This is a genomic window from Acidovorax sp. SUPP3434, assembly GCF_030159015.1.
Taxonomy (GTDB): Bacteria; Pseudomonadota; Gammaproteobacteria; order Burkholderiales; family Burkholderiaceae_C; genus Paracidovorax.
In genome coordinates this window covers 111,289-168,959 of record NZ_BQXL01000007.1, presented here as the reverse complement: position 1 = coordinate 168,959, position 57,671 = coordinate 111,289, and the positions used below count along the sequence as shown (strand labels likewise).

47 protein-coding genes (2 of these 47 only partly in view) are annotated in these 57,671 nt (G+C 63.2%); 23 read left to right on the top strand and 24 right to left on the bottom strand.

Going from position 1 to position 57,671, the window contains the following annotated elements:
* From AVKW3434_RS13430 to AVKW3434_RS13415, 4 genes are all read left to right on the top strand, one after another.
* Nucleotides 1-498: the 3' portion of a recombinase family protein gene (locus tag AVKW3434_RS13430; RefSeq protein ID WP_284406237.1), read on the top strand. Its footprint begins 1,128 nt before the window's first position; only the last 498 of its 1,626 coding nucleotides appear in the window; the start codon falls outside the window, past its left edge; it ends in the stop codon at nt 496-498.
* Nucleotides 499-821: 323 nt separating this feature from the next.
* Nucleotides 822-1,679: a DUF4007 family protein gene (locus AVKW3434_RS13425; RefSeq protein WP_284406236.1), complete on the top strand. Its 858-nt coding sequence runs from the start codon at nt 822-824 to the stop codon at nt 1,677-1,679.
* Complete coding sequence (locus tag AVKW3434_RS13420) at nt 1,672-5,001, top strand: ATP-binding protein (protein WP_284406235.1); 3,330 nt, start codon at nt 1,672-1,674, stop codon at nt 4,999-5,001. Before AVKW3434_RS13425 ends, AVKW3434_RS13420 begins: the two co-directional genes overlap by 8 nt.
* On the top strand, nt 4,994-5,836 hold the full coding sequence (locus AVKW3434_RS13415; protein ID WP_284406234.1) for a phosphoadenosine phosphosulfate reductase domain-containing protein: 843 nt from the start codon (nt 4,994-4,996) through the stop codon (nt 5,834-5,836). The genes AVKW3434_RS13420 and AVKW3434_RS13415 overlap by 8 nt, the downstream gene beginning before the upstream one ends.
* Nucleotides 5,837-5,845: 9 nt before the next feature.
* Here AVKW3434_RS13415 and AVKW3434_RS13410 read toward each other — a convergent pair whose 3' ends face one another.
* The 7 genes from AVKW3434_RS13410 to AVKW3434_RS13380 all read right to left on the bottom strand — a co-directional run bounded on the left by AVKW3434_RS13410 (nt 5,846) and on the right by AVKW3434_RS13380 (nt 21,141).
* Nucleotides 5,846-7,867, bottom strand: coding sequence for a hypothetical protein (locus AVKW3434_RS13410; RefSeq protein WP_284406233.1), 2,022 nt, complete (start codon nt 7,865-7,867; stop codon nt 5,846-5,848).
* A 2-nt stretch (nt 7,868-7,869) separates the two neighbouring features.
* Entirely contained in the window at nt 7,870-10,233 is a 2,364-nt protein-coding gene (locus AVKW3434_RS13405; RefSeq protein WP_284406232.1) for a sensor histidine kinase, read from the bottom strand.
* A 32-nt stretch (nt 10,234-10,265) separates the two neighbouring features.
* Nucleotides 10,266-15,671 (bottom strand): FtsK/SpoIIIE domain-containing protein, encoded by a 5,406-nt coding sequence (locus AVKW3434_RS13400; RefSeq protein WP_284406231.1) that lies wholly within the window; start codon nt 15,669-15,671, stop codon nt 10,266-10,268.
* Nucleotides 15,665-17,200: a hypothetical protein gene (locus AVKW3434_RS13395; RefSeq protein ID WP_284406230.1), complete on the bottom strand. Its 1,536-nt coding sequence runs from the start codon at nt 17,198-17,200 to the stop codon at nt 15,665-15,667. Before AVKW3434_RS13395 ends, AVKW3434_RS13400 begins: the two co-directional genes overlap by 7 nt.
* Nucleotides 17,197-19,092, bottom strand: coding sequence for a hypothetical protein (locus AVKW3434_RS13390; RefSeq protein WP_284406229.1), 1,896 nt, complete (start codon nt 19,090-19,092; stop codon nt 17,197-17,199). Before AVKW3434_RS13390 ends, AVKW3434_RS13395 begins: the two co-directional genes overlap by 4 nt.
* A 61-nt stretch (nt 19,093-19,153) precedes the next feature.
* Nucleotides 19,154-20,035, bottom strand: coding sequence for a BrxR family transcriptional regulator (locus AVKW3434_RS13385; RefSeq protein ID WP_284406228.1), 882 nt, complete (start codon nt 20,033-20,035; stop codon nt 19,154-19,156).
* 134 nt (nt 20,036-20,169) lie between these two features.
* Nucleotides 20,170-21,141: a MobA/MobL family protein gene (locus AVKW3434_RS13380; protein WP_284406227.1), complete on the bottom strand. Its 972-nt coding sequence runs from the start codon at nt 21,139-21,141 to the stop codon at nt 20,170-20,172.
* 214 nt (nt 21,142-21,355) lie between these two features.
* Here AVKW3434_RS13380 and AVKW3434_RS13375 point away from each other — a divergent pair, with 214 nt between their 5' ends.
* The gene (locus AVKW3434_RS13375) at nt 21,356-21,685 is read left to right on the top strand and encodes a hypothetical protein (protein ID WP_284406226.1); all 330 of its coding nucleotides are present in this window, start codon (nt 21,356-21,358) and stop codon (nt 21,683-21,685) included.
* 61 nt (nt 21,686-21,746) lie between these two features.
* Here the strand turns inward: AVKW3434_RS13375 and AVKW3434_RS13370 are convergent, their stop codons facing one another.
* Both AVKW3434_RS13370 and AVKW3434_RS13365 read right to left on the bottom strand, forming a co-directional pair.
* On the bottom strand, nt 21,747-23,168 hold the full coding sequence (locus tag AVKW3434_RS13370; protein ID WP_284406225.1) for an AAA family ATPase: 1,422 nt from the start codon (nt 23,166-23,168) through the stop codon (nt 21,747-21,749).
* A 260-nt stretch (nt 23,169-23,428) separates the two neighbouring features.
* A complete protein-coding gene (locus tag AVKW3434_RS13365) occupies nt 23,429-23,758 on the bottom strand; it encodes a helix-turn-helix domain-containing protein (protein WP_349816836.1) in 330 nt (109 codons plus the stop codon).
* Nucleotides 23,759-23,829: 71 nt separating this feature from the next.
* On the opposite strand from AVKW3434_RS13365, the gene AVKW3434_RS13360 reads away from it, so the two are divergent.
* Nucleotides 23,830-24,933: a hypothetical protein gene (locus AVKW3434_RS13360; protein ID WP_284406224.1), complete on the top strand. Its 1,104-nt coding sequence runs from the start codon at nt 23,830-23,832 to the stop codon at nt 24,931-24,933.
* A 43-nt stretch (nt 24,934-24,976) separates the two neighbouring features.
* Entirely contained in the window at nt 24,977-26,095 is a 1,119-nt protein-coding gene (locus tag AVKW3434_RS13355; protein ID WP_284406223.1) for a hypothetical protein, read from the top strand.
* A gap of 11 nt (nt 26,096-26,106) precedes the next feature.
* Here the strand turns inward: AVKW3434_RS13355 and AVKW3434_RS13350 are convergent, their stop codons facing one another.
* A complete protein-coding gene (locus tag AVKW3434_RS13350; RefSeq protein WP_284406222.1) occupies nt 26,107-27,021 on the bottom strand; it encodes a coiled-coil domain-containing protein in 915 nt (304 codons plus the stop codon).
* 246 nt (nt 27,022-27,267) lie between these two features.
* On the bottom strand, nt 27,268-28,491 hold the full coding sequence (locus tag AVKW3434_RS13345; protein ID WP_284406221.1) for a hypothetical protein: 1,224 nt from the start codon (nt 28,489-28,491) through the stop codon (nt 27,268-27,270).
* Between the two features lie 1,120 nt (nt 28,492-29,611).
* Here AVKW3434_RS13345 and AVKW3434_RS13340 point away from each other — a divergent pair.
* The 6 genes from AVKW3434_RS13340 to AVKW3434_RS13315 all read left to right on the top strand — a co-directional run bounded on the left by AVKW3434_RS13340 (nt 29,612) and on the right by AVKW3434_RS13315 (nt 32,553).
* Nucleotides 29,612-29,941 (top strand): type II toxin-antitoxin system PrlF family antitoxin, encoded by a 330-nt coding sequence (locus AVKW3434_RS13340; RefSeq protein WP_284406220.1) that lies wholly within the window; start codon nt 29,612-29,614, stop codon nt 29,939-29,941.
* Nucleotides 29,938-30,435 (top strand): type II toxin-antitoxin system YhaV family toxin, encoded by a 498-nt coding sequence (locus tag AVKW3434_RS13335; RefSeq protein WP_284406219.1) that lies wholly within the window; start codon nt 29,938-29,940, stop codon nt 30,433-30,435. The genes AVKW3434_RS13340 and AVKW3434_RS13335 overlap by 4 nt, the downstream gene beginning before the upstream one ends.
* Nucleotides 30,436-30,924: 489 nt before the next feature.
* Complete coding sequence (locus AVKW3434_RS13330) at nt 30,925-31,287, top strand: hypothetical protein (RefSeq protein WP_284406218.1); 363 nt, start codon at nt 30,925-30,927, stop codon at nt 31,285-31,287.
* Complete coding sequence (locus AVKW3434_RS13325; protein ID WP_284406217.1) at nt 31,284-31,532, top strand: hypothetical protein; 249 nt, start codon at nt 31,284-31,286, stop codon at nt 31,530-31,532. Before AVKW3434_RS13330 ends, AVKW3434_RS13325 begins: the two co-directional genes overlap by 4 nt.
* A 114-nt stretch (nt 31,533-31,646) precedes the next feature.
* A complete protein-coding gene (locus AVKW3434_RS13320) occupies nt 31,647-32,171 on the top strand; it encodes a hypothetical protein (protein WP_284406216.1) in 525 nt (174 codons plus the stop codon).
* 16 nt (nt 32,172-32,187) lie between these two features.
* Nucleotides 32,188-32,553 (top strand): hypothetical protein, encoded by a 366-nt coding sequence (locus AVKW3434_RS13315; protein WP_284406215.1) that lies wholly within the window; start codon nt 32,188-32,190, stop codon nt 32,551-32,553.
* 225 nt (nt 32,554-32,778) lie between these two features.
* On the opposite strand, the gene AVKW3434_RS13310 is transcribed toward AVKW3434_RS13315, so the two are convergent.
* The 7 genes from AVKW3434_RS13310 to AVKW3434_RS13280 form a co-directional block, all read right to left on the bottom strand.
* On the bottom strand, nt 32,779-32,970 hold the full coding sequence (locus AVKW3434_RS13310; protein ID WP_284406214.1) for a hypothetical protein: 192 nt from the start codon (nt 32,968-32,970) through the stop codon (nt 32,779-32,781).
* Nucleotides 32,971-33,399: 429 nt separating this feature from the next.
* On the bottom strand, nt 33,400-34,104 hold the full coding sequence (locus AVKW3434_RS13305; RefSeq protein WP_284406213.1) for an SDR family oxidoreductase: 705 nt from the start codon (nt 34,102-34,104) through the stop codon (nt 33,400-33,402).
* An 83-nt stretch (nt 34,105-34,187) separates the two neighbouring features.
* The gene (locus tag AVKW3434_RS13300) at nt 34,188-35,189 is read right to left on the bottom strand and encodes an NADP-dependent oxidoreductase (protein WP_284406289.1); all 1,002 of its coding nucleotides are present in this window, start codon (nt 35,187-35,189) and stop codon (nt 34,188-34,190) included.
* Nucleotides 35,190-35,298: 109 nt separating this feature from the next.
* Nucleotides 35,299-35,904, bottom strand: coding sequence for a TetR/AcrR family transcriptional regulator (locus AVKW3434_RS13295; protein ID WP_284406212.1), 606 nt, complete (start codon nt 35,902-35,904; stop codon nt 35,299-35,301).
* Nucleotides 35,905-35,958: 54 nt separating this feature from the next.
* Nucleotides 35,959-39,042, bottom strand: coding sequence for a D-2-hydroxyglutarate dehydrogenase YdiJ (gene ydiJ, locus AVKW3434_RS13290; protein ID WP_284406288.1), 3,084 nt, complete (start codon nt 39,040-39,042; stop codon nt 35,959-35,961).
* A gap of 149 nt (nt 39,043-39,191) precedes the next feature.
* Entirely contained in the window at nt 39,192-40,181 is a 990-nt protein-coding gene (locus tag AVKW3434_RS13285; RefSeq protein ID WP_284406211.1) for a Bug family tripartite tricarboxylate transporter substrate binding protein, read from the bottom strand.
* A gap of 23 nt (nt 40,182-40,204) precedes the next feature.
* A complete protein-coding gene (locus AVKW3434_RS13280; protein WP_284406210.1) occupies nt 40,205-41,080 on the bottom strand; it encodes an amidohydrolase family protein in 876 nt (291 codons plus the stop codon).
* Nucleotides 41,081-41,166: 86 nt separating this feature from the next.
* On the opposite strand from AVKW3434_RS13280, the gene AVKW3434_RS13275 reads away from it, so the two are divergent.
* The gene (locus AVKW3434_RS13275) at nt 41,167-42,132 is read left to right on the top strand and encodes a LysR family transcriptional regulator (RefSeq protein WP_284406209.1); all 966 of its coding nucleotides are present in this window, start codon (nt 41,167-41,169) and stop codon (nt 42,130-42,132) included.
* Nucleotides 42,133-42,234: 102 nt separating this feature from the next.
* On the opposite strand, the gene phaR is transcribed toward AVKW3434_RS13275, so the two are convergent.
* Nucleotides 42,235-42,774, bottom strand: coding sequence for a polyhydroxyalkanoate synthesis repressor PhaR (phaR, locus tag AVKW3434_RS13270; RefSeq protein ID WP_272568591.1), 540 nt, complete (start codon nt 42,772-42,774; stop codon nt 42,235-42,237).
* A gap of 195 nt (nt 42,775-42,969) precedes the next feature.
* Between phaR and AVKW3434_RS13265 the strand changes: the two genes are divergently transcribed.
* On the top strand, nt 42,970-43,395 hold the full coding sequence (locus tag AVKW3434_RS13265; RefSeq protein ID WP_284406208.1) for a surface-adhesin E family protein: 426 nt from the start codon (nt 42,970-42,972) through the stop codon (nt 43,393-43,395).
* A gap of 20 nt (nt 43,396-43,415) precedes the next feature.
* On the opposite strand, the gene AVKW3434_RS13260 is transcribed toward AVKW3434_RS13265, so the two are convergent.
* Together AVKW3434_RS13260 and AVKW3434_RS13255 are read right to left on the bottom strand one after the other, a co-directional pair.
* Nucleotides 43,416-44,336, bottom strand: coding sequence for an alpha/beta hydrolase (locus AVKW3434_RS13260; RefSeq protein WP_284406287.1), 921 nt, complete (start codon nt 44,334-44,336; stop codon nt 43,416-43,418).
* Nucleotides 44,337-44,518: 182 nt separating this feature from the next.
* Nucleotides 44,519-45,388 carry a 2-keto-4-pentenoate hydratase gene (locus AVKW3434_RS13255; RefSeq protein WP_284406207.1) on the bottom strand — a complete coding sequence of 290 codons (870 nt, stop codon included), beginning with the start codon at nt 45,386-45,388 and terminating at the stop codon, nt 44,519-44,521.
* A gap of 77 nt (nt 45,389-45,465) precedes the next feature.
* On the opposite strand from AVKW3434_RS13255, the gene gbd reads away from it, so the two are divergent.
* A complete protein-coding gene (gbd, locus tag AVKW3434_RS13250) occupies nt 45,466-46,602 on the top strand; it encodes a 4-hydroxybutyrate dehydrogenase (RefSeq protein ID WP_284406206.1) in 1,137 nt (378 codons plus the stop codon).
* 25 nt (nt 46,603-46,627) lie between these two features.
* Here gbd and AVKW3434_RS13245 read toward each other — a convergent pair whose 3' ends face one another.
* Genes AVKW3434_RS13245 through AVKW3434_RS13235 form a run of 3 tightly spaced genes read right to left on the bottom strand, consistent with a single transcriptional unit; the run spans nt 46,628 to nt 51,075 of the window.
* Entirely contained in the window at nt 46,628-47,812 is a 1,185-nt protein-coding gene (locus AVKW3434_RS13245) for a phospholipase (RefSeq protein ID WP_284406205.1), read from the bottom strand.
* A 28-nt stretch (nt 47,813-47,840) separates the two neighbouring features.
* The gene (locus AVKW3434_RS13240; RefSeq protein ID WP_272568586.1) at nt 47,841-48,665 is read right to left on the bottom strand and encodes an HDOD domain-containing protein; all 825 of its coding nucleotides are present in this window, start codon (nt 48,663-48,665) and stop codon (nt 47,841-47,843) included.
* Nucleotides 48,666-48,708: 43 nt separating this feature from the next.
* Entirely contained in the window at nt 48,709-51,075 is a 2,367-nt protein-coding gene (locus tag AVKW3434_RS13235; protein WP_284406204.1) for a Tex family protein, read from the bottom strand.
* Between the two features lie 457 nt (nt 51,076-51,532).
* Between AVKW3434_RS13235 and AVKW3434_RS13230 the strand changes: the two genes are divergently transcribed.
* From AVKW3434_RS13230 to AVKW3434_RS13200, 7 genes are all read left to right on the top strand, one after another.
* A complete protein-coding gene (locus AVKW3434_RS13230; RefSeq protein ID WP_284406203.1) occupies nt 51,533-52,744 on the top strand; it encodes an ABC transporter substrate-binding protein in 1,212 nt (403 codons plus the stop codon).
* Between the two features lie 184 nt (nt 52,745-52,928).
* The gene (locus AVKW3434_RS13225; RefSeq protein WP_284406202.1) at nt 52,929-53,849 is read left to right on the top strand and encodes a branched-chain amino acid ABC transporter permease; all 921 of its coding nucleotides are present in this window, start codon (nt 52,929-52,931) and stop codon (nt 53,847-53,849) included.
* A 5-nt stretch (nt 53,850-53,854) separates the two neighbouring features.
* Nucleotides 53,855-54,850, top strand: coding sequence for a branched-chain amino acid ABC transporter permease (locus tag AVKW3434_RS13220; RefSeq protein WP_284406201.1), 996 nt, complete (start codon nt 53,855-53,857; stop codon nt 54,848-54,850).
* Nucleotides 54,847-55,605, top strand: a complete 759-nt coding sequence (locus tag AVKW3434_RS13215) for an ABC transporter ATP-binding protein (protein WP_284406200.1) — start codon at nt 54,847-54,849, stop codon at nt 55,603-55,605. The genes AVKW3434_RS13220 and AVKW3434_RS13215 overlap by 4 nt, the downstream gene beginning before the upstream one ends.
* Before the next feature lie 17 nt (nt 55,606-55,622).
* Nucleotides 55,623-56,357 (top strand): ABC transporter ATP-binding protein, encoded by a 735-nt coding sequence (locus tag AVKW3434_RS13210; protein WP_502869081.1) that lies wholly within the window; start codon nt 55,623-55,625, stop codon nt 56,355-56,357.
* A 124-nt stretch (nt 56,358-56,481) separates the two neighbouring features.
* On the top strand, nt 56,482-57,486 hold the full coding sequence (locus AVKW3434_RS13205; RefSeq protein WP_284406199.1) for a hypothetical protein: 1,005 nt from the start codon (nt 56,482-56,484) through the stop codon (nt 57,484-57,486).
* A 46-nt stretch (nt 57,487-57,532) separates the two neighbouring features.
* A protein-coding gene (locus AVKW3434_RS13200; protein WP_284406198.1) for a hypothetical protein crosses the window boundary here: on the top strand, nt 57,533-57,671 show its start. The gene runs 938 nt beyond the window's last position; the window shows 139 of its 1,077 coding nt (coding positions 1-139); it begins with the start codon at nt 57,533-57,535; the stop codon falls past the right edge of the window.

Genomic DNA, 57,671 nt, shown 5'->3' with positions numbered 1-57,671 from the left:
GGTGGTGACCGCGCGGCCCCGCTTCGCGAGCAGTTGACCGCACTGCGCAAAAAGCAGGCTGACATCACGACTCAATCGGAACGACTGATGGAAGTCATGTTGTCGGCTGAATCCGGAAGTACCCCAGCCATGTTCGTGAAGAAGGCTGCGGAACTCGAAGCGGAGAAAGTGGCCACGCAACGCGCCATTGCGCACACCGAGGCCCAGATCAGTGGACTTGCCCGAAATGACGTTGACGGCATCCAAACGAAATGGTCAAGCCTGGCTCAGGGTGTGCAGGAACTGGACTACGACTCCCGACTTCAAGCTCGCCAACTGATCGCCGACACCTTCGAGCGAATCGCCGTTTACGCCACCGGCGTAAGGCCCGACGACGAGTCTCGATTCACAGATGTGGTCCTGCTTGCGAAAGGGGGAGTTTCGCGAGTGCTGCGTATCGACAAGAAGGGAGCATGGCAGGCTCTAGAAGATATCCGGCAAGACACGGCGCCCGTCTAAACCGGAGGGTCGTAGGCGTCATGTATCGAGGTCAAGCTCCAGTTCTCTGCCCCCACTCGAAATGGTGGCTCTTCGGCAGTCACACAATTTCCGCAAGGAAAATACTGTACATATCAACAGCACTGGTTGCATAATCAGAATCATGACTCTGTACAGACGTCTGCACAGGTTGGAGGCCCGCTTGGCATCACCCAAAGGTAGGCGAACTGGTGGCCTTCACCAGATTGAGGTGGTCCGGGGCTACAATGATGCTGATGAAAACAACAGCAAAATCGAGGACCTCTGTCCATTTTTCGGGGCATGAGACATTTCCGCTCCGTCAAATGTGGCTGAAGAAGGCCTTCGACCAAGCGGTTGAAGGCGGCCGCGTGCCCAAAGCTGCGTTTGCAGACGAAAACGCCATTGCGTCGTTCGGCGTAGGCAAGAACATGGTGGCCTCCATCCGCCATTGGGCGATGGCCTGCGACGTGCTTCGTGACTCCGGCGACGATCCGCAATTGTTCGAAATCTCCCCCATCGCCAGCGAAATCCTGCGCGATGGCGGCTTGGACCCCTACGCTGAAAACCCTTCCACGGCTTGGCACGCGCATTGGTGGCTTGCTGGCAAAGGAAACCGTGCCACGACTTGGCGGTGGCTCTTCAACCATGTGACCGCGCCGACGTTCACGCGCCAAGAACTCGAGGCTCCACTCGAAGACTTTGCCCGCAAGCTCGACCCCAAGAAGAGGCTCTCGGCCTCCACGCTTTCGCGCGACTTGGAGACGTGCCTTCGCAGCTATGCCCCTCGTTTTGCAGGAGGCTCTCCCGAAGATTTTGCCGAGCCGCTGCTTGGCGAACTAGGCCTGCTGCAGGAGGTCCACAAGGGCCAATACGCCTTCCGCCGCGGCCCCAAGGCCACGCTGCATGACGGCCTGTTCGCATACGCCCTCCTCGACTATTGGGACAGCTCGGCCGAAGGCCTGAGCTCCATGGCGTTTGAGGCCATCGCCTACGGCGAGGGCTCGCCGGGCCGCGTGTTCAAACTTGACGAAGACTCGGTGGCGGAGCGCCTCATGGGCCTTGCCGACCTCACAGACGGCTTTCTGGCTTGGACCGACACTGCTGGCCTTCGCCAAGTCCATAAAAAAACCGGCGACTCCACTGAGATGCGCCGAGAAATGATTCGAAGAGCCTATGACTGACGATAAAGGCCAATTGCTCTCGGACTTCGTCCGCATATCGCGGCACTACCAACGCTCAATCCGCGTGGACGCGGACTTAGGCCGTCTAGACGCCTTGGCGGGCTACATCTGCCACTCGACCGCCACCTCCATCTTGGAGAACATGGCTCGGCAGTTGACAGAAACCAACCAACGCTCGTTTACCTGGACTGGCCCGTTTGGCGGAGGAAAGTCTTCGCTTGCCGTGGCTATCGCGAGCGCGCTGCATCCCGACAAGAACCTTAAAACCCACGCCCGCACCGCCCTCAAACTCGGCTCGATGCCCGCCTTCGACAGGGCCTTCCCCGTCCGCAAGGGGTGGCTCGTGGTGCCGGTGGTGGGCAAGCGTGGAAGCGTCATCGCCGAGCTCAACGCCGCGCTCCGAAAAGCGAAGGGCAAAGGCACAGACAACCGCAAGGTGTCGCCGACCAACTTGATCAATGAGCTGGTTCAAACGGCCGAGGATCGCTCGCAAGATGGCGTGCTGATCATCCTCGACGAAATGGGCAAGTTCCTCGAGGCCTCGGCGCTCGGGCATGGCGACGATGTCTACTTCTTCCAAGAGCTAGCCGAAGCAGCAGCTCGCGCCAATGGCAAGCTGGTAGTCGTCGGCGTACTGCATCAATCGTTCGCCCAATACGGCGCGCGGCTGGGCACCGACACCCGCGACGAGTGGGCCAAGGTTCAGGGCCGCTATATCGACTTGCCCTTTGTCGCGGCGAGCGACGAGGTCGTGGAGCTCATCGGCCGAGCCATTGAGGCTGAGCGGCGCCCTGATTGGATGCTCGACGCGTCTAACACCATCGCCGATTCCATCCGGTCGCGCCGCCCCGCTGTCGGCGCAAAGTTTGCCGACGCGCTGGCGACTTGCTGGCCGCTGCACCCCGCCATGGCCGCGCTGCTTGGCCCCATCTCCAAGCGGCAGTTTGGGCAAAACGAGCGAAGCACGTTCGGCTTTCTGGCGTCGGTGGAGCCTCATGGCTTCCACTCCTACCTGCAAGCGACGCCGATCAAGTCGGCCACCTGGTATCGGCCGGACAACTATTGGGACTACTTACGCTCGAACCTCGAGCCCGCAATCCTGGCCTCGCCCGACGGCCACCGTTGGTCCCAAGCCGTCGAAGCCATTGAGCGCACCGAGGCCAAGACTGGCAATCCATTTTTGGTTGAGCTGATCAAGAACATCGCGGTCATTGACCTGTTCCGCAATGGCTCTGGCCTGGCCGCCGACACGGCAGTCCTGGGCGCGATCTTCTACAAGCAGCCCATCGCTGAAATCGAGAAGGGCCTCGAAGAGCTTTCGCGCATGCGCGTGGCCCTCTTCAAGAAGCACATCGGCGCTTGGTCGGTCTTCGAGGGCAGCGACTTCGACATCGACGCGGCCATCGCCAAGACCCTTGCCGCCTCGCCTGGCGTCGATTACAACCACCTTGCCCATTTGATGGGCCTGCATCCGGTCGTGGCCAAACGCCACTATCACGAGACCGGCACCATGCGGTGGATGAACCTCTCGCTGAGCAAGCTCGACGAAGCCGAGCGCCTGGCTGAGAAATACGCCCCGGCCAAAGGCGAATTTGGCCTGTTCGCCCTTGCCCTTCCTGGTCGCGACGTCGGGGCCAAAGTGGCTCAGCGCAGGGCGCAAGAGAGCTCGCGACTGAGCCCCTGGCCGGTGATGGTCGGCATCCCGCGCAACCATGCCCGCATCGAAGAGCTCGGCGCCGAGCTCGTGGCCCTCGAAGCCGTCAAAGACCGCCATGAGCTCCAAGGCGACGCCGTCGCTCGGCGCGAAGTCCATGCGCGCCTGGCGGCCGTCAAGGCCAACCTCGAAGAGCAGCTTCAAGCCGCAGTGACCAACGCGCAATGGTTTGATGGCAGCGGCGAGGCCATCGAATCTGGCGCGCGCCTCTCTCCCATCGCCTCCAACCTCGCGGACGACCTTTACCCGGATGCGCCGCTTGTGTGGAGCGAGCTGGTCAATCGAGACAGCGTGTCGAGCAACAGCGTCAAGGCTCGGCGCGACCTCCTGCACCGCATGCTTTCCCACGAGGGAACCGAACACCTGGGCATTGAAGGCTTCCCGGCCGAGCGCGGTCTCTACGAGACTTTGCTGCGCAGCACTGGCCTGCACCGCGAAGTCAGCGAGGGGCAATGGCACTTTGTGCAGCCCGACGCCGACAGCGAAACTCGCTTCGCCGCCATCTGGCAGGCGACGCGCGACATGTTCGTAGACTCGTCATCGCGCGTGAAGGCCTCGGACATCCTTACGCGATGGACCGCCGCGCCCTTTGGGGTAAAGGCGGGCATTCAGCCTGTGCTTCTCGCCGCTTTCTTGCTGGCGCACCAATCCAATGTGGCCGTCTACAAGGACGGGATGTTCATTCCGCGCCTGACCGACGCCGATATCGACGAATACCTCCAAGATGCCGGCCGCTTCTCGCTGCGCTGGGTGGTCATCGATGAGGAGAAGGCCCGCATACTTGGCGGGATCGCCAACATCCTGGCCGAAGTGGGACACGCTGCCGAAGCGCGCGATCCGCTGGAGGCCGCCCGCGGCTTGGTCGCCTTGGTCTTCAACCTGCCGGTGTGGGCCCAGCGCACGCACCAACTCAGCGACAGCGCCCGAGCCATCCGAGACACCTTGCTCAAAGCGAGCGACCCGCACAAGGTCTTGTTCGTCGATCTGGTAGCCCTGCTGGACACCAGCGATGGCGACGCCTATGTGGAAGCCCTTCGCGGCCCTATCGCCGAATTGGCAGGTGCCTACGAGGCCATGCTAAGAAGCGTGGATTCGGCCATGCTCGAAGCCCTGGACGCTCCGCCAACCCAGCTCGACCGCCTGAGGGCTCGGGCGGAGGCCGTTGCCGGCATCACCGGCGACCTCAGACAGGACTCTTTCGCCACGCGCCTGGCCAAGCATGACGGCAGCACGGTCAGCATTGAGGGCATCCTAAGCCTGGCGGCCAACAAGCCTCCGCGCGACTGGACCGACCGGGATATCGACGCGGCGACGCTCGAGATCTCCAAGGTCGCCTTGCGGTTCAGGCAGGCCGAGGCGTTTGTCTCGGTCAAAGGCCGCAAGCCCAACAGCGAAGCCTTCGCAGTGGTGATCGGCGCCGGCACAGGCGCCCGAATGATCTCGCGCTCCTTCGATATCACCGACCGGCACCGCCAGGCTGTTGAGACCAAGGCCGACGAGATCGCTGCCCAACTGAGAAAGCAAGGCCTGGGAACTGATGTGTTGCTCGCCATTCTGGCCAAGGCGGGCATGCGGCTGACGGCCGACGAGGAGGAAAACCATGGCTGATCGCCACGTTCTCGGGCTGTCAGGGGGAAAGGACAGCGCAGCGCTGGCCGTGCACATGCGCCAGGCGCACCCCGAGCTGAACATCGAGTATTTCTTCACCGACACCGGCGAAGAGTTGCCCGAGGTCTATGAGTTCCTAGGGCGCCTTGAAGGCTACCTGGGCAAGTCCATCGAGCGGCTGAACCCCCGTCGAGATTTCGACTTCTGGCTGCGCGAATACAACCACTTCTTGCCATCTCCTCAAACGCGGTGGTGCACCCGCAAGCTCAAGCTGACGCCGTTCGAGCAGTGGATCAAGCCCATGATCGCTTCGGGCGACACGGTCACGTCTTACGTGGCGATTCGAGCCGACGAAGACTATCGCGAAGGCTACTCGTCGAAGCAGGAAAGCCTCAGAGTCTCCCTGCCCTTCCGCACCGCTGGCATCGACAAGGCTGGCGTGATGGACATCCTTGAATCGTCAGGCGTGGGCTACCCCAAGTATTACGAATGGCGCTCGCGCAGCGGCTGCACGTTCTGCTTCTTCCAGCAGAAGATCGAGTGGGTGCGCCTCAAAGAACGCCACCCCGACAAGTTCGAGGCAGCCAAGGACCTGGAGAAAGACGCGTTGGAGCACGGCTCACCGTTCACATGGTCCTCTGGCGAATCACTTGCCGAGTTAGAGCAGCCTGAGCGCGTGGCCCAAATCGTGGCCGACTTTGAGAAGCGTCGGGAGCGCGCACGAGCTGTGATCCCGATCAACCCGCTGCGCCCCGTCCGTTCATGCCCTGAAGACATCGACGATGTCTATGGCGAAGACGAGGGCAACGGGTCCTGCGTGATCTGCCACAAGTAGGCTTGGTCGTCAGGCGCCTCGCTCGAAAACAATGGTCAACTGCGGTTGGCCTGCAGCAGCCTCCCCAGCCACGAGGGCTTTGAACGCGGTATTGAGGGCGTCAGTCCCCTTCACCCTGGTTGTCAAGATCCCAGCAAGTTGCCTATCGGCACGCCACCCCTTACGCAACGCGGTGCAAACCACGTCAGCGTCCGCAGCGATGCCCAATTTTGCCAACTCATTCCTGAGCCACAGCGAAAGCCAGACGCAAGCGTCGTCCTGAAAGCTGTATTGATCGCTTTCAAACAACAGCGAGAAGACTTTTGCTTTTCCATCCTTCTCTAGAACGGTAGCAACCCCTTTATTCAACGTCGGCTCTTGGAGGAACACCTTTGCCTTCAACATCGCCGGCCGAATCATCTTCTGCGAGGCCGAGCGTGAGATGTGGTTGCTTGTGTCAGCGACGACGTGCGAGGCGATATCACCCCTTAGACGCCCAATGACGCGAAGGCTCTGCTCCCGCGCGCGTTGAACCACTTCGACCAATGGCAAAGCCAAAACCTGCCCGACATCAATATCCAAATCGAATTCACGTGGACCTGCACCGTCATCAAACTTCAAATTCCGCGCAACCAATCGTGGCCTTGTTGAAGGATCGGGCTTCTCCCATATTTGAAGCTGCCGCGCCCGCGCGCGCGCAAAAATCAAGCAACCGTTGATGTCCTTGTCTCGGCTTATGCCATTCAAGTCGCATTGCTGAGTGATGTGAACGAGACAAATAGACCCCGTCTTCAAACCCGGGCCAGCCAGAACAGAGCCGAAAGGCAAGCTGTGACTGATGTTCTTTGCGGCCTCAACGTCAGAAGAAATGAATGACACAGGAGGCAGAGCGCCAATCCATGTGAAATGAGAAATCAGGCTTCGCATTGCGTGCACGTCGGATGTGGGCGCGATCAACCTATTTTCAATGGCCTTGCCGTCGGCAGACAGAAGCTCACGAAAAATGCAGTCCAACTTGGCCATGCTCGCTGAAACACTCGCATCTTCTTCAATGTGGACAAGATGCTCGCGCGCGAGCATCTCATGAAGATGCTGATCAAACGGATCGTCATCGCTGACAGACGCAAAATGGATTTGCTGCATGGCCGCGGCATCTAAGTTCCAGAGCGTGGCAGAGGCCTTTGTCTTGGCTGCATCGAGTGCGCTAAGCCAGTTGGCCATGAACAACCGCATCTCTCGGGCCGCAGGGCGCTGACGTGTCAACTGATCAAAACCAAGCCGCAAGCCTGGCGCACCGAACGCCTCGCTTGTGATCTTTTGCTTGGGAAGAATGAGCAGGCCAGCCGCGCTTATCTGCGATTTTTCGCTAAAACTCTGCCTGTTCTGCTCAAGCTCATCGTGGGACGACATCAAAACGATGGGAGGAATCTCATTGCCAGCGGCGGCCTGAGAGACTGACCGCATGTACGTGGCCAAGGCAACTACCGGATTGGCCTCACCATTCTCAAGAAACAAATCCAAAAACAGGGCGTCGAACAGCAACACGTCATCCGCTGGGGGGCGAGGGGCAGATCGAATTTCGATTACAAATTGCGAAGCAGGAAACGCTTCACGCATTGCAACTTCAAGCTTCTTTACCCGAGCCGCACGCTCAATAAATGGATTCAGCAGTGCTCTCAAATCTTGGTGGGCACCTTGCGCAAAAGCATCACTCAAAATCAAATTAGAAACGGCATCGTCCGAGCCAAAATAATCTGCCACCTCATGAATGTCACCATTCATGAGCTCTGCAATGGACGGAACCGCAAGGCCTACCTGTCTCAAGTGTTCAAACCGCGGATCGTTTACGTCCGAGATCACATCATAGAAATCTGGATTTACACCATTAAGGTGCTCACGACGCAAGCCTGCCAGCTCATCATCGACTACCAGTATTCTTTTAAGAGCGGCAACTTGACCCTCGGCAGGCTGACCGACTTCAGGCGGCGCTTCATTGGCGGCGACGGGAGCCGCGGCGAGCGTGCCTTCCATGTTGATATTCTGCTCTTCCATTATTACCCCTCCCTGGGCAGCTCAAGCACAAAGGTTCTCAATCTCCCATCAACATCGCTTGTCGAGTCGAGATATAGTTTTCCGCCGTGATATTCAACAAGTTCACGTGCGATATACAGCCCTAACCCCTTACCCCTCTTTCGAGTAGTGAAGTATGGTTTAAAGACATCCTCGCGATACGCTGGATCGATACCCGGTCCGTTGTCGGACACGGTAATCGCAAATGCCTTCGAATCAATATCTACCGACATGCATCGAACAACTTCTGGCTCTCGAAGGCTCTGCTGCACCCAATACACAGAATTGGTCAAAAGATTCTCGAGAACCTGTGCTATCAAACCCCGAACTAGCTGAACGTCTAGTCGCCTCCCCGCGGGATCCTCGCCATCAACAGTCAACTCAAATTCAATTTGATGACGTTTGAATCTGGCGTCAAATCCCGACACGACAGTTCTGGCCTGAGCAATAACGTCGTAGCGTTCCTTTCGATTTCGGCCCGACGGACTCATAACGTCAATTGACCGAATGCGCTTGTTTGTTGCGGTGATCTGCGACTGCAAATTATCGACAAGCGAAACCATTGCCGAACTTGTCCCCTCAGCCTTTTTGAGATCAGAGAGTAACTCGCCCGTCTTCTGAGTCAGGCGTGTCAGCTCGTGGACGACAATCTCAACAACCAGGCCAATGTTTGCCAACTCCAGCAATTCGACTCGCGTCTCACGAGCAAGCTGGAGTGCATTTCTAATAGTTTCGACATACTCGACTTGCCCTTGCAGAGCGCGCCGAATCTCATCCACCTTTGGCTTAGCAGCCGGAATCGAGCGCCCTATTTCTTCGACGTTACGCAAAGTCTGGCGCAGTGAATCCTCAGACTTCCTGAGACTCTCATCGGTAGATTCCTCCTCGATGGCATGCTTGACCTCAAGCTGCTTCACTGCATCGATGTGCGCGCGCAAGTCTCGGACGATCACGTCTCCGAGCAACGTGACAAGCAAATCCTGCTCGGGGCAAGAAACCAATCTCTCCCGATTTGCTGCATCGACAAGGTAAGGATTAGTCTCAGATGAGATATTGACGCTGCCCACCGTCTGATACCGATTGAGCGTAAAACCTTTGGTTCGAAGAGCTTTGGCGTCCCATTCAAGCCAGTCGTCATCCATCCCGCCTGTTTGGCCGACTCGAAATCCGTCACGGTAGATTGCAAACCCACCACACCAAACGTTCAGCTCATCGAGTATCTTTTTTTTCGAGTGCTCAATGCCACCGTGGATAAGCGACCTGTTGAACCAAAGACAGCTCACGGAGAAGGGCCCTAAACGGCGACATATTTCTATGGGCACCCCAGCCTCCCGCGAAATTTCCTCAAGCGTCCAACTTCTCGATTCAGCGCTAGTGGAGCTTTTCCAAGTGAGATCACGTCGGAGAGCCACCAAATTGGCGGAGTCGCCTGGTGTGTATGAAATCTCAGTCCTGAATTGCGCGCAATCTGTAAGCCATCGGGGCAAAGGAACAATAGGGAGTCTGTGTCCGTTTAAAAGAACATCAATGGGGTAAGGCCGCTTGCGCGAAGAGACGGGGTCTTGCAACCGGCGAATGAATTTGTTCAGAAAAGCTTGCACCTTGGTGGCTGACCAATTCGCAATAAGGCCGCGTATCGTGATGACCGTCCCCTGAACTTCCGGAGCGTCGCTTTGCCCTCGAACAACGTGAAACTTCACTTCTCCGAGATATGCGGCCGGGTCGTCAAATTTTCGCCAATCAAAAGTAATCGAGTGCCAATACCGTTCGCCCTCAGTTTTGGATTGGACAATGGCGATGTCGCCGAGCTTCATCATGGACAGACGGCCGATTCCCTTCTCGCCCAAAACCAGATGCTCCCCTTTTTTTCTGGTCTTCTTATCCAAGAATTTATTGGGCGTTCCAACGACCATGAATCTATTTTGGAGATTCGAAGCCGACATTCCTTCGCCGCTGTCGCTTATCTGGATCCAGTAGTCTTCAAGTAGAAACTTCTCGATGCATTGCGCCAAGTCGTCGCGCGTGGCGGAATTTTCCTTAAAAAGGTCCAATACTTGCGCGCGCTGATCCAAATCCAAATCCATCGAGACCGCTTTTTCTAGCCTTTCTAAAGCAGCGACCTTCGACAGCTTTTCCCCCAAGAGCTGTTCACGAACAAGCGCAACAGCGCCCGCGTCCGCTGGCGCCGATATTGCCACCTTCGCCCGAGGCGAGCGGGCATCGAAAGCATTCTTAATTAGCTCATAGAGCGCCATCTCGTCAGACGTAATCAGTTCGGCACCGAGCTGCCGCATAGCCCGTGCCGCTATTCGAAAAGGCTGGCCATCTTCATCAATTGAATTTGTCATGCTTAATTTCCTTGGGACATAAGCCACCCGAACTATGTCATGCCTAAACTTGAGGCGCGAATTGCCGCAACTGCCAAGGCAATGTCATCGTCAGACAGGAACGGCGCCTGAGCAAAGACAAGTCCTTGCTCGCCATTGAGCTTTGCGGCCATGTGCCCGCGGCCGAGCAGCAATTCGGCGCCTGGCCGATCCAGCGCAATCTTGGACGTGGCCTCGCTGGCGACCTTGAGGATCAGCCGATTGCCCAGGTTCTCGCGCAACTGCATGGGCATCACGTCCTTGTCTGGCCGCTGAGCCGCGAAGATCAGGTGGATGCCCGCGGCGCGCGCCTTCACGCCAAGCCTCTGCACTGCTGCGCTAACCGCGCCCTTGTAGGCGTCGTCGAGCATCCAATCCGCGAACTCGTCATGGATCAGAAACACCATGGGCAGCCGGGCGTCTGGCGCGGCCTTTGCGTTGAACGTGGCTAGGTCACGGGCGCGGGCTTGGGCGAATGCCCGGTATCGGCTCTCCATCTCTTCAACAAGGGCCTCCAACACTTCGGTCGAGCGCTCCTTGGTCGTGATGATGGCCTCGCGCATGTGCGGCAAGTCTTCCAAGGCGGCGTAGTCCACGCCCATCTTTGGATCGATGAGGATGATCTGGGCCAGGTCCTTCGGATTGGTCGCGGCGATGTCCAGGAGGATCGCTTGGATCAGCACCGACTTGCCACTGCCCGTGGCGCCGGCCACCAGCGAATGCGGCTCATGCGAGGACAGGCCGCCGAACTCGCCGCCAAGGTTCAGATAGAGCAGCGAGCCGTTGATTTCTTGAAGGCCCAGGACGAACGAAGTATTGATGCCTGCCAGGTTGCGGTTAAGCTGCCTCTTGGCCCACAAGTCCCACAGCGACACCGCCTGCCTCTTGACGCCAGCAATCGTCACCACGATCTCGCCTGGCTTAGGCTGCACCGTCACCAAGTTGATGGCGTGGGTGGTCAGTAGTTGAGTGCGCTTGGCCTCGATGTCCTCGACCCTGAGCCGATCCGAGCCGGCCAGGCGCACCAAGCACCCGTTGGGAGTCATCCGCGTGCCGAGAACAGCAGCCTGCAAGCCATAGCTGTTCAATGCAGTTTTGAGCTTCTTGGTGGTCTCCTGCGCCCACGCTTCGCGCTCGTCATCCGCTACGGCCAAGCCGGCCTGCTTGGCGGCGATCAGTGCCGACAAATGCTCACCCACCGCCCCCGCAACCGGGGATGGCGCAGCGGCTTCCTCATCCTGTGTGGCAGGCGCCGCCGAGGAGGCCTTCGCCGGAGCGGCCACCGGCTGGCTCGCCGAAGTCTGCTGAGCCGGCTCGACCGCGCCAACGTCCTCCTGCTCCGTATCCTGCTTCTGGCCAAGCTGCTCCATCATGGCGTGCCAGGCCACGCGCGCGGCCGGCCGGTTGAACGCGACCGACTTCCAAGGCTCTGAGCCGCCGAGTAGCGCGCGAGCGTCGGTTGCGCCTGTTCCGGCAGCATAGGCTTCCACCAGCTTGCGCAGTTCTGGCCGGTAAAAGACTTCCTGCCAAGCCTGGACGCCATCGGTGTTGTCGATCTCGATCTGCTCAGACGCAGATTGGGACTGGCCGGCTTCGGTCGAATGGACGAAGACATGGGAGTAGCCGCGCAGGCCGATGTCCACGTCTCCTTCCCGCAGCTTCGAGCGCGCCCGCTCCAACAGGCCGGAGAGGCCAGGCGGAATCTCAGCGTCGATCAGCAAGTCCGCCAAGCGCGAGAGCCACACGTCGCGGTCAAGGCGGCCAGGGTCGCCAAACAAGGCCGCCCGGAAGGTCGTCAATGTCGCCATAAGCTGTGCCTTCGATGAGCGTTTCGCCTCGGCTAAGCCATCAGCGGCGACGTATTTGGATTCGACCACTGCGATGCGCAGCCGAATCCCGTCGTCCACCTCTTCGACACAAAGGGCCAAGATGTCGGCAATGCGGCTTTCGCGCTGGGCCAGCCAATCGGCGTAGTCGTCCAGTAGAAAGAAAACGCGGAAAGATTGGCCCACGCTGGCCTGGGCTGCAAACTCCTCGGCAACTAGGTGGCGGCTCAGAACAAGCCCGAGCATTTCGCCGGCAGAGACGCCGCGCTTTGCGGCGCGCAGAACGATGTCGCCGGATACGGACAACGCATCCTTCTTCATGCGAGCGGCCACAGCATCGAGCTCGTCGGAGCCCAGGGACAAGCCCAACTCGCCGAGACGGCGGCGAATCAGCACGCCGAGCAAGCGCAGCTCGGAGGTCGAGCTCACGATCATGTTGCGGCCGTTGGTGGACGCGCGGCGATACCGAACCACTGTGATGCCGTTGTGCTGCAACTGCCGCTTGTCGAGCAGCTCGTCATAGGTGGCGACCCACTCGGCCAACGCGTGAGCGTCGTTCATGGTGGTAGCCAACGCCTCATGCTGCAAAGAGATGCGGCGCGCGGGCAGGTAGCGGGCACCCACGGGCGCATCGGTTTGGCGATGCACCGCGGCCACCGCGCCGACATAGGCCCATCCCGAAGCCGTCTGCCACGGGCAAGTCAGGAAGGTGGTGGACTTGAGCTCGTTCTCGCCGGAGACGCTGCGATAGGACCAACGCGACGGGGCGTGCTCCAGGCTGGGCCGGTCGTTGGTCCAGTCGACAGGAAGCCATTCCTCGACCGCCGTGCGCGACACCACATCATGCAAGAACGCAACGTCGAAGGGCTTGAAGCCGCCTTCCCCCTGTCCTGGCGTGGCGGACGCCGGAGTCACCGCGATGCGCAGCTTGGAGATGAAGTTATCCGAGGTCTCGCTGACCACTGGCAAGTCTGGGTCGTCGCCGGCCTTGTTGACAAGCTCGGCGTAGACCCGGCGTAGCTTAGCCGGATCGCTGTGCCGAACGGAGATGCTGCACTGGAAATCATCCTCGGTTTGCAGGCCGGCGAGCTCGCGCACGGTGGCCAGCGGCAGCTCGGCCGCATCGGCGTTGTAGAGCAAGACGCTGAGATTGGCCGCTTCGTGTGGTTGCAGGCCGATGTAGCGCTCCAACAGCTCGCGCGCCTGCTTGGCGGCAGCAGTCGGATCGACATCGGTCATCGAGTCTTCTTCGACCCGGACCGGCCGCTCAAAAAGGCTGTATCCGTTGACGGTACTGCTCTCGGCGACAAGCAGCGGCTCGCTGCCGCGCTGCAAGACGGCGATCTCGGGGTAGAACGGGTGGGCCAGCTCCTCGGAGAATTCACGGAAGAAGATGTCGCGGTGCCCAAAGAGCACGCTGTCACTGGTGAGCAAGTGGGTCGCCAAGCCCGCGACGCGGCGGGTCTTGACCGCCAGCGCCTTCATCCGCTCGGGATGCCACGGAGGGATGATGAGCGATGGCTGCTCGCCTGAAATGCGGGCAGTCCCAATGGAAAGCACTTCGGCCACCAAACGGGCTCGGCACACATCGCCGCGGGCGTGGACCATCAGGGCATTAAGCAACGCCGAGAACGACTCGGCTTGCCGCAGGACAGATTCTCCTTGCAAGCCCGTGTCTATGAAGTCCTTCATGGCCAAGATGTAGTCGGCCTCGAACGCGTCCCATGCCGCGCGCAGCTCGTCGCGCTGCTCCTTGGTCAGGCGGCCCTCATTGGCAAGCTCTTTGATCCGGTCCTTGATCTCGGCCCGCAAGCTGCGCAGCTTGTTGGCCGGCGGAATCAGCGAGCCGGCGTCGCGTGAGAACGTGGCCTCCAGCGTGCCGGTATCGCGCAGCGAGACGCTTTGCACGCCGCCCTTCTTGCTGACTAAGCGACGAGGAACCTCGGTGCAACCGACCGCGCCCTTTTCGAGGAGGCGGCGCATGTCTGAGACCAGAGCCAAGCCAATGGACTCTGGGCGGTAGCTCCACACAAGCTGCGTCTTATCAATGACTGTCTCGCGGTCGCCGACGCGCTGCACGAGCGCCACGTCGAACTTGATCTGGACCGCATTTCGGGCCAGCGACGAGACGGGCTTGAGCGTCGCGCCGCGAAGCTCCTTCTCCTTGGCGAAAAACCTCTCGTAGTGAAAGAGCGGGTCGGGGAGATTGCCCGCGCCCATGCCCTTGACCTCCCACTTCACTCGCGAGCCCATGAGCTCCTGGATGCCGCGATACATCGCGGAGAAATAACACCCCACGTCATGGTTAAAGCGAGTGCGCCACTCGGTCCGGCCCTTGTTCACCGTGAACCGCAGGAACCGCTCGCCAGTCATGTCGTCGGCGCCGGCCAACAGGTGATGAGCCACGCTCGCGAAGCCATCAAGAAAGTCATTGCACTCGATGGCCTTGCCGAAAATCGCCTTTTCCCACCGGGAGTGAAGCTGCCGCGATGGCTCCATGAAGCGGCGGTGCAGCTCAAAAAAAACCTTGTCGTCGTCATTCCACTCGGAGCGTTTCTCGCGCGCCTTGAGATCTTCAAGGTGGCGCTTCCACTTTTCGTCGAGGGCTTCCGCGTCGTCGCAGTCGTGCTCGAAGAATTTCAACGTGTGCTCGGCCAGACCTTGGAGCTTCTCCTTGGGCTTGTCAAAGATGTGGCACACGCCATCGGTTTCCCATTCGAGCTCGGCAACGTCGGCTGCAGGCTGGTTCTCGCCCATGGGAGCGTTGATGAACGCCTCCAAGGCAACGCGCGCCGCATCGGTGATGCTCGCCGCGTTGTCCTCCAAGCGCTGGCGCATTTCATCGGGGTCCAGCGGCTGGCCGTTGGGCCGCAGGCGCAGCAGCAGCGGAGCGCGGTGGGCGAAGAGCTTCTCGAACGCCTTTTTCCAAGGCTTATAGGACGCTCCGTAGGTCTTCGCGCTGGCGAAGAATGAGGTGTCTCGGGGTAAGCCCACTTTCGGCAACGACCAGCCAATGGCGTCGCGAATGGGCAGGCCGCGCATCGCCGACATGGCTTCGGTCACGTGGGCGCAGAAGTCGCCAAGCTGCACCAACGACAGGTCGTAGGCGGAGATCAGGCCCTTGAGGGCCGAGCGGAACACCTGGCGGTCATCGGGAACCGGCGCCATGCCAGCGACATGGCACGTGGCATCGACCCATGCCTCTTCGTTCGCGCGCAGCTCCTTTGCGCCCAAGGCTGTGACGTGCCCAAGGGTGTCGGCCAGATTGTGCTCGTTGCCGTTGGCCGTGAGGATCGCCTCTTTGCTCGTCTGGGCGTTATTGCGCACGAAGCCGGCGTTGTGTTGGATCAGGGCCTCGGGCGGCAAGCCCTGGCCCTCGACCAGCACCTCGGGGATCATGAGATCGACGCGCGCGGCCAAGTCGTGATTGGCAAGCACCGCGCGGGCCACCGAGGCGACTTGGGAAGAAGACAGCTTGTCGAGGCGGAACAGCGCCGCTGAGTCCTGCGCCGAGCCGTCGGCCTGGCGAGCGTCGTTGATGCGCTTGGCCAGTATGTCGGCGCCGACGCGCCCAATGATCCGATCGGTCAGCAATTTTCTTCTCCCTTTAACCCAAACGGGTTTTCCACGAACGAGCAGGAATCGGACAACCGACGCACCAGCCCAAGCCCAACCAGCCGCGCTTCGAGATTGGCGCGGTTCTCGCTGAGCACTTCTTGATCCACCTTCTTGTCGGCGACCAGGCGCGAGCCCTCCGCGTCGCCAATGACGATCCCATAGCGGCGCCTGGCCTCGGCAAGGAACTCGTCGAACTGCATGCGGTCATCGACGATGGCCACCACCAGCGTCTTGATGAGCCGGTCGTTGGGGGCATACCGTGTTCGCCGCGCAAGGCGGCGCGAGCTCAGCCCCACGGCGCGCGACCACGACGCGTGAATCTTGCCGACGTGCTGCTCATGGCGCGAAATGGCCATCTCCACCAGCTTCTCGATCAGCTTGTCACCCGACATGCGCGTGTAGTCGGCCTCGTCGTCAGAGTCGGCCGACGGCCACTGAAACAGCTCGCGCATGATGCTGGCCTGCGCTGCGTCGGGGTAATCCGATTTGGATGCCTCCGCCCACTCCGGCAGCAACCGCGCCTGCTCGATGGATGCGCGGACCGCCTTGACCGAAAGGCCTTGGTTGAGCTGGTAGCTGTCGCCCGACAAAGCTCGAACCTTGGTGCGCTCCTTGGAGACGATCTCGCAGACGAACTCTACGGGTTCGGCGTCGCCGGCCTGCGCCTTGGCCTGCTCCAAGAAATACAGCAGGAGGTTGAGTCCCGCCGATGCGATTAGGTGCTCCAACGCGTCATAGATGGGCATGTCTTTGGCCAGGATCGCCAGCCAGTCCTCGCAGAGCTGGTCAAAGCGGGGATGGGTCGCGTGGGGCAGGTAGCCCACGTCGCGCGAATTCGAGGCCAACTGGGGCTCGCCCTGCAATGCGCGCACGAGTCGGTTCATCGGCGCCGAGCGATTGAACAGGCGCTGCGAAAGCTGCGCTCCAAGCTCTGGCCCGCGGGGTGCGCGGCTGAGCATTAGGTAAAGCAGTTCGCCCGTGCGGGCGAAGAATCGGCGGTCGTTGCTCGCGCCGCCCGAGTCAATCCGCAAGTCCTCGAACAGCGCGTCGGGGCCGAAGGGAAAGACGAACTTGGAGCTCCAACGCTTGTTGCTGCGGGCCTCGAAGGCCGACGAGCGCAGCAGCTCGATGGCCTTGGCGAAGTCGTCAAAGCTGGAAAACGCCTTGCGCAGGTAGCCCATGTCCTCGTCGCCAAGCTTGGTCGCGTCCTGAGCGAACAATGCGCTCCACTCGCGCCACTTCTCCTCGTCGGTGATCGACCGCTCGCGAACAGCCTCGACAAAGGGGTTGTTGAACAGCAGGCCGCGCAGGCGGATTTGATGCTGCGGCCGATATCGCACCTTATCGCTCGGCGTGGCGACCAGCGGGCTGTCCAGGTTTGACCCCAGCACGCCCAAGAACTCGAGCACCGTCAAATGCGGCAACTGCTCGTCATAGAGGCGGTGGCCCCAGATGTGCTCATCGACGGCGAAATCGACCCGGTCAATGTCAATGCGCTGCCTCATTCGGAAATCCTCACGGTGATGGGCCGAGAGAACCCGTGGCCGCCCTGCTCAATGTCGATGAAGTTCAGCGTCAGCGATCCACTGTCGGCGCCCGCCTCATCGTCGTCGTCCTGCTGGCTGCGGCCCCGGATGAGCTCGGCCTTGCGCAGCAGCTTGGCCTTGAACGCCAGCATGTCTTCCAAGCACTCGTTGGAGAAGCTGCCTGGCAGCGCGCCTTCGGCCACCCGCGAGAGAAACTCAAAGCGCACAGGCGTTAGGTCGAAGGCCACGGAATTTCCAGCGCCCTGTGCAAGCGACACGTCTAGACAGGGGCGGCCCGTCTTCGCCTCGAGCTTCACCGCCATGCCAACACCATTGAGCCGGCGCGATGGGGCCTCGGTGTCGCACAGCACGCTCACGCGCGACTGCGTGAAGCCACCAGAGCTGGCGACAAAGATGCGGTCCACGTTGTCGATCAAGAGGCCCGTCATCACGCGATTGAGGCCGCGCACCAGCCGGCCGCGCACGGTCTCGGCGACGGGCTTCTTGTCGAGCAAGGCCGCGCGCATCTCCAAGTATTCGCCCGCGAAGCGAAACACGGTCATCGACCAAAAGGGATAGCCCTCCTCGCCCGGAGGCAGCGTGAAGAAGAGGCGGCGGCGCTGCTCTTGCAGCAGGTCCATGAAGCCGGCGGCTCCGCCGTCGATGCGGGCGGCCTCCTCGCCTTCAAGATACTTGTCCTGGGCGCTCAGCAGCCGTGGCGTGGCCCCATAGACGGGGTCGCTTGCAATCAAGCGGGCGAACGCCGGCGCGAGCTTCACGTCGTCTTTCCCGTAGACCAACAAGCCGTCCGCGCCATTGGTGGTCTCGTCGCCCACGCCAAAGGCCGCCATCGCCTTGAAGACCGGCCGGTCGGCGAGGCGCCGCTTGGGAAGATTCGCGCCGAAGGCGTTGCCGTAGACGCTCCCGCGATCCACCGCCCCTTGCTCCTGAATCCACGCGACCTCGGCACAGGACATCAAGCCGTCCTTGGCGTCGCGGTGGCCCAAGATCATGTTCGCGCAAAGCGCAAGCAAGTCTCGAACAGGCAAATGCTGCCCGTTGAGCCTGGCGATCTCCACTAGGTCGCCGAGCCGGCGCCCGAGCTGGGCGCCGTCGCCGGTTCCGAGAAGGCGCTGCCGGTTCTCAAAGATCGGGCACACCTTGCCGTTTGATTTCAGCGAACACCTGTCGCAGTTGTTCCATTCAGAGTGTTTGGCAACAGCAGCCACGACTTCCTCGAGCGCCATGCGCCCCACGCTGCGGCTGAGATCGAAAACCACGAGGCGCTCGGGCTCCTGGCCAGCTTGAAGGAAGAACTCCTGCAACGGCTTGCGCAGCGGGTGGCTGCGCCCTTGCCTGCGGCCGAGGTCGCGCAACCGGTCGAGCACTTGTCCGTGATTGGCGGCCAAGATCACTATCTCGCTGTCGTCTCCTTCAAGCACCGATTTTTCGAGCCGTGCCAGGGGAGCATCGCTTTCCTCGCCATTGAACTCGCTGAGGTCTTTGATGAAGACTGCCAAGCGGCCGTCGGCCAGGCGATGCTCTTTTAGGTTGCCCTTGGCGGCCCACGCGCGCGGGTCGCCTCCCATGGAGGTCCAGAGCGCGCGGCAGTGGTAGGTCTTGCCGTCGCCAGCCGTGCCGGCGATCAACATGGAGCCGGGCCTGCCAGAGGCCACATGCGCCTTCATGGGCTCGAGCATTGGCGTGCTGAGAGCGATGGGCTGCACCTTCGCCCGGCCGACCGCGCCGGCCACGTACTCGTCAAACATCGTTAGGTTGTTCGGCGTCGGGCCATAGGTGCGCAAGAACCGCACCCAGGCGCTCGACGGCGGCGCACCGGACTCATTGGCAATCGTGTTTTGTTCTGTCAATTGCTCACTCCCGTGTGGATGTTGTCTGTCTCGTTGTGGGTTAGGCTTGGATGCCGCAGCGTCACGCAAGGCTCCCCGACGAAGATGCGCCTGGCGCGAGCGTCGCACTCTCCACGCCGTAGAGGATGGGTGAGTTGCGAAGCCATAGGTGGTGGGATGCTGGGTCGAGCCGGTGGTCGAGGCTCGCGTCGATAGACCATCGCCGAAGCACATAGCCGGCAAGCGCGGCCCGCGTCTTGATTTTCAACACGCCGCCGTTCATACCGTAGTCGGCCTCAATCGCTTTGGGCTGCTTGACGCCGGGATGGGGAACGATCTCCAAGTCCACGATCCGCGTCCACTGTTCGTCAGCGCCCAATAGCTCATGCTCGTCGACTGAGCCGTTTACCTCTGTGGCATGCGTGATACGCGACAGGACAAAGTCACCAAATCGCGACCTACTTCTGTCGAACGCCCGGACATGCCATCGCAGTCCGTTGTCTGCCAGCGCAACCGGCACAAGTTCGCGCGAGGCTGCCCCCGAAGACAACGACAGGTAGGTCACCTTGAGCGCACTCTTGGCGCACATCGCCCGAGTCACGGTAGCCAGAATGCCCAGGTCAGGTCGAACCAAGTTGCCGGGCCCTTCACAAGGAGCAGCCTTGCGAAGCTTCAGATCCAGACCGTCGCCGAACCCGTGCAGCAGCCAAGCCAGAACTCGATCTGGCGAAAACTCAAAGACCGACTTGAAAGTCTTTGCTGGCCGATAACAACGGGCCAAAACGTCGTATGAGAGGTTCGCTGGGGCCAGTTGACGATAGGCAGTCAGGTCGCGGGTGGCCGCTGCTGGCTTCACTCCGAACCGCTCTTCGATATCTGCGCGCCGCAACTCACCTGCGAAGTACGCTTTGAGCTCAAGGTACGCAATTCGCTCCCGTTGCGACTGCGACAGGTCACCAGCCATAGCTTGATGGCCTCCGGGCTAGGGTCGAAACGAAAATGATGGGCAAGCGCATTCTGAGCATCTTACCCTGATCAGATTGATGACCATCTAGTCCAAGGCTGTGTTTTTATCCAACCTCTCGATACAAGACTGGATTAGGGACGATGCCGTGATCGTGGTGGTTTGCGGCGATCAGATTGCGGATTCGATGGTGCACTGCCCCTACGGACAACTGCTCCGGTGCCCCGAGAGCTTGGCAACTTCTCCTTGGCTCGGCGCCAAGGTGACAAATCGGATGCGCGGTCCTCGACGACTTGAACCCCGCACTGCGGATCGGGCATTGACCCCGCCCGTGCGGCCAGTCGGGCTTTCATGCGCATCAACTTGCCCATTTGCTCTTCAAGGGCCAGCGCCTGTGCGTTCTTGGCCCGAAGACGGGCATTCAGACCGGCTCGGCCCCTGGCCGCTGCCCCCTTCTTGCCAACATGCACGGTCGGCAGGCGCTCGATTCCCCGCGCCTTAAAACTGCGGTGGTCAACGCGTTCAGCAGATCCTTTGCGGGTAAGCGCAGCATTCACCGCGTGCTCCCAGCGAGGGCGCAGCCACGACACCGAATCCGCTGCGCCACTTCGCTTGCAGGCAATGGGGTCGAGCCTTTCTGCTTTTTTACCGAGAACACCCCCGGCATCTACGGTGCAAGCAGTTAGGAGCAGGTGAGCATGGAAATTCCGATCATCACCATCACGTGACGGGGCGTGCAGCGCGCAATCCACGCCAACGCCGAACTCGTTGGCGATCTCGCCTGCAAAGCCAAATGCCAACTCGGCGCGTTCGCTAACGTCAAGTTCAGTCGGAAGCGCCAACACGACTTCGCGCGCGAGCACAGCATCGCGCCGGCGATGGTGCACTTCGACCCCGTTCCAGAACTGCTGCCGGTCGGGCAAATGCCGACCGCCAGGCAGCTGAATGCGCGCATCAAGCACACCGTGTCGACGACGATAGTCGAAGACCAAGCCGGTGCGCTCATCGCAGATCAGCGCACCGGCACGGTATGCGGCGGCGGCCGTCGCAGAGCGGCCGCTGGCGCGAGTGATGGGTGCGCGCGCGCTCAAGTGAAAAATGGCCATACGAGATCCTTTGGGGTATCGGGGCGCAGCCCTGATCGCACGTAATCCGCAGGATTACTCTAAGTGCGCCCTTCGGGGATAAGCCGTCCGCGCCTCCCATCCAATAGCCCTTTGTAAGAAGGGCCAAATGAACAGGGGCAATCAGTACCGCGAAGCCCCACAGATGCCTCACCGATTCATACACTGTACTGAGCAAACGTATCCAGGAACGGCCATGACATCCAGAAGCATCGAGTCAATTGACCTCAAAATGCTGCAGCTCAAAAACGAGCGGTCTCAACTGCTCGCGAAGCAGTGCGACGCAAAGCGCAAACTGAACACAAGGCAGGCGATCATCATCGGCAAGTGGCTCATGGCCAAGAAGCCAGAACTCGTCACTGCAATTGCCAAGGTTCTGGAACGCAGGCAGGATCGGGCAGCGTTCAACTTGCCGCCGAAGGCGGAAAAGGTTCCACAGATCTCGGTCAATAGCCACGTAGATATCGTGCTTCCGTTGGACGACCGCCCTGCGCCTCCATCAGCAGAGATCCAGAACGCCGAATAAGCGCAACGCCCAGCGTGCAAACCGACGCAGCTGGGCAGTTGCTCATCCCCGCTGGCATACGTCAACTCGACGTGAAACCCATTGCCGCGCGACGGTGCTGAGTGGCCCCGTCCATGCGAAGTGCTGGCCAGTCCTCCGCGTTCAGATGATCCCGTTGTGCCATCACGGCACGCGCGAATGCGATCTCCATCGCGAGCTTGATGGATCGCGGGCTCATGTCAACAATCTGACGGTCCAGCGCAGAGGGTAGCTCCGCTGAGAACTTCACTCTCATCTTCCGAATCAGCTCGGCCAGAATCTCCCGGGCGATCGTGTTGAGCTGCGTCGGCAATGGCTGCGCGATGTGGAAAACGAGCATCCGCGAACGCAGCGGGGCTGGCACCTCGTCCAGATCATTGGCAGTCGCAATGATCCTGAGGTGACTCGCGTTGAACTCCATATCGGGCAGCGACTGGTCGACGAAATGCGCTGCCGTGTGTTCTTCCAACAGCGAATACAGCGGTCCAAGCACGCTGTACCCGATGGTGTTTGCCTTGTCGATCTCATCCAGCACCACTAGGCCATTGGCCACTGGGGCATGCCCGGCTCGACCCCACGCCAGCGATTCGAACAGTTGGCCGGGCGAAGAGTTCGACCAGAACGTGCTTGAGCCCGCAATGGTGCTGGAGTTCGTCTCGGCCGCGACCGAGAGAAACAAGGGCGGAGGCGTGCCCAGCAGATCAGCCAGGGCGTTGGCGAAGCGGGTCTTGCCAATACCTGGTCCACCCAGCAGAAGGATGGGCGCCAGCCGATGGGGCAGCCCCTGTGCGCACAGCGCGACGTGAGGCCGAATCGCGGTCTCGATCGCTTGCTGGAAGTTTGGAAAGCTATCTTCCAGAGTGTCGAGTCGGCGTTGCCAGTCCCCAGGCGGCGACGCCATCGGCCTGCTGAGGCCACTCAGTGCAAGGCGTTCCAGCGTTTGCGCAATTCGCCGACCGGCCTCCCCATCGCGTCCCTTGACTCGCTGTTCAAGCTGCTCGGCGTTCTCGGCGAACCGGAACACGTCGACAGGGGAGCACTGTCGCGGTCCCGTGACCAGTCCCAACAAGTCGAAGTCGCCCTCAACAGGGGGGAGATCGAAGTCCGGCAGCTCATCCACCGCCTGCGGTTTAGCATCGCGGATCTCGGCAGCGAAACGTCGGTTGTGCAGTTCCTGCAGCGCCTCGGCCAGGCTGGCGATAACCGAGTGTTCGAGATCGCCGCGACGCGGGGAGAAGTCGAACATGACGTGCAGCGCACCGCCGACATTCACGCAACTGACGGCTGCCCGGCGAGGCTGCCTGCGCCCCAGGATCAAGGTGAACGCGCGGAGAAAGATTTCGCTCAGGTGCCGACCATCGCGCGAAAGCTCGGGGTCGAGCCGAACGCTCAGCCAGTCAGGGCATTGAAACAGTGGCAGCAGCTCGGCCACGCTGACGGTGGGTTCAAACAGGTTTTCAGTCATACATAACGCTCAGTTGGGGCGAACGAAGTCCGCGATGACGCCGTCAAGTGCGGCGCGCCAACTGGAGGGATGAATGACCTATCTTCGCAATCTGCGTATTCGGCGAGCAGGCAACCGCTGGCCGGCTGCCGTGAAACGGCATGACGTCAGGATGGCTGGGGTGGGTTGCATTGCGTAGTGGGTTTGACCAATACCGTCACTGTACGGGCTGCCGAAGGTCAACGCAAGAAACGGCCGCGCTACTGGCGGCACGATGGCAATCACAGATCGTCTGGATCTTTGAACTGTTCAGGATCGACCAGGTCCTTGAGCGGCACACCCACCGCGTCGGCAAGCAGCGCCATGTTGTCGATGGAAATGTTCCGCACACCGCGTTCGACGCTGCTCACGTAGGCCCGCGTCAGACCTGCGTCGAACGCCATGACTTCTTGGGTGATGTCTCTGTTGCGCCTGGCACGGCGCAGATTTCGAGCAAATACGGCTCGCGCAGTCAATGTTTTTGCAGTCTTCTTCATACAGAAGAAGCGTGTGTTGCAGGCGCGCAAACCTCCACTCACTTTGCTGTACATAATGACAACTTTAAGATTCAATCAGTTTTCCATTAGATTCAAAAAACAAACTCCTGTTGTCTTCATGACGACTTTGGGGATCAACACACCGCATGTCCAACGACGCTCGCCCTGAAGCCTTCGCAGAAGCCGCCAAATCCGGACTTACTGCAGCCAACGCAGCCACACTCGCAACCTGCACTCTCGTCGGCGGTTCGCTGAGTGTGTTCGCGGATGTCGCGCCATCGGGCTGGAGCCACGTGATGGGCTTCGTCGCACTGGCAAGCTGGCTGTTCAGCATCACCTTGGCGCTGTATCTGGCCGGCCGCAGCACGCGACCGCAGGAACCCAGAGGCCTGCTCGCGACAGTAGCGGACGGCGTGAGACTGGCTGGAGCCAAGCCTGGCATCGCTGCAATGGTCGTACTGATGACGGCCGGCGCAGCCTTTACGGTCTGGTCGAGGATGCATAGCGATCAGGGCAACGTGCTGCGCTCGCTGGTGGCGACGCAGGAACGCGCAGCAGCAGTCGCGGAAACCGCGGCGGAGCGCACTGCCGCAATCCAGGCCGACACGCAGGCGATCCGTTCGGCCGTCGGCCGGCCGGCGACTCCGACGGAAATGCTCGCCGACATGGGATACGGAACGGGCGACGACGAGGTGTGCCGCGCGATCAGTGCGGGCGCCATTAAGGCGCTCCAACTGATGGAGCAGATCACTCAGTTCAAAGCACGCCTGTCCGTCGCGCTGGGTGGTGGGCAGTACGCGCTGTGCATCGAACAAGCGCTGTCAGAACCTACCCGCGGGCCGGCTGTTGCCCGCGCCCTTCAGGAAATCGAAGTCAGCGCCGAGGACATCGGCCGGCTGTATGTCGCTCAAATGATCGGCTCCGGCGACTCTGGGGCACTGCGCCCGCTTGAAGTGCTGGCGACTCTGGGAATCGAGCGTGATCCCGGGTCGAGGCTGACATCGGCTCGGGCTACGCCGCTGATGTATGCAGTCTGGGCCGACAACCTGCTTGCGGCAGAAACGCTGCTGGCCAAGGGTGCAGATGCGAACCAGACCAGCCGCTTCGACTACACCCTCGGAACCAAGATGGCCAGCGTCGCCATCTCGCCCCTGGCTGAGGCGCAAAGACTGGGCCGGCCGGCCCTGGAAGAAAGGCTAAAGGCGGCCGGTGCCCGTGCGGAGGTGCAGCAGGTCCCGTACTTCAGATGACGTTCCCCGTCAGCGTTCTTTGCTTTAACTACATGGGGTGGTCATGATCGAATCGTTTCTTCTCGTCATCTACGCAGTTGCGTCCGTTGCGTTGGCTGTCTGGGTCCGTCGCAGGTCCAGGCTGCGGCTGGACTGGGCACATCCCCGCATGCGAAGGCCCATCTTCGATGGGCAAATGCGCAGCACCGGTGGCGGCGGAGCCCTGGGCGCAGCTGATGCGGTCAGCACAGCGGCTCTGGCCAGTGCGTCGCCAAACGCAGTGATGGTGTTCGTGATCATCGTGGCCGGCCTGATCGGCGGCGTCATTGGCGCAGGCGTGCTGCCAGCTCTCGTCGGCGGCATCGGGCAGCCCGGCTGGCTCGGAATGATGGCTCTGGTGGTGGCTACTCTGGCCTGGGTCTGGATCGGAGGATCCCTTGCGCTGCCCGTGCTGGCCCTGGCATTCAGCTTGGCGCCTATCCTGGCCGGCCTGGCCGTGATCGGGTTCATCGGCATGATGCTCGGGCAAACTTTCGGCTCCGGGCATCCCGGCCTGTTTTCGTCGACAGGAACGTGGCAAGCGGGCTTCGGCACCCGGATGGACTACAACCTCTGCGCGGCCGGCACGGCAATGATCACGCTGGGGAGCCCCCAGGAGATCGAGCGAAAGTGCAAACAGAAAGTCGTCGGAGCGCACCCCGTCGAGGGGCGATTCGCCGGCGTCTACAGCTGCCAACCAGGGCAGCGCGTGGCTGCGATCGTGGATGTTCGCCCCTTCGGCCCTTTCAAAGACGGGCTGAAGAGTGCCGAGTTCACGTTCGGCGATAAGCCCGAGTCCGTGTTTCCGAACGGCTCGTTTGCGGGCTTCTTCCGCCCCAGCGGGGCCGCAGGCGAATTCCGATCCGACGAACTTAAATGGACGCAGAAGCCTTCGGCCGGCTGGGGTATGCCAAATCAGCTGTCGATCACCGCACAGCCTTCTGGCGGCATCAGTGTGCGGCTGATGAACACGCCCTGCGCTGTGATGCAGGCCCAGCGATGCGAACCTGCCGAAGCCGGACGAATTCCCACCTGCGAGAAGGAGCTCGCGCAGCAAGGCGTCAAGCTCTACATGCCCAGGACATTGAACGAACTGGGCAAGGTGATGGCCGATCAGGAGGCTCGACAGGCACGCACCCGCTGAGCCTCGCCCGATCAGGCGGCGCGACGCTGGTCGTGCGGCGATGGAACGGACGCCGGTGTGGCATCACTGGCATCGTTCTGGGCCTCGCGCAACTTGGCAATCTCCACCACCTGTTCGGTACAGCGCGCTTCCAGGGCAAAAACCTTGGCAGAGAGCTGCCACACTTCCTGCTGTGCCAGCCGCTCGGCGGCCATTGCTTTCTCCAGCTCGTCCTGCAGACGCTGGCGTTGCGCCTCCGTCCTGTTTTCGAGCAAGGCGGCATCGTGCGCGCGTTCCGTCAGCTGCTCCGCCCGCGCGTCCGCCACGGCTCCCGCTTGCCGGGCTTGCGCGAGTTCTTCCTGTCCGGTTTTCGCGAGTTGCCGGGCTTCTTCCAGAGCAGCTTCGAGGCGGGGCATCGTGCCCAGGAGCAGGTTTGCGCGGTCGAGATGGAGACGCAGCGACTCCACCTGCGCAAGTGCCTGGGACGTTCGCGCGTCGGCATCGGTGGTCTTGGCAGCGCAATCACGGCGCACTTCGTCGACCTCACGAACGCGCTCCTGCAGTTGCCCCTTGCAATGGAGCAGCGAAGCTTGCGCCGCAGCCAGTTCTTCATCGTTGGCAACAAGCGCCACGTCCAACTCCTGCATGTGGGTGACGAGCGCGTTGAGCGCATCTTCCGCCGCCTGGGCGCGCAGCTCAGCCTGCTGACTGGCCTTTGTTTTCGCCTGCTCGATGTGCAAGCCGAGCACCTTCAAAAAATCCGGGTCCAGCTCCGCTTTGCTTTCGATCATCGCTTGTTGGGCGTTCCTCAGGACTCCCATAAGTTCATTCACTTTGTTGGTGTCCGCCTTCAGGAGTTTGCTGACCACGCGTACCGTCGCCTTCTGGCCGTTTTCCTCGATTTGTCGGACGGCGGCAGCGACTTTGGTGAGGTTGAGTTGAGTCATGTCGTATGTTCTTTCTGATTTCATAACGATGGCGTTATGCGTTGTTCTTGGTCCGGCGTTATGGGCCGTTATGGGTTATGCGTTATGCCGTGTTATGGCTTTCGGGCGGTTTCATGAAACCCGCATCCGGTGGTCCACGCGACGAGCCCAGCCCGAAGAGGAATCGCGGGCACAGCCGCTCCTGCCGTGATGCAAAAAAACCTGGTTGGGACAGTGCATGCCCAGGCAGGTGCTTACGAATGCAGGTCATGCCACCTCCATGGACCGGAGGTACGCCAGGTAATCATCTCGACGCAGACTTTCGACAACGAGCCCGGCGCGGTGCGAATCGGAGTCGGCGACGTGTTTGAGGCGCAGCTGTGTCAACACGACCGACGCCTGAACCTCGTCTTCGTGCAGGATGTACCGGTAGATCCCGCTTCCGGAGAACGCGGATTTGCCGTCCTCGGCGTTCCTGGGATACAGCGCGCGGCCCTCGATGGTGTCGGTGCCCTTCACCACGGCATCGACCTCGTGCTGGAGGTGCCGGCCGTCCGTGAAGTTGCTGCCGCCTTTGACATACAGCGTGGCCCGGGGCGTGCTGTCGCGTTCCGTGAAGGGCGAGGCGATCCACAGCACGTGTGCGGAGCTGACCAGTCCAAGCGACCTCAGTACGTCCAGCGCAGCGGCGGCCCTGTCTTCCGGCGCCTCTTCGCGACGGCTGGGCAGGTCTTTGAACAACACATGCGCATACTCGGCACTGATGCGAGGGAAGCCGGTCTCCTGGATGAGGACCAGACAGTGCCCATCGTTGCGAAACAGCGGCATGACATGTTCGAGATCACCGATCGGCCCCTCCCCACTCAACGGCGACATGAGGCTGTGGGCGACCCGGGGGTCCACACCGGCGTAGCGCTCCAGGTCGAAGTGCCACAGCAAGGCGCAGTACAGCAGTAAGGCGTCCGTGAAGGGCCGCCCCCCGCGACGGCCGGCCTGGGCGTACATCAGGCGCATGAAGTCCGAATTCACGCCATGGACGCTTCGCCGCACAGGACGCTTCTCTGCCCCGTGGTAAGGGTCCAGGAAGCGCTGGTCAATGTCGACGAGGTCGTCGATGCGCTCGGGATCGACCAGGCAGGTGACGGCATGGCCGGCGGTTTTTGAACCTGCCTCGTCCAAGCCAGCAACCTTGGGGGGCCGCTGAAGCGCATTAATGCCCAGGAGTTCTTCCACGAGTTCGGGCACGCTGCTCTTGCGATTCAGCCCGGTACGGTTCTCGACGGCTTTGGCGCCGTGGGTGCAGGCCCTTGGGTATTCGGTGTTCGTGTGGTCCACACCTGCCGCGAGTGCGAAGTACGCTGCGACCGCCCGCTCGCATGCGTTTTGGTTCACGTAGCGCAAACCGGAGAAGGAGACCTGGAAATAGACACGGTCGTCTGACTCGTCTTCCAGCACCCCTGCAACTTCATCTGGCGTTTCGGCTGTCTTCATGCCATCGCGCCCTTCGTATCCCTGCTTGTCGCTTCCTTTGTGTGGGGCCGCGAAAAACGATGTGCGCTGACTTCTTTCCGACGAGCAATTGATGCTTGGAAAAATGGATGCCTTGAGTCCTCGAATGCTTGAATCGTTGAAGTGGTCAAGGATGCGAATTCAGCCGCTCGCAGTGCGGGTTTCAGCGCATTTTGGATACAGCGGAGAGGCGTGCGAAAAGCCGCCAAATGCATGGCGGAAAACCATGTGCCCTTGGGAGTGGCAGGCGGAGGCGAGCCTAGACGGTCGAGTGAAAAAACCATTGATTGATCCTGTTGTACGACCGCCGGATGCAGTCGATGCATCGCAGTCTGCAGACCGGTCTGAACGGGATCAATGATTTTCTGAGCCGCCTGAAACACCCCTATTTTTTATCTATCGGAGATATCAGAAGCACTCAAATGCGAGTTACCTGAAATGATTCAATGACTTATCGAAAAATATGTGATGTTGCTCAATGGTTTATGTTGTACCTGCTACTCCATCGACTTGTTAATGTAAAGACATCAAGGCCTCGTTGCAATAAAACAACATCACATGATGCATAAGATTTTTCTGGCACTTAGCTCTGATCAAAATATATTTTTACTGCCTGCGACGATTAGCTATTTTTGAAAAAATATCCTCTTTTAGCCTTGAAGAGGCTGGATTCATAGCAATCTACTCACCAACGTCATAAAACTACTACCGCCGGAGCAATGCTGGCGGCGCGGCTGAACCCTCGCGTTCGGCTGACCGGATGACATTGCAGGCGCAGTTCGTGTGGCGCATGCGCTGCGTGCTGGGATGATGTTGCCTGGGGCGGAATAGTGCGTCGGCGTAGTCATGGCGCGTGAACCTGGCAGCGTCTCGGAATCACGCCGTCACCCAGTTCAGCTGCTGCATGCTGCGTCTTGGTCGTGGTCAGTTGGCCAACGGACGGCGACCGGCACATCCAGCGCACGGTCTGTACGATGAAGTCCAAGCAGTCAACGCGCAAGGGACTTGGCGAAGCTGACTTAACAAGCCAACACACAGAACCCTTGAAGCGGCAATGCAAATGCATTACCATTGAGCCTGAACATCCAGCCGGAGCCGCGCCATGCCCGCCATCATGCAACTTGAATCAACACTGACCGACCGCTACCAGACTACGGTGCCGGAGTCGGTGCGCCGGGCGCTGCACTTGGGCAAGCGAGACAGAATCCACTACACGATCCGCCCCGACGGGGAGGTCGTGCTTACACGAGCGGCGGCCAGCGATGGCGACGATCCGGCGCTGGCGCCGTTCTTGGGCTTCCTGGCCCGCGACATTGCCGAGAACCCTGGGCAGCTGCGCGCAGTCGATGCCGGCTTGGCGCAGCGCATCAAGACCCTGGTCGGCATGGCAGACGTCGATCTCGATACCCCTCTGTCGGCGGACGATGAATGACCAGCGGTAAGCCGCTGGTCGTCAACGGCTGGACTCTCTTTGCCCACCCCATCTTCCTTGACCAACTCGAGGCCCTGACGGCGCAAGTCGAAGCGCTCAAAAGCAAGGATCCAACCGGCTACATCAAGAAGAACGCCACCAAGCGTCTGGCGGCCATCGCCAAGCTGGCGTTCGAGGTCATCCCGCAAGACCCTGCGCGACCGGAATATCGCCAGGGCAGCACGCTAGGCGATGAGAATAAGCACTGGTTCCGCGCCAAGTTTTTTCAGCAGTATCGGCTGTTCTTCCGTTTCCACGCGCAGGCCAAGATGGTCGTGTTCGCCTGGGTCAACGACGAAGATACGAAGCGGGCGTATGAAAGTGCGGACGACGCCTACCGCGTGTTTCGCCGAATGCTCGACAACGGCCGGCCGCCGTCGGATTGGACCAAGTTGCTGGCTGAAGCACGTGCCGAAGGCGAGCGCTTCGGCAGGCTCGCGCCGGACGAGGGCTGAAGGCCCGGCCACCTGCGGCACGGCCCAGCCTCCAAACACGCAACGGATGGCGCATCGGTCCGTGGCAAAGATGCATCGCTCATCTGAGCACCAAGCTCCAAAAGCCCAAGACGCTCAATGAGTTTGCAAAATCAGAGCGAATCAAAAGTCTCGAAATCAGCGTCGACCGAGGCAAGTGAAGCGCCGTACCTATAGAAAAGTTGTAGATTCACAACACCCCTGCAGTCATTGAGTACGCACGTGATCGCCAAACTTTGACACACGCTTTAGCGAACCTTTAGGATTCAACCTAAGCACTGCAACTACACATATTCGCCCCCAGGATTGACTGGGGTCGGAGGTCGGGGTCGAGAGGCACCCGAATGGAGCTACGACAGTGATACTCACGGAAACAGGCCGCCGTGAACCAAGCGCGAATTCCATGCGAATTCGAGATGAGCAAACCTCATCCTGAGCTGGTTCACAAAGCATCCGTGAACCTTCTCGGTGATGAACACCGCCAAGGTTCACGTGAATACCAGTTCTTCTCTCCCCAATAATTCCAGTTCCCCAGCACCGGACGCGCTCGATAGCGTGAGTCGGCAGATCCTCGTGGCCGAGCGCCTCCGCCAAACCATGCTCATGGCATGCGCAGGCGAATTTGCGCACATCGACCCCGCACGCGCGCAGGCCTTCATTGAAGCGACCGCCGATCTGTATAGCGGACTGAACCAACTCCACAAAAGCATCATTGAGCGGAATAACCAGCCCGATCAGCTGGACATGCTGCTGGTCATTTTCTCGCTTTCAAAGCTTGAAAAGCATGTTGATTCAGCTCTAGACCAAATGCCTCTGGCCAAGCGGAACGCATGATCGGCCGCCAATACACAGGCGCGATCAATGACGTCGTCATTAGCGCGCAAAGCCATACGGGCTTGAAAGTCACTGCTCACGGGAAGCCGGCCCTGCTAGCCATCGTGACAGCGGACGGCGAGGTTATCGCTGTCGGCGAGTTGGTCGCAAAGGAAGCCGAGGCAGTGGCGATTAATGCCTACCGAAACTTCTTGGCCGGCCAAGGTCACCTCAAGGTCTACAGCAAGCCGCTCCGGAAGCAATAAGCAGCCGAGCGATGCACTTATCGCAACTCTTGCGCAACTGATCTTCGGCACTTCGCCGGACCCTCAACCTAGCACTCTCTATTGAGAGCGCCCTTCACTTCTAGAAAGACCAAAATGATCGACGACATGACATCTTCGGATCGAAGCCTGAATGAAGGCTTTTTCTATTCGTGTTTGGCCTGCCATTCAAAAACCAAACTCCCCACCACTCTCGAAGAAGAATTCGACTGCGAAACGCGACTCAATTTTCTGAAGGTTCGAATCGAAGCTCGTAGAGGGGACCGTAGGCGACCCTACAGTCGAATTTCTGCAGGCTATGTGATGGAAGAAGCTGCAAAGCGCCACTTCCAATTGATGGAGGTCAACATGGCAAGCTTGCGCGGAAAATTCGATGGGGTGGACTTTGAATTTCTACTCAATACAAATTGCTCGCCAGTGTGGAGGGTCGATCATTACATTGATTTGCCAGAATGCGTCCTCGACAATCTCGGCATCTATGCCTCTACCTCTGATGAGATTGACGACGAGAATCTCAGAAGCTTGATCGACAAGCTGAGAGGCCTCTCCCCCACAGAACAACTCGCAGTAATTGAAGCATGTGAGCTCGTTTGGCGCGGCTACAAAAATCCTTTGCTTTGAATTACTCGGAGGTCATATGAATAATGCAGTGGTCGAAATTATTCCCATTGAACCGTGTGAATCGAAAGTGGTTATCGTGCCACTTTTTGAACAGTCAATTGAAATTGCGGCCCAATCCGCGACCAATCCGCACACACTTTCCCAAGCTCTGTATCTCTACGCTGCGGGAAATGATGACTGCCTGCTGGCGGTTTTGGAGGGCGACGAACGTGCGTGTAAATTCATGAATCAGTTCAAAGAGACTTGGTTCGTGCGCATCGAACGCGAATCCGAACTCGGCGGCTCAGAGCTCCGTGGGCTCAGTAAGGCCATGAATCTGGCGCGCACGGTACAGGCGCGACGCATGGCTTTGCGTGCGCTGGATGATTTCCGACCCGAATGACAATCGAAGCGCCCGCTGTGCCACGCGAATCCAGCCAGGCTTGCAAAGTGACCGCTGACGGCGAGGCGATCGTGGCAGGCGATCTTGTGGCCAGAGAGCCCGTAGCCATCAACAGCCACCGCAACTTTCTCGCCGGTCGCGGCCATAAGGGTCCACCAAGCTGATCGCCACCGGCTGAGCCCTACCTCCCGCTCCAACGAAAAAGCCCGCTTATGCGGGCTTTGCCTATTTGCCGGACGCGGCTTCGAATTCGTCGATCCGTCGCTGTCGTTCATCTTCAGGTAGCCCGTTCCAGACTTCAAGTGCTTGCCTGTTGCTCTCTTCAAGGCTGTTAATCGTGCGTGCAAACTCTTCGTCTGCATCCCCAGCACCAAAGTGAGAGAACGACAGGAGTGTGCGTGTGCCGTCCTGGTTCATTCGGATCCTCGTCACACACCTTCCTCCAGTGGAATCTGCCCAACAAACACATCACTTTTTGGGTTTAAATACAGACGCCTTCGGGCAGCCAAGACTGACGAAGCCTACCTTGGGGACCTTCATCGTCTCTGGCGTCGCGATTTCATCGTAAGTATCTGATTTCATTTGGGTTTCGCAGGACGGCCCGGCGGGCAAGATAACCGGACATTGTAAATGAGGCCAGGAATTGACCTCAGCCGCGCTGCATCTCCACCCTTGAAATCATGGGTTCCGACGCTCTGTCTGGCATCGACTCGGCCATCAAGGCATCGGGCATGCCGTGTTCCAAAGCCCCCGCTTCTCACCACGGGCGCCATGATCACGCGCTGGCGCCACTCTTCACTGCAGGCGCAGGGGGTGTGTCGAGTGGCATGCCGGTGTGACCGGGGCTCAAACTGCCTGAGGCAGGTAGACCGGGCGCGGCGCTGTCAGGCCCTGCCTCACCTGCTGGGTGAGCGCATCGGCCAATACCTCATCGGCGCCGGCCTCCAGTCCGTCGAGCGCACGCTGCACGATCTCCTCGGCGCTGCTTTTCGGGACCTCGAAACCCTTGGTGAGGTCAGTGTCCACATACGCCATGTGCAGGCCCAGCACCTGAGTCTTCTGCCCGGCCAGTTCATGGCGCAGTGCGTTGGTCAACGACCACGCCGCCGCCTTGCTGGCCGAATAAGCGGCCAGCTCGCCACCATTGACCCACGACGCCACCGACAGAACGTTGAGCAGTGCGCCACCGCCATTCGCCTGGAGCACGGGCGCAAATGCCTTGCTCACGTTCAGCACACCAAAGAAGTTCGTCTCGAACAAGCGGCGCGCCACCGCGTCGCTGTCCTGATCCAGAAAACCACCCGGCTGGGCAATGCCCGCGTTGTTGATCACCAGGTTCACGTCGGCGGCCTGCTGGGCCGCAGCAGCGACCTCCTCGGGCTTGGTGACGTCGAGCCGCAGGGCCTGCACGCCGGGCAAGGTGACGGTAGCAGCGTCGCGCGCGGCGGCGTAAACCTTGCGAGCACCTCGCGCAAGCAGTTCGCGCGCGAAGGCAAGGCCGATGCCGCGGTTGGCGCCCGTGACGAGGACGACGGAGTTTTCAATGTGCATGGGGAGCTCCAAAGGGTTGGATTGAGATTTCAAATGACGATCGTCATATTTACGGACGTGCGATGTCGTTCCAATGGAACGGCTCATCGGACCTTGATGACCACCTTGCCCTTGGCTCGGCCGCTTTCGACGTAGGCCAAGGCATCGTTGGTGGATTCGAAGGGGAAGACCTGGTCGATCACGGGGCGGATGGCGCCCGATTCGATCAGCGGCGTGATCTGCCGCAACTGGCTGCCGCTGGCCTTCATGAAAAGGAATGCGTAGGCGACATCGAGGCGTCGGGCCTGCCTGCGGGCGCCAGAGCTGAGGGCGCGCATCACCTGCTTCACCCACCATGGGGCATGGATGTCTTCGGCGAACCGGGGGTCCGGTGGCCCTGAGATGGAAACGAGGGTTCCGCCCGGCTTGAGCACGCCCAGGGACTTCGCCAGGGCCTTGTCATCCTGGCTGTTCAGCACCACGTCGTAGCCGCTCAGGTGGTCTTCAAAGGCTTCGTTCTTGTAGTCGATGACGACATCCGCGCCCAGGCGCTTCACCAGAGCGACGTTGCCGGTGCTGGTGGTGGTGGCAACCGTCGCGCCCAGGTACTTGGCCAATTGGATGGCAAACGTGCCCACGCCCCCGGAGCCTGCCTGGATGAAAACCTTCTGCCCCTTTTTGAGCTTTGCCTTGTCGACCAGCGCCTGCCAAGCCGTCAAGCCCACCAGGGGGATGGATGCAGCCTCTTCCATGGTGAGGTTCCTGGGCTTCATCGCCACCGAGTCTTCCTTCACGGCCACGAATTCGGCGAACGTGCCGATGCGCAAGTCATCGGGCCTGGCGTACACCTCGTCGCCCACCTTGAACTGGTGGACACGCGGTCCGACACGCACCACCACGCCGGCCACATCGTGGCCCAGGACGAAGGGGGTGCGATACGGCAGGATGAGCTTGAACTCGCCATTGCGGATCTTGGCATCCAGCAGGTTCACCGCGGTCGCATGAACCTGGATCAGCACCTCGTCGTCACGCAAGTCCGGCTCAGGCACATCGGCGGCGCGCAAGCGCTCTTTTTTTCCATAGCGGTCCAGGATGAAAGCTTTCATGAGGTTCCCTTTTTGCAGGCAGAGCAGGCGACAAACCTGGCAGCATTGGCTGACAGGCATTTTGGAATGATGGTCATCATATTTATGAGTAAAAAAATACCCGGTGAACTCACGCACCGGACGGGGCCAGGCTCTTCAACGCGGCGCTGCACAGCGAGTCCGACAACGCCGCATCATCGACGGCACGGGCCAGCACCAACGTGCCCACCATGGTGGCCACGGTCACCAACGCGCGCTCGTGGGCCCCAGGCTGCCCCCAATCGGGCGACTGACGGGCCACCAGATCGATCATCTCCTTGATGCGGAGCGTGGCCGCGCGACGCACTTCGGGCGATTGGCGCGGCATCTCGGAGCCCAGGGCGGAAACCGGGCAGCCTGTCTCGATAGCCGCCAGATGCTCTTTGGACAGATAGACCTGCATCAGCGCTTGCAAGGACTGCTCTGGCGGCACGGCTGCGACGATGCGCGCAGCGGCGGCGTTGGCTTCGGCTCCGGCACGGTCTGCCGCTTCGGCCAGCATGGCTTCGCGAGACTCGAAATGGGCATAGAACGCACCGTGCGTCAAACCCGCCTCTTTCATGATGTCGGCCACGCCGGTGCCGTCATAGCCGCTGCGCCGGATGGCGCGCGCAGCAGCCTGCACGATGCGTTCGTGCGAGGCCTCTTTGGCAGCGGTCCGGGCATTGTTCTTCTCTTTTCGCATGACGCTCATCATACCTTTATTTGCCGATTGTGCACTGGCAGATGAAAAGCGGCCGGATGCACGCGCTCAACAACCCGTGCCGACAGGAGCGGAAGTTTCCCGCTGTGCATAGAACTGAAGCAGGACTTCCACGGGATGCCGCAAACGCCGGTCGTCCATCCGCCTGGCCTGGCTGCGGCAGGAATAGCCGGTGGCCAGGAACTCCGTCTGTCGCGCCGGCTCGGCGTTCAATATCGGCCCCCACGATTGGGAGTAGATGAGGCGCGAGGTCTGCACATTCAGGCTTTCGTGTCCGTAGGTTCCCGACATGCCGCAGCAGCCACTGGCCCGCGGACTGAGCTTCAAACCGGCACGGGCGAAGACCTGGGGCCACAGCGCTGCGGCGGCAGGGGCGGTCGTTTTTTCGGTGCAGTGGTTCAATAGCTGAAAGTCTCCCGAAGGAGATTCGGACGCCCGCACGGGCAGGGCTTGCAGCAGCCATTCCTGCGCAAGCAGGACGCCCGGCGGCTTTTGCAAAGACGGCAGCTTCGCGTATTCCTGGCGGTACACGAGCGTCATCGCAGGATCGAGGCCGACCAGCGGCACGCCATGCGATGCCAGAGCGCCAAGCATCTCCGCGTTTTTGGACGCCGTTCGATCAAAGGCCTCCAGAAAGCCCAGCACATGAAGCGGCTTGCCGTTGGGCATGAATGGGGCCAGCCAGACCGTGTACCCCAGCCGGGACGCCAACTCGATGAACGCGGAAAACACGGGCGTCTCGAAATAGCGCGTGAATGCGTCCTGCACCAGAATCACGGACCGGGCGCGTTGCGCGTCCGTCAGCGCGGCCAGCAACGATGGCGTGGCGCGGCGCACGCCCCAGCGGCTCAACGCGGCCTGAAAGTCGAAGCGGCTCAACAGCGGGCTGTCCACCATGCCTGCATGGCGCTCCAGCATCCGGCGCACCACCGCATTGGACATGGCACCGTTGTAGAGCCATGGAATGCGTGCCAGATAGGGAACGCTGAATTCGAGCGAGCCGATGAGGTAGTCCTTCAACGGCCTTCCATACCGCGTGTGATACAGCGCCAGAAAGCGCGCACGGAAGTCCGGAACGTTGACCTTGACAGGGCATTGCCCCGCGCACGACTTGCACGCCAGGCAACCGGACATCGCCTCGTACACCTCATGGGAAAAGTCGCTGGAGCGGTCCATTCCATTAGCAGCGCGCTCGCGGCTGTTGCGCCAGCGCCTGGCCAATCCGGCCAGGAACGAGGGTTGTCGCGCAGCCACCGCCAGAACATCCACCCCCGCCTGGCCCTGCAGGCGCAGCCACTCGCGCAGCAGCGAAGCACGCCCTTTCGGGGAGTGCCTGCGTTCGCGCGTGGCCTTCCATGACGGGCACATCGCGTCGTCCTGATCGAAGTTGTAGCAAGCGCCATTGCCGTTGCAATGGACGGCGCTGGCATAGCTCTGCCACACTCGCTCGTCGATCTGACGATCGGCGTCGGCACGCAACGGCACTTCATCGATGCGCAGCAGCTGGGCACTCTGGCCTGCGGGCGTGGCGATCTTTCCCGGGTTGAGCTGGTTGTGCGGATCGAATGCCGCCTTGAGCGACTGCAGTGCGGCATACAGGGGGCCAAAATACTTCGGCGCGTATTCGGACCGGACTCCCTTGCCGTGCTCGCCCCAGAGCACGCCACCGTATTTCAGGGTCAGCCCGGCGACCTCGTCGGAAATGGTACGGATCAACGCCGCATGGGCGGGGTCCTTCAGATCCAGGGCGGGCCGGACGTGCAGCACACCCGCATCCACGTGGCCGAACATGCCGTAGCTCAGCCCATGCCGGTCCAGCAATGCCCTGAACTCTTCAATGTAGTCGGCGAGCTTCTCTGGCGGCACGGCCGTGTCTTCGACGAAGGGCTGGGGCCGGGCCTCGCCCTGCACGTTGCCCAGCAAGCCGACGGCACGCTTGCGCATGGCATAGACCTTCTCGACGGCCACCCGACCCGATGCGATGGTGTGCCCGATGCGGCTCACGGTGGGGTTGCGGGCGAGGTGACCCGTGAAGGCCGCCACGCGAGTGCGCACCTCGTCCTCCGAGTCCCCGCAGAATTCGACCAGGTTGATGCCACGCGTCGGCGCCGGGTCGGCCTGGGCAGGGAAGTATTCCGCCACGTCCTGCCAGACGATGTCCTCCATCGCCAGCATCAAGACCCGCGAATCGACCGTCTCAATCGACAACGGGCGGTGCTCCATCAACACCCTTGCATCGCGCAGCGCGTCCATGAAGCTGGCGTAACGCACATTGACCAGCATGGAATGGCGGGGGATGGGCAGCAGGCCGATTTCCGCCTCGACGACGAAGCCCAGCGAGCCTTCCGCCCCACACAAAACGCTGTTGAGGTTGAAGCGACCGCCGGGCTCTTTCAGGTGCGCCAGGTCATAGCCGGTCAGGCAGCGATTGAGCTTGGGAAAGCGCGCCTCGATCAGCTCGGCATGCTCCGTGGCGATCTCGTGTGCGCAGCGCCAGACGTCGCCCACCAGGCCGCTTTCCTTCAATCGCAACGGCAGTTCCCCGGCATCGACCGACCGGCTGGCAAACCGCACGCCCCCCAGCAAGACCATGTCCAGCACCTGCACGTGGTCGCGGGTCTTGCCGTAAGTGCAACTGCCCTGGCCGCTGGCGTCGGTGTTGATCATGCCGCCGATCGTGGCGCGGTTGGACGTGGACAGCTCGGGGGCAAAGAACAATCCATGCGCTTTCAGCGCCGCATTCAACTGGTCCTTGACGACGCCGGCCTGCACCCGGGCTACCCTGCGCACGGGATCGATCCACAGGATCTGGTTGAGATGCCGGGAAAGATCCACAGCGATGCCATCGGTCAGGGATTGCCCGTTGGTGCCCGTGCCGCCGCCCCGCGGACAAACCACCACCTGCCGGTGCTCCGGCCTGGCGAGCAGCTTCGCGAGTGTTTCGACGTCCGCGGCATCCCGCGGGAAGACCACGGCCTGGGGCATCCGCTGATAGATCGAGTTGTCTGTCGCCAGAACGGTGCGGTCCGCGTATTGCGATGTGATTTCGCCCCGGAAACCCTCGGCGGCCAATGCCTGAAGAAAGCGCGGGTAGTCGCCGTCCAGCGGCGCCGGGGCTGGAATGATTGCAATCAATTTCAGGGTCCTGCGATGACGAAAAGAAGCGCCCTGCGCCGCGTGGCCCCGTCAAGGGTCGAACGCGGCGCATCGAAAGGGCGGCGGGGCGATGGCCTCGGCAGGCTGGGTGCGGCCGGGCCTCACGCCAAAGCCCACGTGACGGCTCAGTCGGCTTTGAGCCGTCCTTGCTTGACCATTCGCGTGGCCAGGGCGACTTCGCCACTCACCAGCCGTTGCAGCGCGGCCCCGCCCTCCCCCACCGGCTCGCTGCCCAGATCCCGGATCACGTTGGTGAACTCCGGCTGGGCCACCGATTTGGTGATCCATTCATGCAGGCTGGCAACGTTGGCGGCAGGCGTCGCCTTGGGCGCGAAGACCCCGACGAAGGTGGTCGCATCGAACAACGGCAAGCCCAGTTGGGCCTGCGTCGGCACGCTCGCGAGCAGCCCGCCCGCCTGCGGACCCAGCACCATCAGTGCGCGGAGCGCGCCACCCTTGATGTGCGGGGTGGAGCTGGTGATCTGATCGATCACCGCGTCGATCTGGCCCCCCATCAGGTCCACCAACGCCGGCCCCGATCCTTTGTAGGGCACTGCATTGACCTGGGCCTGGGCGGAATCCTCGAACTGGAGCAACGCCAGGTGGTTGGGAGAGCCCGGCCCCGCGTGGCCGACGGTCACGCCCTGGCTCGTGGCCTTCACGGCCTTGATGAAATCCGCCGCGGTCTTGAACCGTGGGTCGTTGGCACGCACGACCACGACGACCGGTGTGCGGCTGAGCACCGCCACCGGCACCAGGCTGTCGGCCTTGTACGGCGTTTTGATGATTTCCGGAAGGGTGCCCAACTGCCCGGGCGTTGCCACCAGCAAGGTGTGCCCGTCGGCCTCGGCACGCGCCACCGTGCTCGTGCCGACGGCGCCCCCGCCGCCCGCGCGGTTGTCCACGATCACGGACTGCCCGACCCACTTGGTCAGCGGCACGCCCAGCGAGCGCGCGACGATGTCCACATTCCCTCCGGGCGCGAAGGGCACCACCAGCGTGATCGGCTTCCAGGGAAAGCGGTTCTGGGCCCCGGCCGGGAAGGCCATGGAACATGCCGCGAGCGATGCGGCGCCTTGCAAAAAGCCTCTGCGGCTGGATGGTGCATTGAACATGTCATGTCTCCTTTTTAGAAAAATCAGTCTTCCCAATAAAGCCGGGTCGGGTTGTCGACCAGCGCCTTGCGCCTGATTTCCTCGGGAAACCAGTGGGTGATGAGGCTCGCCAGTTCCGCGCTGGCGATGGACGTGGCGTCGATGCCGGGGTGGGGCCAGTCCGATCCCCAGACGATGCGGTGGGGATTGGCCTGCACCAGGCTGTGTGCCAGCGGCAGCACGGCAGGGTCCACGCCGGACGCCGCCGCAGAGATCCGGTAGGCGCCTGAGAACTTGACCCAGGCGCACCCTTCCCGCATCAGGCTCCGCAGGCTTCGGACGCCCCGGCTGTCGATGTCGCTGCAGTCCGAGGGATGGCCGAAGTGGTCCACCACAACGGTCGTGCCACTCTCGGCAAGCCCCTGGACGAGGCGGATGTCTTCATCGATGTCGACGAGCAGCTGGATGTGCCAACCCAGCCCTTTCACCCGATCGGCAATCGACTGCACGCTGGCGATCGAAACGCCCCCGCTGAACAGCGCATTGCATCGCGCGCCCCGCACGCCCAGCCGGTGAAGTTCCTCCATCTCGGTGTCCGGCGTGTCCTCGAAGATCACGGCCACGCCGCGCATGCTGCCCGCGGCGGCGTCGCCCAATGTCCGCTTCAAGAGCGAGTGGTCGCGCCCATACACGCTGGGCTGCACCAGAACGCACCGGTCCATTCCCAAAGGGCGGTAGGCAGACCAGTACTGCTCGATCGTGGCAGGTGGCGGGGTGTAGGCGCGCTCGGCGATGAACGGAAATTCGCCGGGGGATCCGAAGACGTGAAGGTGCGTGTCGCACGCCCCTTGCGGAAAGACTCTTTCTGTTTCACCAGGCGGCGCCTGATGGGTCGCGCCGTGGCGGTCTGTGATGGGCATGGATTCCAAACGGTCGGGTTGAACTGCTGACCGGATTGTTTTTGCCGCAGGGGTGGTTAGTAAAATTCATTACTATCATCATCAAGATGAACAACATTCACCTCCCTGCCCAGCAGGACCGCGCGGTCGTCAACCTTCGCAAAATCGATCTGAACCTGCTGGTGATGTTCGAGGCGCTTGTGGAGGAGCGCAGCGTGGCCAAGGCGGCGGCCCGGCTCAACCTGACCTCTTCCGCCGTCAGCCACGCACTGCGGCGCCTGCGCGAGCAGTTCAATGACCCGCTGATGCTGCGCACGGCAGAGGGCATGGTTCCCACCCCGGAAGCCGTTCGCCTGGCGACGCGTTTCCGCAAGGCTTTCAGCGAAATCGAAAACGCCATCGGCGTGGCCGGCGCGTTCGATCCCGGCACGGCGCGCAGAACGTTTCTTCTGCGCGTGTCCGACTACGTGGGGGTCCTTTTGCTACCGCGCCTGTGCACCGAGCTGTGTTCCGTGGCGCCCGGCATCAGCCTGTCGGTGCAGTCATTCGAGATGCGCCAGCCGTCGGACCGCGTCGAGTACGAAGGGGTGGAAATCAGGCTTTCGGTGTCGCGGGGGCACTCCGTTCTTTCGGCCTCGCGGCGCATCCTGGATGACCGCTGGATGGTGCTGATGCGAAAGGGCCACCCTGCCGCCTCCACCCCACTCACGCTGGAAAAGTACCTCGAACTGGGGCACCTCAAGGTGTCGGGGGTGGGCAGCAACATCCTGGACGAACTGCTGGCCGAACGCGGACTGGCACGCCGGGTCATGGTGCAGGTGCCTACGTGGCAGGGCATGGTGCCGGTGATCGAATCCACCGACCTGATCGCAGCGATGCCGGCGCACTGGATGGACAGCGTTCTTTCCGGATCGAATTGCGTTGCCTTCCCCATGCCGCTGCCGGAACTGGCGCTGTCCATCGACGCCGTCTGGCATCCGCGCAACGACCACGATCCGGGGCACAAGTGGTTCAGGGAACTGATCCATCGGATCTTCCAGGACGCCCACCGGAAATCCCACGTGCAGGATTGACGGCGCGCCGCTGCGCTGGGCGAAGTCCGTCCATGGCCGACCCGGCCGCACGGGCCCAGGGCTACCGCTCGCAGGCCCTCCCCCGGGCTCTGGGGCCTGCCTTCAGCGCTTGATGCCGAAGGCGCCGAGCATCTGCTCGGTCTGCTTTTGCATCTGCTCCTGCATCTGCGTGAAGATGGCCTGCGACTGGTCCACGTAGCTGCCCATGATGCCCTTGAACATGGGCGACTGCAGGTTCATGAACTGCGACCACATCTCGGGCGTGATGCCCTTGGACTGTTCGGCCATCTTGGCCTGGATGTCGGTGAACACCTGCACGTTCTTTTCCAGGTAGGCACCCATGAAGCCCTGCATGGCGTGGCCGTAGAAACGGATGATGTTGGCCAGCACGGCCTCGGTGAACATGGGCGCGCCGCCGGCTTCCTCTTCCAGAATGATCTGCAGCAGGATGCTGCGCGTGAGGTCTTCGCTGGTCTTGGCATCGCGCACCACCACCTGCTCGCCCGCCATCACGAGCTGCTTGACCTCGGCCAGGGTGATGTAGGTGGAGGTGGAGGTGTCGTACAGCCGGCGGTTGGGGTACTTCTTGATGATCCTCTGCTGTGCGGTCGAGGGGGTTGGGGGGGACGTGGTTTCTGGCACAGCGGGCTCCTGGGGTGCGGGGCACCCATGATTTTGATCGTTTGCAGTGCAACCGATTTTAGGGAGCGCAGCAGCGCGCCCCTTCGCAGGATTACCCTGATGCGGCTTTGCCCCCTTGATCCACGTCAATGCGGCGCGGCGCAGATCGCATAAGATTCGCCGCTGCATCGTTTGCACCCCATCCTTGGAGGCCCCGTGTCCCCCCTTCGCCCTGCCCTGTTAGCGGTCCTGCTCCTGGCGGCCCAGGCACACGCGCAAACCGACGAACAATGGCTCACGATCCAGGGCTTTCCGGAAGACAAGACCGGCGACCTGGTGCAGATCAACCCCACGCAGATTCCCTGGCAGAACCAGTTCACCATGGAAGTGCGCGTGTCGCGCAGCACCCAGCGCTCCAGCTACCGCAAGCACCCCTACCGCTCGTTCAAGGGCGTGGCCGTGATCGACTGCGGCACGCAAAAGGGGTGGTACCTGGCCCTGAACTACTACGCCGAGCCCGTGTGGCAAGGCCCCGTGACCGCGCGCGAGGAATTCAAGGAAGACGAGGCGCCGGTGTCCTTCGCCGGCATCCCCGGCGAGCCGGCGCGCAAGCTGATCACCGCCTCCTGCAAGAAGCGCTGAGCCGGCACGGCCAACCCCGCTCAGGCCAGCCCGAACGCCGTGCGCAGCGCCTGCGCCGCATCCGCGTGCGCCTGGCGGGCTTCCGGGATCGCGCGGCCCATCTTGATGAACTCGTGCGTCACGCCGCGGTAAATCTCCAGATCGACCGCCACGCCAGCGGCACGCAGCTTGTCGGCGTACGCCACGCCCTCGTCCACCAGCGGATCGCATTCGGCCAGCCCGATCCAGGCCGGCGCCACGCCGTCGACGTCGGGCGCGTTCAGCGGGGCGAAGCGCCAGTCGTCGCGGTCCGCGGGCCCGCGCACGTAGTGGCCGAAGAACCAGGTGATGGCGGGCTCCTCCAGCACCAGGCCGTGGGCGAACGCGGCGTGCGAGGGCGTGTCCTGGTGCGCGGTGCACCCGGGGTAGAACAGCAGCTGCAGCGCAAGCGGCAGGCCGGCATCGCGCGCCAGGATGGCATTGACGGCGGACAGCGTGCCGCCCGCGCTGTCGCCCCCGACGGCGATGCGCGCCGGGTCGGCGCCCAGCGCTTGGGCCTGGGCCGCGAGCCAGGCCAGCGCATCCCACGCATCGTTGGAGGCCGTGGGAAACCGGTGCTCCGGTGCCAGCCGGTAGTCCAGCGACACCACCATGCAGCCCGCCAGGCGCGAAAGCTCCCGGCACAGCACGTCGTGCGTGGCCACGCTGCCGATGGTGAAGCCGCCACCGTGCAGGTACAGCAGCACCGGCAGCGGCGCACCGCGCGTGGGGGCGTACAGGCGGGCCGGCAAGGCGTGGCCGTCGCGGGCGGGAATGTGCAGGTCTTCCACGCGTTCGAGGGCGGCCTTGGGCACTTCGAGCACGCCGGCACCGGCCTCGTAGGCGGCGCGGGCCTCGGCCGGGGGCAACGTGTGCAGGGGCGGCCGGCCGGCGCGCTCCATGCGGTCGATGACGCTGCGCATCTGAGGGGTGAGCCGGGCGGTAGATGGGGCGGAAGGTGTCACGGTCGCGGGCCACCCCGTGGGGCGGCAAAGAAGGGGCCAGAAGGACAAGCGCCCGATCATCCCGCAACTTGGCCGTGGTCAGGCGGACCGGGCTATTTGCCCCCGGCCGGCGTTCCCGGCCCTCGCTCAACGGCAGCGCATCAACGGAACGTCACGCGCACCGGCGCTGTGCCCGGCAGCCCGTCGAACGTGGCCGAGACCTCCAGCCCCGGCCGCGGCGGCAGCAGCGCGGAGAACGACCCCAGGCTCACGAGATCGCCCGGCTGCAGGGTGATGTCCTCCTTGGACAGCGCCTCGGCCAGCCAGACGACGGCGTTGAGCGGGTGGCCCAGGATGTCGCTGCCCCTGCCGCCGCCCAGCCGAGCGCCCTGGCCATCGGTGAGCGTCACCGCCATGTTCTGGAGCGCGTCCACCATCGCATAGCGCTCCGCGCGCAGGCGCGGCACGGCGATGGGGGCGCCAGCCACACCCAGCCGCGCCCCCACGTTGATAGCCGCCACACCGGCCCCGTTGAGTTGGGGCGGCGCCTGCACCAGCAGGTCGGGCAGCTCGATGAAGGGGATGACCTGATCGATGTGCTCCAGCACCTCCATCGGCGTGCGCGCATGGTTGATGGCGGCGCTCTTGACGCGCACCAGCATGTCGGCCTCGAACAGCGGGCGGGCGCCGAACGCCGCATCCACCACGGCGCCGTCGCGCAGCACCATGCCTTCGTACAGCTTGCCCCACACCGGCTTGTCGGTGCCGAAGCGCTTTTGCACCGCGGGGTTGGTCAGCCCCGCCTTGTAGCCCACCACCCGGCCCAGGCGGTGCGCCAGCAAGGCATTGAACTTGGCGCGCGTGCAGGCGGCATCGGCATCGCTTAGGGGCGGCAGGTTGGCGGCGGGCGTCCTGCCCGAGTAATGGGCAGCCAGTTCGGCCACCTGGACGTCGCTCAGGCATTCGGCCTGCACGGTTGTCGCACAGGCGACCGCCAGCACGGCGGCGATGAGGGTTTGCTGCATGGCCATGGAAGGCTCCCGGTTGTAGATTGGCTGGCCGGCATGCTAACCACAACCGCGCCCTGGGCGCATCCTCGCAATCCACCATGGCCTTCATCTACTACGTCACCCAGATCCAGTTCGAATTCGGCGCCATCCAGCTCCTGAAACAGGAGTGCGACCGCGTGGGCATCACGCGCCCGCTCGTGGTGACCGACCCCGGCGTGAAAGCCGCCGGCGTGCTGCAGCACGCGCTGGATGCACTGGCCGGCGTGCCCGTGGCCGTGTTCGACCAGACGCCCTCCAACCCCACCGAAGCGGCCGTGCGCGCCGCCGTGCAGGTGTACCGCGACCACGGTTGCGACGGCCTCATCGCAGTGGGCGGCGGCTCGGCCATCGACTGCGCCAAGGGCATCGCCATCGCGGCCACGCACGAAGGGCCGCTCACGTACTACGCCACCATCGAGGGCGGCTCGCCCCGCATCACCGACCGCGCCGTGCCGCTGATCGCCGTGCCCACCACCTCCGGCACCGGCAGCGAGGTGGCGCGCGGCGCGATCATCATCGTGGACGACCACCGCAAGCTCGGCTTTCACTCGTGGCACCTGGTGCCCAAGACAGCCATCTGCGACCCGGGCCTGACCCTGGGCCTGCCGCCCGCGCTGACGGCCGCCACCGGCATGGACGCGATCGCGCACTGCATGGAGACCTTCATGTCCTCTGCCTTCAACCCACCGGCCGACGGCATCGCGCTGGAAGGCCTCACGCGCGGCTGGGCCCACATCGAACGCGCCACGCGCGACGGCAGCGACCGCGAGGCCCGCCTGAACATGATGAGCGCGAGCATGCAAGGCGCGATGGCGTTCCAGAAAGGGCTGGGCTGCGTGCATTCGCTAAGCCACAGCCTGGGCGGCGTGAACCCGCGGCTGCACCACGGCACGCTGAACGCGGTGTTCCTGCCCGCCGTGGTGCGCTTCAACGCGAAGGACCCCGCCGTGCAGAAAGACCGGCGCCTGGAACGCATGGCCCACGCCATGGGGCTGGCGTCCGCGGGCGACATCCCCGAGGCCATCCGCGACATGAGCGCGCGGCTGGGGCTGCCCACGGGCCTGGCCGCGATGGGTGTGACCGAGGCGCTGTTCGGCGACGTGATCGAAGGCGCCATGGCCGACCACTGCCACAAGACCAACCCGCGCGAGGCCAGCGTGGACGACTACCGGGCGATGCTCGCCGAATCGATGTGAGCGTTGCGGCCGCGGCGGCCCGCCCTCAAAGCGGCAGGACCGCCGCCGGATCGGGCCTGCGCAGCCATTCGGCGAACTCGTCGGCCAACTGGCGGCTGGCCGACGTGGCCGCGCTCCAGGCGCGCACGCGGGCGGCCAGGTCGCTGCCGTAGTGCAGAAAATCGTTGCGATCGGGCAGCTTGGCGTTCGGCAGCGTGCGCACCCAGTCGGGGTGCGGCGACAGCACCACCATGCGGTCCAGCGCGGGCGTGGCGCGGTGGCGCCAGCGCAGGCCCTTGTCCAGCCAGCCGGGCACCACGCTCTGCTGGAAGTGCGGGTACAGCACCAACGCGCCAGGGGGATCTGAACGTTTTTGGCCTCCAGCACAATCAACACTAGGGCATGTCGCTATATTTTTTATAGCATCCATCCGCTCGATGTCCGCCAGCGGCCGGTAGCGCAGATGCAGGTGGTAGTCGGTCAGGCCACCGTCCCAGTAGGCACCGGCCGGCGCGCCCGGAATGTCGTGCACCGCCTGCAGCACGAAGGGAATGGAGCAGCTGGCCTGCAGCGCCGGCAGGAAGTTGGCCCCGGTCAGCGCCACCTGCCGCGTGGGGTAGTCAGTGGTGGCGAACGGCAGCGGCGCCATGGCGCCGCCGGGGGCATCGCCGGCCGGACCGGAGAACACCACCCGCTCCAGCCACCACCCCAGCGCGCGGCGGTGCACCGCGTTGGCGGCGAACGCGCCCAGGTAGCCGAGCGGTGTGGCCAGCCGGCGTTCACGCGAGAGCAGGTGCCGCCCCCGCGACGTCACGATGTGCAGCCGCCAGCGCGGGTGCACGAGCAACGGCCCCACCTGCGCACTGTAGAAGTCGCGCAGCCCCTGCCCGAACTGCGCGCTCACCTGCGCGGCTGTGGGGCGCTGGCGGCCGGGTGGCGGCGCGTAGTGCTGGTGGATGTAGGCGTGCTCCAGCCGCTCCAGCGCGGCCACGGGCGAGTCCAGGCAGGCAGTTGCCATGCGCCAGGCGCCGATGGAGGCGCCCACCAGATGCACCGGCTGGGTGGAGCCCTGCAACCAGTGCCCGAACACGAAGCGGTCCAGCGGCCCGAGGACCAGTCCCTTGGGACCGCCAGCCGCGGCCGGGATCACGCCGATGTCGGCGGGCTGCAGGCCGTGCCGGGCGATGTGCGCCCGCGCCAGCGGCCCCGCGTGGATGCGCAGCGCCTTCATCGGCCGGGGCATCGGTGCGACGCGGCGCTCACACGTAGTCGCCCGGGTCGGGGCGCACGGTCCAGTCGATCGGGTCCTGCTGCAGCACCATGTCGATATCGAGCCCCAGCGCCAGTCCGACCTCGCCGGGAAAGGACACCGCCAGCTCCTTCTCGCCCAGCGCCGCCTCGCGGGCCCGCACGCGCCAGGCGGCCAGGTGCAGCACGCCGGCGAGCGGCTCGTACACGCTGTTCTCGAACGGCGCGCTCTGGTACTGCAAGGCATCCACCACCACCTGCGGCAACTGCCAGCGGCGCGCCATGCCGGCACTCACCTGCGAATAGCAGTAGCCCAGCAGCCGCTGCTCCAGCTTGGAGCGGCGCGGATCGAAGGGGCCGACCAGCCGGTTGATGGCCTGCACGCGGTCCGGGTTGCCCAGGTGCAGCAGCAACTCGCCCACGCCGTGGAGCAGGCCCGCGGTGTATGCCGCGATCTGGTTGTGGTGCACGCTGCCGGCCAGCGACCGCGCCAGCTTGGCGGTGTGCAGGCTGTAGCGCCAGAACTGCTGCAGGTTGACGCCCGGCACCGACCGCGAAGTCGTGCCCAGCGGCGCGGACGCCACCAGCGTGCGCAGCTGCTGCACACCCAGCAGCGACAGCGCCTCGGGAATGCCGCTGATCTGCTGCTGGGCCTGGAACGTGGGGGAGTTGGCCTCTTCCAGCAGCCGCGCGGCCATGGCCGGGTCGGTGCCGAAGAGCTGGGTGACGCGGCGCAGGTTGGGCTCGGGCGCCGCCAGCTCGTTCATCAGCAGCGCCACCGCGCGCGGCACGCTCGGCAGCGCGACGGGAATCCCCAGCAGGGCGATGAGCTCCATGGAACGGCCGGAAGTAAGGGTCCGGCGATTATCCACGCAACTTTTACCGCTTATTACCTTGCAGCTTGGCGAAGGCCGAGGCCATGGCCGACGGGGGCGCGGGCTCGTTGCTGCGGCGCGGTGCCGCATGCTGGCCCCGCCCCGCCCCTTCGAACCGGTTGTCGCGGGGCGCACCTCGGTCGCCGCCGCTGCGCGGGGGCGCTGCATCGAGCTTCATGGACAGGCCGATGCGCTTGCGCTCCACGTCCACCTCCATGACCTTCACCTTCACGATGTCGCCGGTCTTGACCACCTCGCGCGCATCGTTGACGAACTTGTGGCTCAACTGGCTCACATGGACCAGGCCGTCCTGGTGCACGCCCAGGTCGATGAAGGCGCCGAACTGCGCCACGTTGCTCACCGTGCCCTCCAGGACCATGCCTTCCTTCAGGTCCTTGATGTCCTCCACGCCGTCGTTGAAGCGCGCCACCTTGAAGTCCGGGCGTGGATCGCGGCCGGGCTTCTCCAGCTCGCCCAGGATGTCCTTGACCGTGATGACGCCGAACTTCTCGTTGGCGAACAACTCGGGCTTGAGCGTCTTGAGCATGTCGGCGCGGCCCATGATCTCGGCCACGGGCTTGCCGGTCTTTTGCATGATCTGCTCGACCACAGGGTACGTCTCAGGGTGCACGCCCGTCATGTCCAGCGGGTTCTCGCCGCCGCGGATGCGCAGGAAGCCAGCGCTCTGCTCGAAGGTCTTGGCGCCCAGGCCCGACACCTCCATGAGCTGGCGGCGGCTCTTGAACGCACCGTTGGCCTCGCGCCAGCGCACCACGGCCTTGGCCACGCTGCCCGACAGGCCCGACACGCGGCTGAGCAGGGGCACGCTGGCCGTGTTCAGGTCCACGCCCACCGAATTCACGCAGTCCTCCACCACCGTGCCCAGGGTGCGGGCCAGCTCGCTCTGGTTCACGTCGTGCTGGTACTGGCCCACGCCGATGCTCTTGGGGTCGATCTTGACCAACTCGGCCAGCGGGTCCTGCAGGCGCCGCGCTATGGAGGCGGCGCCGCGCAGGCTCACGTCCACATCGGGCATCTCCTGCGAGGCGTATTCGCTGGCGGAATAGACGGACGCGCCGGCCTCGCTCACCACCACCTTCTCGATGGCGCGCTCGGCCTTGGCGGCCAGTTTGATGAGGTCGGCGGCCAGCTTGTCGGTTTCGCGGCTGGCGGTGCCGTTGCCGATGGCGATCAGGTTCACGCCGTGCTTTTCGACCAGCTTGGCCAGCGTGTGCAGCGAGCCTTCCCAGTCGCGGCGCGGCTCGTGCGGGAACACGGTGGCGGTCTCCACCAGCTTGCCGGTCGCATCCACCACCGCCACTTTCACGCCGGTGCGGATGCCGGGATCCAGCCCCATCACCACGCGCGGGCCGGCGGGCGCGGCCAGCAGCAAGTCGCGCAGGTTGTCGGCGAAGACCTTGATGGCGACCTTCTCGGCCTCGTCGCGCAGGCGGGCGAACAGGTCGCGCTCGGTGGATAGGCTCAGCTTCACGCGCCAGGCCCAGCCCACGCATTTGCGCAGCAGGTCGTCGGCCGCGCGGCCGGCATGGCTCCAGCCCAGGTGCAGGGCGATCTTGCCCTCGGCGATGCTGGGCTTGCCGGGCTCTGGTTCGACGGGCAGGACCAGCTTGGCTTCCAGGATTTCGAGCGCCCGGCCGCGGAACACGGCCAGCGCGCGGTGCGAGGGCACGCGGCCGATGGGCTCGTCGTACTCGAAGTAGTCGCGGAACTTGGAGACCTCGGGATCGGCCTCGTTCTTGCCCTCGACCTTCTTGCTGCGCAGCAGGCCCTCGGACCACAGCCATTCGCGCAGCGACTGCACCAGCACGGCGTCTTCGGCCCAGCGCTCGGAGAGGATGTCGCGCACACCGTCGAGCACGGCCGGCACGGTGGAAAAGTCGGCACCCGGCTTGCCATCGTCCAGCACCTCGGGGGGGCGGGTGAACGCGGCGGCCTCGGCGGCCGGGTCCAGCGTGGGGTCGGCGAAGAGCTTGTCGGCCAGCGGCTCGATGCCGAACTCGCGGGCGATCTGGCCCTTGGTGCGGCGCTTTTGCTTGAAGGGCAGGTAGAGGTCTTCCAGCTCCTGCTTGGTCGGTGCGCCCGCGATGGCGGCGCGCAGCGCATCGGTCAGCTTGCCCTGCTCGTCGATGGCCTTGAGCACCGCGGCGCGGCGGTCTTCCAGTTCGCGCAGGTACGACAGGCGGGCCTCCAGCTCGCGTAGCTGGATGTCGTCCAGCCCACCGGTCACTTCCTTGCGGTAGCGCGCGATGAAGGGCACCGTGGCGCCCCCATCGAGCAACTCGACGGCGGAGGCCACCTGCTGCTCGGTGACCCGGATTTCTGCGGCAATCTGCCGGATGATCTTCTGCATGCTGAAAACGCGCCCGAGGGCTCGGCTTTGGAAAAGCGGGCGAGTGTGCCACAGGCCTTCCCGGCCCTTGTTTCAGTCCGCACCGCCCCCCTGCCCCGTGCCTTGCGTGGCGGCCCGGCCGGCACCGGGCGACATTCCATCCCAGGGAAGACCTGTAGGCGCGGCAGCCCGGTGCGCTTGTACGATCCCAGGCACTCCCATCGCCCGCCCAAGAACGGGCGGCGATGGCGACCACCGCTGCATGGAATGCCCCTTGCATCAGGAAAGCCCAGGCATCCGCTTTCCGTGCCTGCAAGGCGCCTTCGCACCCAGCGATGCGCACGTTCCCGGTGCATGGCACGGCAACGCGGGCCGAAGTGGGGCTGCAGGGCCCCGCGACGGCCAGGCGATGCACGCACGGCCTGCAGCGGCCCCGGCTGGTTTTCCCCTTGGTTGATCGACGATTGAAGGACTGACGATGGCACGAATTTCCCGCACTTTCTTTCGCACCCGGCTCTGCGCCACCGCCCTGGCGGTCCTGGGCGCCTGCGCCGGCCTGCCGGCAGCGGCCCAGCAGGCAGGCACCCCCATCAAGGTGGGCATCGCGCTGGACATCTCCGGCCCGTTCGCCGCCCTGGGGGCCGAGGCGCGGGACGGCTTCGCGCTGGGCATCAAGCAGCTGGGCGGCAAGCTAGGCGGCCAGCCCGTGCAGTTCGTGCAGACCGACATGGCCGGCAGCCCCGACCAGGCCAAGCAGCTGGTGGACCGCTTCGTGCAGCGCGAGAAGATCGACCTGTTCACGGGCCCCATCGCCTCCAACGTGGCGCTGGCCGTGGCGCCCACGCTGTTCGCCGCCAAGGTGCCCTACCTGTCGAACAACGCGGGCCCCAGCCAGCTGGCGGGCGCGCAGTGCAACCCCTACTTCTTCGGCACGGCTTACCAGAACGACCAGTACCACGAGGCCGCCGGCCAGTTCGCGGCCGACCGGGGCTTCAAGCGCATGGTGCTGATCGCCCCCAACTACCCCGCCGGCAAGGACGGGATCAACGGCTTCAAGCGCAAGTTCAAGGGCACGGTGGTGGACGAGATGTACACCAAGCTCGGCCAGATCGACTACGCGACCGAACTGGCGCAATTGCGCGCCGCCAAGCCCGAGGCCGTGTACTTCTTCCTGCCCGGCGCCATGGGCATCAACTTCATCAAGCAGTTCGTGGGCGCGGGCCTGTCCAAGGACATCACGCTGGTGACCAGCGGCTTCTCGGCCGACGAAGACGTCATCAGCGCCGTGGGCGAACCCATGCTGGGGCTGTTCAACACCTCGCACTGGGCGCACGACCTGGACAACCCGGCCAACAAGGCCTTCGTGGCCGCGTTCCGCAAGGAGTACGGCGGGCGCTACCCGTCCATCTACGCCGCGCAGGCCTTCGACGTGATCACCGCCATGGACTCGGCCGTCAAGGCCGTGGGCGGCAAGGTGTCCGACCGCGATGCATTGATCAAGGCGCTGGCCAAGGCGCAGTTTCCTTCGGTGCGCGGCAACTTCCGCTACGCCAACAACCACTACCCGGTGCAGAACTTCTACCTGCGCACCATCGGCAAGGATGCCGAAGGCCGCGTGACCAACAAGACCATCAAGACGGTGCTGGAAAACTATGGGGATGCGTTCTCTGCCCAGTGCGGTATGAAATAAGCACCCCCCTGAGTCGCTTCGCGCCTTCCCCCCGGAGGGGGGACGCCGCCAGCGCGGCGGGGCGGCCCTTGCGCGGCGGCTACTGGCTTGGGGCCGCGCCCGTTTTGAAAGGCAGCGCGCGTCGCTTGCGGACATGGAACCCTGAAATGACATCGAACCCCTCCTCATCCACTGGGGCTGCGCCATGAATCCGATCCTCGTCTTCGAACAACTGCTCAACGGCGCGGGCTACGGGCTCATGCTTTTCCTGATCGCGGCGGGGCTCACCCTGGTCTTCGGGATCATGGACGTGATGAACCTCTCGCACGGCTCGCTGTTCATGGTGGGCGCCTATGTGGCGGCCACGGTGCATGTGCAGAGCGGCTCGTTCGCCGTGGCGGTGCTGGTGGCCGTGGCCGTGACCGTGGCGGTGGCGGCGCTGCTGGAGGTGACGCTGATGCGCCGCCTCTACGGGCGCGACCACCTGGCCCAGGTGCTGGCCACCTTCGGCGTGATCCTCGTGGCGGACGATGCCGTGAAGATGGCGTGGGGCCCCTCCCCCGTCATGGCGCCCACGCCGGCCTGGCTCTCGGGGCCGGTGGAACTGTTCGCGGGCCTGCCCTACCCGTCGTACCGCCTGGTGGTGCTGGGCGCGGGCGTGCTGGTGGCGGGGCTGCTGTACCTGCTGGTCAACCACAGCCGCGTGGGCATGCTGGTGCGCGCGGGTGCGTCGGACCGCTGGATGGCCGAGTTGATGGGTGTGCGCGTGCGGCGCGTATTCTGCGGCATCTTCGTGCTGGGTGCCGCCCTGGCGGCCCTCGCGGGCGCCCTCATGGGGCCGCTGATGGCGGTGCAGGTCGGCATGGGCGAATCCATCCTGATCCCCGCGCTGGTGGTGATCGTCATCGGCGGCATCGGCTCGGTGCGCGGCGCCTTCGTGGCGGCCCTGCTGGTGGGCCTGGTGGACACCATCGGCCGCGCGTTCCTGCCGCTGCTGCTGCGCGCCGCCCTGCCGCCCGCCGTGGCCGCCGACTTAGGCCCGCTGTGCGCCGAGGTGGCCATGTACGCCCTGATGGCGGCGGTTCTGAGCTTTCGCCCCGCGGGGCTGTTTTCTGCCAAGGCCTGAGCGACATGTCTGCTGCATCCCTGACTTCCTCTTCCCCGCCTCAGCGCCCTGCCGCCCCGCGCTGGCGCGGCGCGCTGCTGCCGCTGGCCCTGCTGGCGGCGCTGGCGGTGTTTCCGCTGGTGGCATCGGCCCTGGGGCTGGATTTTTACATCGGCTTCGTGCGCCGGGTGCTGGTCGTGGCCCTGGCCGCCGCCAGCCTGAACTTCATCATGGGCTTCGGCGGCATGGTGGCGCTGGGGCATGCGGGCTTCATGGGCGTGGGCGCCTACGCAGTGGTGGTTCTCAGCGACGCGGGCGCCACCTCGGCCTGGGTGGTGTGGGGCGCCGCCATGGTGCTGGCCGCGCTGGCGGCTGCGCTGGTGGGCGCCATCTCGCTGCGCACCCAGGGCGTGTACTTCATCATGATCACGCTGGCCTTCGCGCAGATGCTGTACTTCGTGTTCGTCTCGCTGCGCAGCTACGGCGGGGACGACGGCTACACCCTGCCCATGCGGCCCGGGCTCGGCCTGGGCCTGGACGCCATGCACGAGCCCACCCTGTACTGGGTGGTGCTGGCGCTGGTGGCGCTGGTGCTGTGGTGGCTGGACCGGGCCACGGCCTCGCGCTTCGGCGCGGCGCTGGCGGGCATCCGCGACAACGCGACGCGCATGCGCGCGCTGGGCTATCCGGTGTACCTGCTGCAGCTGGCCGCCTTCACCCTGGCCGGCGCGGTGGCGGGCCTGGCGGGCGCGCTGCTGGCCACGGGCAACAGCTTCGTGAGCCCGGCGATGATGCACTGGACGCAATCGGCCACGCTCATCGTGATGGTCGTGATCGGCGGCCTGGGCCGGCGCTGGGGCGGGCCGCTGGGCGCGGCCGTGTGGCTGGCGCTGGAAGAGGCGCTCAAGCTCCACACCGACTACTGGCACATGCCGCTGGGCCTGCTGCTGATCGCCACCGCGCTGTACGCGCCCAGGGGCCTGGCCGCGCTGGCGGACCTGCGCGCAAGGAGCGCGCGATGAGCCTGTTCCAAGTGCAGGGCCTGGTCAAGCGCTTCGGCGGCCTGCTGGCCACCGACCACGTGGACCTGACCGTGGCGCACGGCGAGGTCCACGCCCTCATCGGCCCCAACGGCGCGGGCAAGACCACCCTGGTCCACCAGATCTCGGGCCTGCTGGCGCCCGACGCAGGCCGCGTGCTGCTCGACGGTGACGACATCACCGCCCTGCCCATGCACCGCCGCGTGGCCAAAGGCCTGTCGCGCTGCTTTCAGGTGACGCGCATCTTCCCGGCCCAGACCGTGCGCGACAACCTGCTGCTAGCCGTGCAGGCGCACAGCGGATCGAGCTTTCGCTTCCTGCAGCCGCGCTCGCAGGCGCACGGGCTGTACGAGGCCGCCGACCGGCTGGCCGAGCGCGTGGGCCTGCAGGGCCGCATGGACGGCATCGCCGGCGCCCTGCCCCATGGCGCCCAGCGCACGCTCGACGTGGCCCTCGCGCTGGCCTGCGCGCCCAAGCTGCTGCTGCTCGACGAACCCATGGCCGGCATGGGGCCGGAGGAATCGCAGCAGATGGTGCAGCTGATCGACAGCCTGCGCCGGGACATGGCCGTGCTGCTGATCGAGCACGACATGGAGGCCGTCTTCCGACTGGCCGACCGCATCTCGGTGCTGGTGTACGGCCGGGTGCTCACGGCCGGCACGCCCCATGAGATCCGCAGCAACGCCGAAGTGCAGGCCGTGTACCTGGGCACCGAAACCCTGGAGGCCACCCCATGAGCACGCCCACGCCTTCGATGCACCATGGGTCCGCGCCCGTGGCCGAGCCCCTGCTGAGCTGCCAGGGCCTGGAGGCCGGCTACGGCGTGAGCCAGGTGCTGTTCGGCATCCACCTCGACATCGCCGCGGGCGAAGTGGTGTCCCTGCTGGGTCGCAACGGCATGGGCAAGAGCACCACCATCAAGACCCTGGTGGGCGCACTGCGCCCCACGGCCGGCGCCATCCGCTTCGCGGGCCAGGCCATCGGGGCGATGAAGAGCGACGCCATTGCCCGCCTGGGCCTGGCCATCGTGCCCGAGGGCCGCCACGTGTTCCCCAACCTCAGCGTGCGCGAACACCTGCTGGCCTTCGCCAGCCACCGCAGCAGCCTGGGCGAGCCCTGGAACCTGCAGCGCATCTACGGCGTGTTCCCACGCCTGCAGGAACGCGAGCACCACCTGGGCCACCAGCTGTCGGGCGGCGAGCAGCAGATGCTGGCCATCGGCCGCGCGCTGTCCACCAACCCGCGCCTGCTGATCCTGGACGAAGCCACCGAGGGCCTGGCCCCGGTGATCCGCGAGGAAATCTGGCGGTGCCTGGCCACGCTCAAGGCCGCGGGGCAGACCATCCTGGTGGTGGACAAGTACGTGCACCGCCTCATGGGCCTGGCCGATCGGCACGTGATCCTGGAGCGCGGGCGCGTGGTGTGGCAAGGGGATTCCGAGGCGCTCAATGCGGATCGGGGGCTGTGGGCGCGGTACCTCTCGGTGTAGCGAGAAGAGGTTTTTTGCTTTGAGGAGCGGAACAACAATTCATCACGATTTTCATCACGGAGCAGCACCAGCGAGGGAACCCAAGACGGGAGAATCTGCGGCTTTATAAAAACCAGGCCAGACCATGCCTCTTGTACTGACCTGCCGACCCGCAGGCCCGCGCTTCTTCATCTCTGCAGATGCAACGACGCCAGAGATCGTGATGACGGCCACGCTGTCTGGCGTACCGCTGAATCCGGCTGGGCCTGTACCCACCTATGAATGGTCGGCAACCCTTGTATTCGATGGAGGTGTCCCGCCTACCAACACTGCCTATGGAGGAAACCGCAGAACCCAGCATGCACCGATTCGTTCGCAGGCAGGGCATGGCAACACTTGGCGCATTCCATTCACGGAAGTGCGCGGAGGCTTGCTGACCGTCAATGTGATCGCCCGCGTTGGGGGCACCGTGCTGAACGCAAGCAGCACGAACCTGACCATTGCAGGCACCAATCCGCTGCCCACAGCCATCCGAGCCTTCGCCAACAGCATTGGGGCCACCAAGGTGCGGTTTAGAAAACAGTTGCGCCAGAGAGCTCGCTTCAGCAGTTCCGGCCACCTGGAAACTGGCCAAAATACAGCAGCGATGGGCTCGGGGGCGTGGGGCTGGCGCAGATCACCCGACCTGCTCCCACAGCAGACCAAACCTGGAACTGGAAGGAAAACATTCGCGCTGGATGGGCGCTTTATCAGGAAAAGGAGCGCATCGCTCGTGCCTATCCTGCTAACGCCCAACGCAGTGAGTCCTTTAGAAATCTCGTCGGTGCATGGAATCGGGCGCGGTCTGCCCAAAATTTGCCGCAAGCACAAGTCACACTGCCGGCCTTCACGGATGAACAGCTCGAACTCGATACGATTCGCGGATTCAACGGCTACGCCAACGGCTTGCATGAGTTTCGGCCACGAACGCAGAGCGGTCAACTGGTTGTCACCCTGGATTCGAGCGGCCAGCGCGGAAGTGCGGAATGGGAAAGAGTGCCCGTGGATGAAAGGGGCAGCGCTGGAGACCCTCGCTATGTTGAACATGTTGATGCGGCTGCGGATTTCTGATTGCCATGACTCAGCAAAAAAACCCCTTACCAACCTTTAACTACAACGCACGGACAGTACGCCGCTCCACCTTGATGTGCGCTGCCATGCTGCTTGCCGCCTGTTCACCCAACAAGGACGGCGGTCAGGCCAATCCCCCGTCACAGACACCGTCAAACAACCCAGCGTCTTTAAGCGCCCCGGATGCCAGCCACCGGTTTCTCTACGTCATCTACTGCAACGGCA

Coding starts and splice junctions, on each gene's coding strand:
- AVKW3434_RS13350 (WP_284406222.1), bottom strand. CDS start 27,021: ATGACTCAACTCAACCTCACCAAAGTCGCTGCCGCCGTCCGACAAATC.
- AVKW3434_RS13285 (WP_284406211.1), bottom strand. CDS start 40,181: ATGTTCAATGCACCATCCAGCCGCAGAGGCTTTTTGCAAGGCGCCGCA.
- AVKW3434_RS13425 (WP_284406236.1), top strand. CDS start 822: ATGTGGCTGAAGAAGGCCTTCGACCAAGCGGTTGAAGGCGGCCGCGTG.
- AVKW3434_RS13405 (WP_284406232.1), bottom strand. CDS start 10,233: ATGACAAATTCAATTGATGAAGATGGCCAGCCTTTTCGAATAGCGGCA.
- AVKW3434_RS13330 (WP_284406218.1), top strand. CDS start 30,925: ATGAACACCGCCAAGGTTCACGTGAATACCAGTTCTTCTCTCCCCAAT.
- AVKW3434_RS13325 (WP_284406217.1), top strand. CDS start 31,284: ATGATCGGCCGCCAATACACAGGCGCGATCAATGACGTCGTCATTAGC.
- AVKW3434_RS13225 (WP_284406202.1), top strand. CDS start 52,929: ATGAATCCGATCCTCGTCTTCGAACAACTGCTCAACGGCGCGGGCTAC.
- AVKW3434_RS13305 (WP_284406213.1), bottom strand. CDS start 34,104: ATGCACATTGAAAACTCCGTCGTCCTCGTCACGGGCGCCAACCGCGGC.
- AVKW3434_RS13245 (WP_284406205.1), bottom strand. CDS start 47,812: ATGAAGGCGCTGCGCATCCACGCGGGGCCGCTGGCGCGGGCGCACATC.
- AVKW3434_RS13295 (WP_284406212.1), bottom strand. CDS start 35,904: ATGATGAGCGTCATGCGAAAAGAGAAGAACAATGCCCGGACCGCTGCC.
- AVKW3434_RS13310 (WP_284406214.1), bottom strand. CDS start 32,970: ATGAACCAGGACGGCACACGCACACTCCTGTCGTTCTCTCACTTTGGT.
- AVKW3434_RS13210 (WP_502869081.1), top strand. CDS start 55,623: ATGCACCATGGGTCCGCGCCCGTGGCCGAGCCCCTGCTGAGCTGCCAG.
- AVKW3434_RS13355 (WP_284406223.1), top strand. CDS start 24,977: ATGATCGAATCGTTTCTTCTCGTCATCTACGCAGTTGCGTCCGTTGCG.
- AVKW3434_RS13275 (WP_284406209.1), top strand. CDS start 41,167: ATGAACAACATTCACCTCCCTGCCCAGCAGGACCGCGCGGTCGTCAAC.
- AVKW3434_RS13370 (WP_284406225.1), bottom strand. CDS start 23,168: ATGACTGAAAACCTGTTTGAACCCACCGTCAGCGTGGCCGAGCTGCTG.
- AVKW3434_RS13360 (WP_284406224.1), top strand. CDS start 23,830: ATGTCCAACGACGCTCGCCCTGAAGCCTTCGCAGAAGCCGCCAAATCC.
- AVKW3434_RS13420 (WP_284406235.1), top strand. CDS start 1,672: ATGACTGACGATAAAGGCCAATTGCTCTCGGACTTCGTCCGCATATCG.
- AVKW3434_RS13215 (WP_284406200.1), top strand. CDS start 54,847: ATGAGCCTGTTCCAAGTGCAGGGCCTGGTCAAGCGCTTCGGCGGCCTG.
- AVKW3434_RS13410 (WP_284406233.1), bottom strand. CDS start 7,867: ATGGAAGAGCAGAATATCAACATGGAAGGCACGCTCGCCGCGGCTCCC.
- AVKW3434_RS13340 (WP_284406220.1), top strand. CDS start 29,612: ATGCCCGCCATCATGCAACTTGAATCAACACTGACCGACCGCTACCAG.
- AVKW3434_RS13280 (WP_284406210.1), bottom strand. CDS start 41,080: ATGCCCATCACAGACCGCCACGGCGCGACCCATCAGGCGCCGCCTGGT.
- AVKW3434_RS13300 (WP_284406289.1), bottom strand. CDS start 35,189: ATGAAAGCTTTCATCCTGGACCGCTATGGAAAAAAAGAGCGCTTGCGC.
- AVKW3434_RS13240 (WP_272568586.1), bottom strand. CDS start 48,665: ATGGAGCTCATCGCCCTGCTGGGGATTCCCGTCGCGCTGCCGAGCGTG.
- AVKW3434_RS13255 (WP_284406207.1), bottom strand. CDS start 45,388: ATGGCCATGCAGCAAACCCTCATCGCCGCCGTGCTGGCGGTCGCCTGT.
- AVKW3434_RS13345 (WP_284406221.1), bottom strand. CDS start 28,491: ATGAAGACAGCCGAAACGCCAGATGAAGTTGCAGGGGTGCTGGAAGAC.
- AVKW3434_RS13235 (WP_284406204.1), bottom strand. CDS start 51,075: ATGCAGAAGATCATCCGGCAGATTGCCGCAGAAATCCGGGTCACCGAG.
- AVKW3434_RS13415 (WP_284406234.1), top strand. CDS start 4,994: ATGGCTGATCGCCACGTTCTCGGGCTGTCAGGGGGAAAGGACAGCGCA.
- gbd (WP_284406206.1), top strand. CDS start 45,466: ATGGCCTTCATCTACTACGTCACCCAGATCCAGTTCGAATTCGGCGCC.
- AVKW3434_RS13320 (WP_284406216.1), top strand. CDS start 31,647: ATGATCGACGACATGACATCTTCGGATCGAAGCCTGAATGAAGGCTTT.
- AVKW3434_RS13380 (WP_284406227.1), bottom strand. CDS start 21,141: ATGGCCATTTTTCACTTGAGCGCGCGCGCACCCATCACTCGCGCCAGC.
- AVKW3434_RS13315 (WP_284406215.1), top strand. CDS start 32,188: ATGAATAATGCAGTGGTCGAAATTATTCCCATTGAACCGTGTGAATCG.
- AVKW3434_RS13385 (WP_284406228.1), bottom strand. CDS start 20,035: ATGGCTGGTGACCTGTCGCAGTCGCAACGGGAGCGAATTGCGTACCTT.
- AVKW3434_RS13220 (WP_284406201.1), top strand. CDS start 53,855: ATGTCTGCTGCATCCCTGACTTCCTCTTCCCCGCCTCAGCGCCCTGCC.
- AVKW3434_RS13205 (WP_284406199.1), top strand. CDS start 56,482: ATGCCTCTTGTACTGACCTGCCGACCCGCAGGCCCGCGCTTCTTCATC.
- AVKW3434_RS13335 (WP_284406219.1), top strand. CDS start 29,938: ATGACCAGCGGTAAGCCGCTGGTCGTCAACGGCTGGACTCTCTTTGCC.
- AVKW3434_RS13395 (WP_284406230.1), bottom strand. CDS start 17,200: ATGAGGCAGCGCATTGACATTGACCGGGTCGATTTCGCCGTCGATGAG.
- AVKW3434_RS13375 (WP_284406226.1), top strand. CDS start 21,356: ATGACATCCAGAAGCATCGAGTCAATTGACCTCAAAATGCTGCAGCTC.
- AVKW3434_RS13260 (WP_284406287.1), bottom strand. CDS start 44,336: ATGCGCAGCGTCATCGACCGCATGGAGCGCGCCGGCCGGCCGCCCCTG.
- AVKW3434_RS13230 (WP_284406203.1), top strand. CDS start 51,533: ATGGCACGAATTTCCCGCACTTTCTTTCGCACCCGGCTCTGCGCCACC.